We start from the raw sequence: 57,671 nt of genomic DNA on the forward strand, positions 1-57,671 counted from the left end.
TAATCTGCAATGTTTAGGTATACTCAAAATTTAAATAATGTTTTTTCTTTGTGCCTTCCACCATCGCTCAGGTATCTCTTGATTACAAGCTTTAATGTATTCATCATACGAACACGGTAACAACGTGCATTTTTTTAATTTATTATTGGCTGATGAAATATGTGGAATTTCAATCCACCAACGCTCTGTTTTATCACTTTTGTAAAACACAAGTTCGTCATCATCAATCGGAACGATATATCGGATATAGTTTTCTTTGCTTCCATATGGATACTCATTTGAACGATAGTGATATCCTTCTATAAAATACCAAACAACTTGAGCCATCAAAACAGCTTCATTTGCCGTGCCTTGTTGATTAAAAATACCAAATACTGAAACCTTGTCGCTCAAGCCGGAATAACGAGCCAATGCGCAAATTTCTTTTCCACTAAAACCGTTGGGCGAAAAATTAATAAAATTACCTGAATCTGAAGATTTGACAGAAGCCAAATCTAAAGAAACCATATCAGCATCTCTAAAAACTGGCTCAGAAAGAGTTATATCGCTTGATATATCACCTAATCTGTAAGCATCAAAAAATAACTTTTCAATCAAATCAATCTCTTCTTGCGAATTAAAATAAGTCTGATATCCAATATTGCAGAAGTTGAACAAATTGTTTGGCTCATCCAAAACAATTTTAGTTAAATACGAATGTACAGAAATCGAGTCCTCTTCTTTACCAAAATCAAAACGACTATCAATAGAAACCAAATTGACCATTTGTTCAAGTTGATCATAAGCCCGATAAAGAGGATAGGTCAAATCCTGCGTACCTCCAACAACTATGGGAATTATGCGGTTTTTTAGCAACGCCGAAACAACTTGTTGCAATGCAAAGTAAGTGTCATTTATAGAATTTCCTGGTAGAATATCGCCCAAATCAGCAATTGATGCTTCCCAATTTCCAGGAAATAATTTATAAAACTCAGACCTGAAGTAATTTAAATCATGTTCGGCGTTATGACCACCGCGGTTTTCAGCAACACCAATAATCGCCAACTTTATTTGAGCAAGGTCAGGAAAAGAATCTTGTGTATGAAATACAATTTTGCATCCGAGTTGCTGAGATGACAAATCCTTTATCATGTTTTGAATTTCTTCGGCAACTGGTTCCAAAAAACTAAATTCCATGGTTTATTTCTTTTTTGTGGTTGATTTTAATCCCGCTTTCTTGGTCGTGGGCTTTTTAGCAGGAGATTTTTTCTCTATGAGTTCTTTAACCTGATCGAGTGTTAGTTTAGAAGTATCAACTTCTTTACCTAATTCTATCTTGAGTTTCCCTTGGGTTATAATTGATCTGCCCCAGCGTGCTTTTTCAACCAAGATACCTTCTTCTTTCCAATGATGAATAACTTTATCAATATCTTTTTGCAGTTTATCCTGAATCAATTCTTGAACATCACTTTGAGAAAGCCGGTCAAAATTGTACTTCTTGCTCACGTTGATAAACAATCCGTTCCATTTGATGAATGGCCCAAATCGACCCACCCCTTTTTGCACAGGCATATTTTCATAAGTAGCTATGGGCGCATCTGCCTGCAACTTCTGATCAATCAACTCTTGAGCACGAATAAGGTTAACATCTAACGGATCTTCCCCTTTTGGCAAGGATATAAAAGTGTTTCCAAATCTAACATACGGCCCGAATCGACCATTGCTTACTTCAACTTCTTCACCTTTATATTGACCCAAAATCTTCGGAAGCAAAAACAAATTCAAAGCTTCCTCAAGGCTAATGGTACTAATATTCTGATCTGACTTCAAACTAGCAAACTTTTTATCATCGTCTTCGGCTTCACCAATTTGAGCCATCGGACCAAATTTCCCCAAACGCACACTTACCTGACGGCCTGACTCAGGGTCAACACCTAAAATACGCTCTCCACTTTCGCGCTCAGCATTGGCTTCAACTTCAGTAACATTAGGGTGAAATGTATTGTAAAATTCGCTCATCATGGTTTGCCAATTGGCATTCCCCTCAGCAATTTCATCAAAATCTTGCTCAACCTTAGCCGTAAAATTGTAATCGAGAATATTCCCGAAATTCTTCACCAAAAAATCGGTCACAATTGTTCCAATATCTGTGGGCACTAATTTACCTTTATCTGAACCGGTGTTCTCTTTGAGTTGCTGACTCGTCACCACGCCTGATTTTAAAACCAATTGCATATACGGACGTTCCTGCCCTTCTAGATTTCCTTTTTCAATATAATTTCGATTGATGATGGTTGAAATAGTTGGCGCATACGTTGATGGTCGACCAATACCTAATTCTTCTAACTTTTTCACCAAAGAAGCTTCAGTATAGCGTGGCGCTGGTCGAGAATAGCGCTCTGTAGCCACAATAGCCGGACATTGCAAAGATTCGTTGACTTTCATTGCAGGCAACATTCCTTCTTGTTCTTCTTCATCATCATCGTTGCCTTCTAGATATACTTTTAAGAAACCGTCAAAAAGCAAAACTTCGCCCGAAGCAGCAAACAATTCATTGTGGTTATTGGCTTGAATTTTTACAGAAGTTCGCTCTAATTCAGCATCACTCATTTGTGAAGCGATGGTTCTTTTCCAAATCAAATCATACAATCGCGCTTGATCGCGGTCAATGTTCACGGTGTGTCGCGACATATCTGTCGGGCGAATGGCCTCGTGCGCCTCTTGAGCACCTTTGGCTTTGGTCAAAAATGAACGTGACTTGGCATATTGTTCGCCATACGATTTTTTAATTTCAGCTTGCGCCGCACTCATGGCTTCTTGCGACAAATTTACGCTGTCGGTTCTCATATAAGTAATCAAACCCGCTTCATACAAACGTTGTGCTAATTGCATCGTAATTCCTACCGGAAGATACAACTTACGCGCAGCTTCTTGTTGCAAAGTCGAAGTCGTGAACGGAGCCGCCGGAGATTTTTTGGCCGGCTTGGTTTCAAGATCAGAAACCTTATATTGTGAAGATATACTTTTGTTCAAGAAATCTTCAGCTTCTTTTTGTGTATTAAAACTCTTAGATAATTTGGCTTTGAACGATTTACCGACTGCATTGGTAAACTCAGCTGTCACTGAATAACTCGCCACCGCTTTAAATTCTTGAATTTCTCTTTCGCGCTCCACAATCAAACGAACCGCTACCGATTGCACACGGCCAGCAGAAAGTCCGCCTTTTACTTTACGCCACAAAACAGGAGAAAGTTCATAACCCACCAATCGATCTAAAACACGTCGTGCTTGTTGCGCATTGACTAAGTCATAATTAATTTCACGCGGATGATCAATGGCTTTAAGAATCGCCGTTTTGGTAATTTCATGAAAAACAATGCGCTTGGTTTTGTTTTTATCGAGTTTGAGCTCTTCAGCCAAATGCCAAGAAATGGCTTCTCCCTCACGGTCTTCATCGGAAGCCAACCAAACCATATCTGCGCTTTTTGACAAAGTTTTGAGTTTAGAAACCAATGCTTTCTTATCGGAAGAAACTTCATATTTAGGTTTAAAACCATTCTGAATATCCACGCCAATTTCTTTAGAAGGCAAATCAGCTATGTGTCCATAACTCGATTCAACTTGGTAATCACTTCCGAGAAATTTTTCAATGGTTTTTGCCTTGGCAGGCGACTCAACAATCACTAAATTCTTTGCCATAATCCTATTTTATTCCGCCAAATCTGATGAATCAGTGTGGTGGCAATTTGGGGCAAAAGTATCTATTTTTTTTAAACAAGCTGTATTTGAACGAAATTTTGAACGTTTCACCGATGTTTTGACATTGTTTTTATGAAACAAACTACTGATTTAAAGACGCCTGATTAACAAAAACAATACATCATACCTTAATATATTATCAACTTAAAATCCTTTGCTGACATCTTGTCATATTTTTTTGAATTTGTATTATCTTTGCCGTCCGCATTTACAGTTATTACAACTTATGGAAAAGACAATGGACGAAAATCGCCAAGGAGAAACTTTGGTCATGGATCAACAAAATCAAAACACCAAAAAACTTTTTATAGAAAGCTATGGTTGTGCAATGAACTTTGCCGATAGCGAAGTAGTTGCTTCCATCATGGCTACCAACGGATACAACACTACCCAAAACCTTGAAGATGCTGATTTGGTTTTGGTCAATACTTGCTCTATTCGCGATAAAGCCGAACAAACCGTTCGCAAGCGTCTTGAAAAATACAATGCCGTAAAGCGCAAACAAAATCCAAACATGAAAGTAGGCGTTTTGGGTTGTATGGCCGAGCGATTGAAGAGCCAATTTCTTGAACAAGAAAAAATTGTTGATTTGGTGGTCGGGCCTGATGCCTACAAAGATTTACCGAATTTATTACAAGAAGTCGAAGCCGGAAACGATGCGATCAATGTGATTCTTTCAAAAGAAGAAACCTACGGTGATATTGCTCCGGTGCGCTTGATGAGCAATGGCGTAACCGCTTTTGTATCAATCACCCGAGGCTGTGACAATATGTGTACTTTTTGCGTGGTTCCGTTTACCCGCGGACGCGAAAGAAGCCGCGAACCACAAAGTATTTTACAAGAAATCAAAGATTTGGCCGAAAAAGGCTATAAAGAAGTAACGCTTTTGGGCCAAAACGTCGACAGTTATTTATGGTACGGCGGCGGACTCAAAAAAGATTTTGACAATGCCTCTGAGCTAGCCAAAGCCACTGCCGTAGATTTTGCGCAGTTGCTCGATATGGTAGCGGTGACTTTCCCGAAAATGCGCATTCGCTTCTCGACCTCAAACCCACAAGATATGCACGAAGAAGTGCTGCATGTGATTGCCAAACACCGCAACGTTTGTAGCCATATTCACTTGCCGGTTCAATCGGGCAGCGACCGGATTTTGAAATTGATGAATCGTCAGCACACGCGCGAAGAATACATGGCGCTGATTGACAAAATCAAACAAATCATTCCTGATATTGAAATCACCCAAGATATGATTGCGGGCTTCCCGACTGAAACCGAACAAGACCACCAAGATACTTTGAGCTTGATGGAATACGTTCAGTACAATTTTGGTTATATGTACGCCTATTCTGAAAGGCCGGGCACACTAGCTGCGCGCAAAATGGAAGACGATGTGACCGATGAAGACAAATCGCGCCGTTTGCAAGAAATTGTTGATTTACAAGGAAAACACAGTACCATCCGCACGCGTCATTATGTAGGTAAAACCGTTGAAGTTCTGGTTGAGAAAACCTCAAAACGCTCTGAAAACGATTTATCAGGAAGAAATTCGCAAAGTATTACCGTGGTTTTCCCAAGAGAACATTATAAAATAGGTGATTTTGTCAATGTTGAAATTACCGATTGTACCAGCGGAACCCTGATTGGGAAAGCCGTTGGTTACAGCGATATGAACTAGAAGTTCAAACCAATTATTTTTAATTATGGAAAGCGTTCAGGCCATCAAACAGCGATTTGAAATTATCGGTAACGATCCGAAACTCAATCGCGCCATTGAAAAAGCCATTCAGGTTGCCCCGACTGATATTACCGTATTGGTATCGGGCGAAAGTGGCGTGGGTAAAGAGAATATTCCGCGTATTATTCATTCGCTTTCACACCGCAAACACGGAAAATACATCGCTGTCAACTGTGGTGCCATTCCCGAAGGAACCATTGACAGCGAACTTTTCGGACACGAAAAAGGTTCCTTTACCGGAGCTACCAATACCCGCGAAGGTTATTTTGAAGTAGCCAACGGCGGAACGATTTTTTTAGATGAAGTGGGTGAGCTTCCGCTGACCACACAAGTCAGATTGTTACGCGTGCTTGAAAATGGAGAATTCATCAAAGTGGGTTCGTCGCAAGTACAAAAAACCAATGTGCGCATCGTGGCCGCCACCAATGTCAATATGCTCGATGCGATTCAAAAAGGAAAATTCCGCGAAGATTTATACTATCGTTTGAGTACGGTTGAAATTTCCCTTCCGCCGCTGCGCGAACGCCAAGATGATATTCATTTGTTGTTTAGAAAATTTGCTGCTGATTTTGCCCACAAATACAAAATGCCACCGCTCAAATTAGAAGATCAAGCAGTTCAGGTTTTGCAGAAATTTCGTTGGAACGGAAACATTCGTCAGCTTAGAAACATTGCCGAACAAATCTCAGTTCTTGAAACCAAACGCGACATCACAGCTTCAATGCTGCAATCTTATTTGCCACTAGAGAACAATCATCTGCCATCAGTGATTAAAGACAGTAAATCTGAAAGTGACTTTAGCACCGAACGCGACATCTTATATAAGGTGTTGTTTGACATGAAAAGCGATTTGAATGATTTGAAGAAACTCACGCTTGAACTCATGAAAAATGGCTCCGGAAAAGTGCAAGACATCAATCCGAATTTGATTCAAAAAGTATATGGCGCGCAGTCATTTGACAATGAAATTTCATTTGAGCACACGCCTAATACTTCGGTGATTGCTCACAATCAGAATCCGACGGTTTATACTGAAGCCGATGAGCCTTTTCAATTTGCTGAAACCGTTGAAGAAGAAGAAATCCTTAAACTCGAACAAAAAGAAATCGAGCTCATCAAAAAATCACTCGAAAAAAACAAAGGAAAACGCAAAGCTGCTGCTGATGAACTGGGTATTTCGGAGCGAACTTTATACAGAAAAATCAAACAATTTAATTTATAGCCAGAGAAGTTTTTAAATATCTTTGGCCTTTTGAATCAGATGAAAAACCTGAAAATATTTATTGTTCTTTTAACAGCTAGCTTTTTGCAAGGTTGCTCAGTATATAACTTTACCGGTGCAGGAAAAATAGACGCCAAGACTTTTCAGGTGAATTATTTTCAGAATTCAGCAGCTTTAGTCGAACCGGGCATTGATAGAACCTTCACTCAAAAATTGCAAAACCTGATTCAAAACCAAACTACTTTGAATTTGGTTAACACCGGTGGAGATTTGATTTATGAAGGTGAAATTGTTGATTACCGCATTAGTCCAACAACCGCTACTGCTGACCAGCGCGCTGCCGAAAGCCGATTGAGTATTACTGTGAATGTGCGTTTTTCAAACAAAAACAAAGAAAGCGACTCATTTGAGAAAAGATTTAGTTTTTTTTACAACTTTCCCGGAACACAGCAATTGGTAGGCTCTGAACTCAGCACGGCATTAGATGAAATTTTTGACAGAATCACCCAAGATATCTTTAATGAGTCATTGGCTAAATGGTAGAACAAAAAATAATTAGTAATTTGGCCAACTCTTAAGTCAAAGCGATCAACTCAGTCATGAATGTATCTGAATTCACATCACTGATCAACCAACCCGAACTTGTCAATGACAAACAAACGGATGTATTGGAGAAAATCGCTCAGGAGTTTCCGTATTTTCAGAGTGCGCGCGCCTTATATCTCAGAGGTTTATACAATCAGAATAGTTTTAAATACAACTATGCGCTGAAAATTGCAGCGGCACATACTACTGACCGCAGTGTATTGTTTGACTTCATCACTTCAGATTCTTTCAACAACATTACCTCAAATGAGGAGACTGTTTTGGCAAGCGAAGAGACAACAGAAGTTACATTTCAAGAAGCGGAAATTGAAATTCCCCAAGAAACTGAGGTCAAACTTGAACAACGAGACAACACCATAGAGCAATCTTTGCTTGACTCAATTAAAGAAGCTGAAGAAGCGCAAATTGAAACAAAAGTTACTGAGCAAATCACTTCTGAAATACTTGAGCCTATAGTTGAAGAAATTGAATCCGAACAACAAGAAATAACTGAAGAGATTCGCGAAGAAAAGCTCGACATTGGAAAACCCTTGAATTTTACCATTGGAGAAACACATTCATTTCAAGAATGGCTGCAACTTTCGAGTTTAAAACCAATTCAAAGAACTGAAAATCCAGAACCAGAACCACCAGCTTCCGAAATTGACTTCGAGAAGCAAAAAAAAAACGAACTAATTGACAAGTTCATTGAGGCGAATCCAAAAATACCAAAGATCAAACCTGATGCGCCGCTCCCAACTGTTTTTTACGAATCTAGCAATGCAGATGCCAGCGCACTGATGACCGAAACTTTAGCGCGGGTTTATCTGGAACAAAAAAAATATCAAAAGGCGATTCAAGCTTATGAAATTTTAATTTTGAAATATCCAGAAAAAAGTAGTTTCTTTGCAGACCGAATTTTAGATATCAAGAATTTACAACAAAATAACAAGTAATAATGAGTACATTTTCTATTTTCTTAGTATTGATTACCATCGTATGTTTTCTGTTGATCATTGTGATCATGGTTCAAAACCCTAAAGGTGGAGGTTTATCATCAACCCTTGGCGGATCGCAAATGATTGGTGGTGTTCAAAAAACCACTGACTTTTTAGATAAAAGTACTTGGACTTTGGGCGGATTGTTGATTGCCTTGGTTTTACTTTCTAGCTTGAGTTTTACCAATGCTGGTGGTGACCAAAATTCAAAAATCATTGACCAAACTGAAGCCGCTGCTCCTAAAACAACTGAGCCTGCAGCAGCAACTCCTGCAAAAGAAACTCCTGAAACTGAAACTCCGGCAACACCAGCTCCGGCTGCTCCGGCACAAAAATAATCGAAACATTTCGACTCGAATGCCAGCATTGACATGCTGGCATTTTTTTTACGCAAAAATGTCAGTTTTTAGGCCATGGCACAATTTCTGACCGGCGCGCGCCAAACATTATAATAACACATAAAAATATTCACTTATGGCATTAAAAATTAAACCGCTTGCAGACAGAGTGCTCATTGAGCCAGCTGCCGCAGAAACCCAAACAGCTTCGGGTATTATTATTCCGGATACCGCAAAAGAGAAGCCTCAAAAAGGAACAGTTGTAGCCGTGGGCAATGGTAAAAAAGATCATACCATGACCGTTCAGGTGGGCGATATGGTTCTTTATGGCAAATATGCCGGCACCGAACTAAAATTGGACGGAAAAGATTATTTAATCATGAGAGAAGACGACATTCTGGCAATTGTTTAACATTCAGAAAAAAATTAAAAACACACATTATGGCAAAAGATATCAAATTTGACATTGAAGCACGCGACGGTTTAAAACGCGGAGTGGATGCTTTGGCGAATGCAGTAAAAGTAACTTTAGGTCCTAAAGGAAGAAACGTAATTATTTCCAAATCATTTGGCGGACCAACAGTAACCAAAGATGGCGTTTCAGTAGCCAAAGAAGTTGAATTAAAAGACACGCTCGAAAACATGGGCGCGCAAATGGTCAAAGAAGTAGCTTCAAAAACCAACGACTTGGCCGGTGATGGAACCACAACCGCTACGGTTTTAGCACAAGCCATTGTAAAAGAAGGGCTCAAAAACGTAGCTGCCGGAGCCAATCCGATGGATTTAAAACGCGGCATTGACAAAGCAGTTGAAGCGATTGTTGCCGATTTGGGCAAACAAGCCAAAGAAGTAGGATCATCTTCAGAAAAAATCAAACAAGTGGCTTCAATTTCTGCCAACAATGATGAAGTAATTGGCGATTTAATTGCCGCAGCCTTTACCAAAGTAGGAAAAGAAGGTGTAATTACCGTTGAAGAGGCCAAAGGAACAGATACTTATGTAGACGTGGTAGAGGGAATGCAATTTGACCGTGGCTATTTGTCTCCATACTTTGTAACCAATCCTGAAAAAATGGAAGTTGAACTTGAAAGACCGTACATTTTGTTGTACGACAAAAAAGTATCATCACTCAAAGAATTGCTTCCGATTTTAGAGCCGGTAGCACAATCTGGCAAACCACTTTTGATTATTGCTGAAGACGTTGATGGCGAAGCGCTTTCAACTTTAGTAGTCAACAAATTGCGTGGTGCCCTTAAAATTGCAGCCGTAAAGGCTCCTGGTTTTGGTGACAGAAGAAAAGCAATGCTTGAAGATATTGCCATCTTAACCGGCGGAACTGTGATTGCCGAAGAAAGCGGACACACGCTTGAAAACGCAACGATTGATATGCTCGGAACCGCTGAAAAAGTAACCATCGACAAAGACAATACTACCGTAGTGAACGGTGCCGGAAAAGCCGAAATGATTCAAAATCGCGTGAATCAAATCAAAGCACAAATGGAAACCACAACTTCAGATTACGACCGCGAGAAACTACAAGAGCGTTTGGCTAAATTGGCCGGCGGTGTGGCAGTTCTTTATGTAGGCGCTGCTTCAGAAGTTGAGATGAAAGAGAAAAAAGACCGCGTTGACGATGCGCTTCACGCTACACGTGCTGCCGTTGAAGAAGGAATCGTAGCCGGTGGTGGCGTGGCGTTATTGCGCGCCAAAAAAGTTTTGGATAAAATCAAAGCCGACAACGCTGATGAAGCTACCGGAATTCAAATTGTTGCTCGTGCCGTTGAATCGCCATTGAGAACGATTGTTGAGAATGCCGGATTAGAAGGTTCAGTTGTAGTTGCCAAAGTAAGCGAAGGCAAAGACAACTTTGGTTACAATGCCAAAACGGATGAGTATGTAGATATGCTCAAAGCAGGTATCATTGATCCGAAAAAAGTAACCCGAGTAGCACTTGAAAATGCTGCCTCGGTTTCAGGTATGATTCTTACCACCGAATGCGCTTTGGTAGATATCAAAGAAGATGCACCAGCTGGCGGAATGCCAATGGGCGGTGGAATGCCGGGCATGATGTAATCATTTCAAATACTAAAAATAAAAAACCCGAAGTTGAATGCTTCGGGTTTTTTTAATGTTTATTCGGCTTTAGCCTTAGGTTTTTTGAAAAGCTTCATCAAAACCGGAAAAGTAGAGATTATGATGATTCCGATGACAATCCATTCAATATGGTGTTTGAGATCAATCCCGTATCCTAAAAACATCCCGTATAAATAATGCCCGGAGAAAATCAAGGTAAAAGACCATAAAAACGAACTCAGAACATTAAAGAACATAAACTTCTTTTTGTCCATTGAGACGATTCCGGCCACAATGGGCGCAAAGGTTCTGAAAATGGGTAAAAAACGCGCAAAGATGATGGCTTTTCCGCCATATTTTTCAAAAAAATCTTTAGACTGAAACAAGTACTTTTTCTTAAACCAAAACGTATCTTCTTTTTTGAACAGATAATACCCACTTTTGGCACCAAACCAATATCCGGCCATGTTTCCTAAAACTCCAGCCAGTGCAATGAGTGTTGATAGAATGGTCACATTCATAAAATCGCCACCAATATAAGCGACATTTTCAACCAAATCACGACTGTAAATTCCTGAGAGAAATAAGAGACTGTCACCGGGCAAAAAGAATCCGGCAAACAAACCCGTCTCGGCAAAAACAATGAACAAAACAATAAACAAACCCAATTGAACTCCGGCCAATTCAAAGGTAATGTAGAATTCCGGATTGAGTAATTGTGTCCATTCAAATTGATTCATCTTTTTGGTTTTATTTTAGAGTTCGTGAAAGTAAGAATAATTTAAGTTTCGCACAATTTATCGTACGACTTTAAAGCAATCTTAACGCTTGGTTATTGGCGTTCGTATTTGCAGCAACTATGCAAATTTTCATAAACAGAATCCTCCGCCTTGACTTCTTCAGAATCATGACCCACAGCAGCAATGGCTTTTTTGACAGCAAACAACGTGGTTTTTTCTTCATTAATAATCAAAGTCAATTCATGCGTATTCATATCCCAACTGGCCGATTTAACGCCCGAAACACTTAGTGCCGCTTTTTCAATGCGTTTTTTACAAGTTTCACAATTGCCGTTGACCTCAATAGTATATTGAGCATTTTTGTTTTTGATTTGTGCTTGAACTCCCGTCAAAGTGAGCATCAAGCAAAAAGTCATCAATAGTGTTTTCATAATGTATAATTTTTAAAGTTTATTTTATTTTGAACCGAAGCCCGGCATAGTACATTTGCCCATAAATAGGTGCGTAAACAATAGATGCATCAAAAGTATTTCCAAACGGATTTTGCGCACCCAAAACGGCTTTTTGCTGTTTGTAATTAGTTAGATTTTCTGCGCCAACATATACCTCAAAAACTGATGAAAAAGTCCTGGTTATTTGTGCATTGATTACCGAAAAACCATTCACCTGAACCGGAAGTTGATCTGCAGCAGGATTTGAACCTGTATAAGGCAATTTTTGAGGCCCGAGCCAATTGAGCGTAGCATCGAACTTCCATTGGCGGCCTTTTTCAACAATATGCGTTGCATAAGCCAAATTAACAAAAAACCGATGCTTGGCCTGAAGCGGTCTTTGAGCCCTACCTGACCAATAATCGGTCTGAATATCATAGTATTTGTAGGCAGCTCGAAGATCAAAATGTTTTTTGAGTTCTAGGTTAAAATCAAACTGAAAACTATGGGCAAATGAAGCTCCTTTGAGGTTATAAAGCAATACTTGCTGTGAATCGGAGTATAAATCAACTACAACTTGTTGGGTAAAATCTGTTCTGTAAAAATCGAGGTTGACATCAGCTTTTTTACCGAATAAAGTAAAGGCTTGTTGAAAACTCAAACCGTAATTCCAAGCAATTTCAGGATCTAAACCATAAATATTTCCGTGGTGGTCAACTAAAGAAAATGAGCGATTGCTGGCCATGAGGTTTTGATTTTCGGCAAAAACATTGGCGGCTCTTTTTCCGCGACCGGCAGATAATCGCAAAGTAGCTTTTTCCCAAGGTTGATAACGCAAATGCAAACGCGGTGTAGCAAAAGCACCTAATCGATTTTGGTAATCAAAACGCCCGCCCAAAACCAAACTGAAATTGTCGGCATTGTCATAAGTATATTCAAAGAAAATACCGGCAGAATTATCGGTTCGGCTCAAATCGGCACTTTGCCATAACTCATCGTAAACATCGGCTGTAAAATTAAAACCGGTGGCAAACTTATTTTTAGTGTTGTTGATGATGGAGTTAAAAATCAAATTTGAATAATAGCTGCGCTGACGGATGTTATAAGTATTCAATCCAAAATACGATTGCTGGTTGTGATGGCTCAAGGCATTCTGAAAACCGATGCTTTGAAACGGCATATCTTTAAAAACATAACCTATTTTGGTGGCTATATCAAATCGTTCTGTATTGATTTCTGAACCCCAATAGCGCTTGCTGCCAACATGTTGCGTTCTGTCAAAAAGCGTTTGTCCGGCCAGTTTATTGTCGCGCATGAATTTGGCGGTAATAAAAGCTACCCAACCCGTTTGGCTATTGGCATATTGCCAGCGATTGACTAGGTTAACTTGTTTGCTCAACGGATTATCCAGAAAACCATCATGGTTCATGTCGTTTTTGGCCTGACGCATATTGCCATGCCAATACAAACTAGTTGCCCATTTTTCGTTGAACTTATGATTGAAATGTGTATTGAGTTCAAAGCGTGCATCGGTTGAACCGTATAAATTAAGATAAAACGGAATGTCTTTGAGTGGTTTAATGAGTTCGGTATTAATCTGGCCCGAAATACTTTCATAGCCATTAACCACCGAACCGGCTCCTTTGGTAATTTGAATGCTTTCAACCCAAGTTCCTGGGGTAAATGACAATCCATAAGCCTGTGAAGCGCCCCGCACCGAAGGAATATTTTCTTCAGAGATGAGCAAATACGGACTCGTCAGCCCCAACATTTTGATTTGTTTGGTTCCGGTAAGCGCGTCTGCAAAATTGACATCAATGGCCGGATTGGTTTCAAAGCTCTCGGCCAGATTGCAACAAGCTGCTTTGAGTAATTCTTTGCTGCTCATCACCATGGCATTTTGGGTGAGGCGATTTGATTTTTGAAGGCTTTTGCGTGAGTTTTCGATTTGGACATTCTTGAGCGTATCTTGCGCAAAAACAGATATCGATATTAAACCTAGCCACAAAAGCAGTGAGGTTTTTAAATACATAAAAAGGTTGATAATGTGAAACAATCAGGTGAATCCTGCTGAAAAACACTATCAGACCTCGTAGAATATATATTGAGAATAAAGCCGATACAACGGCGGACCGTTGGCATCGCAGTAATGTGCTAAAAAAGGATTGCTCTGACGTATGGCAATTGAGGCAACATATACCGTTTGCACAACTAACGGGGCAACAAAATCAATGGCTGATAATGAAAAAGATTTCTGAAGTTGACTGTCAGTTTTTTTCTGCAACAGCACTTTTTTGTTCTTGCAACATGAAGAACTTTCTTCTTTCATTCCGCAGCAAGATTTATCCTTTTGGGGTTTTGAAAAAGAAGTTGAGAAATCAATCGAGCGAACCTGACCCCCGCAATAATGCAAATTCATGGTTAATCCAAATTGGGAAACCAAGAGCATCAGACTGAGCCATAAACTCATTTGTTTTTGAAATCTCATGGCGCAAAAGTAAAATTTCTCATCAGAATAAAAACCAATAATTTGTTAAAAATCAAAGCTCTACTATTTGCCCCATTCGAGCTACGCCACAATCAAAACCGTATTTTTCTTGAATTTTTATGCGCAATTCATCAGCAGCTTGATTCTCGCCGTGTACCAAAAATACTTTTTGAGGTTGGGTTTTGAGTTCAGACAACCAATTGAGCAAATCCGCTTGGTCTGCGTGGGCCGAAAGCCCTTGAATTTCTTGAATATGAGCGCGCACTTGATAATATTTCCCGCGGATTTTAATTTCCTGTGCTCCTTCGAGCAACTTCCTACCTCGTGTTCCTTCGGCTTGATAACCAATGATGACTATGGTGGTTTCTGGTCTTTCGAGATATCGCTCCAAATAAGTCAAAACGCGTCCACCGGTAAGCATGCCACTAGCCGCTATTACCACTTTGGGTTGATGGTCAAAAACAGCTTGTATGGTTTGTTCATAATCTGATATAAACTGAAACGATTGGCACATTTCACGACAATCATTTTCTGAAAGTTTATGCCATGAGCGATTGTTCATAAAAACATCCAAAACATTAATGCCCATAGGCGTATCAATAATAAAAGGAATATCTGGAATCCTATCTGTTTTTCTGAGCTGCCAAAGCAAATACATGACACTCTGAGCGCGTTCAACGGCAAAACTTGGGATGATTACTGTTCCGCCTCTATCAAAAGTATTGTTGATATAAGCTTCAAGTTCGACAAGAACATCAGAGTCCGGGTGTAAACGGTTGCCATAAGTACTTTCAAGAAAAACATAGTCTGCTTTTTGAGGTTTGGTTGGAGCAAACATAAGTACATCATTATCACGACCAATATCGCCAGAGAAAACCAATGTTTTGTTTTCAAGCTCTAGAGCAATGCTGCAAGCGCCCAATATGTGCCCGGCATTGGTAAAAACCGCTGAGATTTCTGCATCTAAAACCAATGGTTCATTAGGTTTGACGATTCTGAATTTTGAAAAAACAGCTTCAGCTTGGGCTACATTATACAAAGGTTCAGCAACTTCATGCTTTGAATAATGCTCTTTATTGGCTTGATCAGCTTCTTCCTCTTGAATTTTGGCGCTGTCGAGCAAAATGAGTTTGGCAATGGCCGCAGTTGGCGATGTGCAATATATCTTTCCTGAAAAGCCTTGGTGCACCAATCGCGGAAGCCATCCGCAATGATCTAAATGTCCGTGGGTGAGTAAAACACAATCAATCGTTGAAGGCAAAACAGGCAATGGTTCCCAATTGAGTTCGCGAAGTGATTTAATACCTTGATATTGTCCGCAATCAACTAAGATGCGCAGACCGTTGCTTTCGATAAGGGTTTTAGAACCGGTAACCGCTCCGGCTCCGCCCATGAATTGAATTTTCATAATTTACAGTTGTTGTTGACAAAGCTCACGGGCTTCTTTGAGAATATTTTTAATTCGATTGGCACTCAAATGAATATCATCAAGTGCCGATGTTTGATGTAAAAGCTCTTTGACCAATATGATGTTTTGCTCCATGAGTTGATTTTTTTCATTCAAAGTCAAAGTCGTTAAACAAGTTATCGGATACAGATTATCGGCATCAATTTTATCGCGCAAATTGCTTTTTTCAGGATAATCCCAACTGAGTAAATGAAGACCTGAGCAGCGTCCGAATCTGAGCGCGTCAGAACTAAATCGATTATTGGTTACAATCCAACAATGATGAATTTGACACAAAGCATCAAATAATAAATGTTCTTGATTTTTTAAATCATTAAACCGAGAAAGTATATACATAGGCACTTTGACATCGGTAACAGATTCGCGTTGGGCATGAAATTTACATTCAATCATGGCGCATTGATCTTGTTTTTTGACCACCACATCAATTTCATGCGAAACACATTTCCCTGCCAATATTAAATTAGTTTGGGTTTGAAAACCTTCGGCTGAAAAAAGTCTGGCTATATATTTTTCAAAAAAGAAACCTGCCGGGCCTAATTGCTCAATTGCTTGTCTGAGATTGTAACGAGCTGCGTGTGAATGTGATTTTTTTTTGAGTAAAGCAATCGCCGTTTTATAGATTTGTCGCGTAGATATTCCTTCAAATATTTGATTTTGAATTTGCTGAAGAATTCTGCTCACCGTGGTTTGATCTGCCCCAGATTTCACAAGAGAGTTTTGAAGTTTTCTGGCATCAAACTCAACCAATTCTCCAGAGTTTTTTTGAATTTTCATGGTATAAATCTCATTTGCTTAAAATTAGTGATTTTAAACTAAAATAAGATTTTTCTGTAGTTATTTTTAGGGGTTCCCCTAATGCCTATTTCGATTTGTTTTGTGAAATTGCAGTATTAACCTATTAAAATATTTTTAGCTATGGAAATTTTTGCCAGCAGTCAGAACTTTGAAAAATTTGGAATTGACCAACAAGAATGGGAAATTGAAAACGAGAACTACATTATTAACATTGATCCTCCCTCACCCAAGATTGGCTATACCCTATATACAATTATGTTGGTTGATTCAGATTTTGACAATCCTCCATCATGGCTTAAAACCAATTCTGATTTTATTGACTACACACTATCTTCTGAAAATATTGAAAATCAACATCTTATTAGAGATCATCAAATAAACGCTGCCATTGACAATTTAATCAGCGAAGGAGCATCAATCAACATAACGGGAGCCAACTTAATCAGCCAAAACTGTAGCTTTGACAACAAAAGCTATCAAGAGTATATGTCGTTTGCAATTGATGGAAACAGTTTAAGCATAGACATAGTCAGTAATTTTGAACGTGGAATAAATTGTTTTTCATACCCTCTTTTTTGGGCCATCAAAAACAACAACAATGAAAAGAATATTCAAAATTGTATTTTTAATTTTGTTCAAATTGCCATTGATGGTAATGTAACTGTAGCTTTTAAGCTAAATTTTCAGGGTGGAAATGCAAAGTATTATGATTTTACAAACCATCCTATGTAATTTAAAAATCCAATCCATTAAAAGTGTACCATTTAAACATTACAGATTTTTTTAACCGAATAAACCCGGTTCAAATATTCATTTTAGCAACTTTTTTAAATGGGGTTTTTAATCTAAAATGGCAAAATAAACAACATTTCTTTTTATTGTTAGTTTTATTTGAAGGCCTGATTACTGAGGTTTTTTCAGTAACTCTTAGGTGTTTGAAAATGCATTTACTTTTATTGTATTCTATTAGTTTTATATTCTATCATTTAATCTGGTTATTGATTATCACAAATACAAACGAATTGAAAAGTTGGCGAAAAATTATTCTTTCCAGTTTTATCACTTTTGGAATTGTCAATCTTTTTTTTATCGAAAAAACCGGACTAAATAATTTAACATTTATCGTGGGCGCATTAATTTACATTAGCCTCTTTTTGTACTTCAGTTATCATCAACTCAACCAAGAAAACTTATCTTATTTTACTAAAAACGAATACCTTCTGCTCTTTATTCCCATTATTTTCTTTTTTGGTTATAGTTTTATGTTTGGTTTTAGAAACTCTGATATCATACATGTTATCATTTACAAGAATATTGACTTGTATATTTTTGTGGGATATTTCGGCAACATCGTTTATTATTCACTCGCCAATTTATACATTTACAAAGAGAGAAAATCATCTGTAAACCATGAACACTAACATAGCATTTGGAGTCATTATTAGTTTTTTGTTTATCTGTTTGATTGTTCTTTTTTGCATTGTAATCATCAAGCTTTACATCCAAAAAATAAAAAAATACAATGCTGTACTGTATGAAAATGAAATTACTTTTCAGAAAACACTCAACAGTGCGCTCCTAGAAAGTCAGGAACATTTGCTCAATAACATTTCGCAAGACATACACGACGATGCCGGTCAGCAGCTAACGGTGATTAATTTTCAACTTGAACATTTTAAACTTGATTGGCCCGATGCTTCAGCAGATTTGAAACCTGTATCAGAATCACTGACAAACTTGGCTGATACTTTGCGCAAAGTAAGTCATTCCTTAAACAATCAATGGCTGAGTCAAAATGGTTTAATAAAAGCCATTACTCAAGAGGTTGAACGCATTAAAAAAAACAAATTCATCGAGATAAATTACGTTGAGCCAACATCTGTAAAATCTTTTAAGCCAGAAGAGCAAATTGTACTTTTTAGGATTTTTCAAGAATGTCTAAACAATACTTTTAAGCATGCAAGAGCCAATCAAATAAGTATTGTAATAAGTCAAAACCCATTTAGTATTTCTATTCAAGATAACGGTGTTGGTTTTGACATTTCACAATTAAACGCTTCACAAGGAATCGGAATTGCCAATTGTCAGCAAAGAGCTAAAGTGATTAATTATCACTTTGACATTCAAAGTCAACCCAATCACGGAACCCAAATCATCCTTTATGAATTAACATAACAAAAAACAACCACCACTATCGAGCTGCATCACATGGAAAACTTAATTAGAATTGGTTTGATTGACGACCACAAAATAGTTCGTCAAGGCATTAAAGAGCTATTACATAAACTAGGAAACATTCAAGTAACCCATGAATTTGATAGCGGCGTTGAATTTTTATCGGCCATACCGCTCAATGATGCACCTGATATGTATATTTTAGATTATTCGATGCCGCAAATGAATGGCATTCAGGTTCTAGAGGTTTTAGAAAAAAAAATTGATGAATATCGGGTTTTATTACTCACCCAACATTTTGATGAAGAAATCATTAGTCAGGCATACAACGCCGGAGCAAGAGGTTTTTTGAATAAAAACTGTACGGCTCAAGATTTAAATTTCGCCATAAAAAACATTATGACTGTTGGCTACAACAATGTCTCAGATATTCTCAAACGCGTTAAAAACTTTGATGAGCCCAACAACTTAATACACCTCAATGTTGAGTTATCAGAACGTGAACTTGAATTTTTAACCTTGGTATGCAACGACGAAGAATTTACCTATGAACAAATGGCTCATAAAATGGGGCTTTCGGTAAAATCGGTTGAAGGTTACAGGGCCGGGCTTTTTGATCGATACGGAATTAAATCAAAAGTAGGGTTGGTTTTGTTTTCATACAAATACAAACTCACCGAACCATTTTTATGAAACTTCTTTGATTTTTTGAAAATATAGAGCTGGAAAAAACAGCAACAAAAAAAGTGGTTGAATAAGCAGTCTTCTGATATAAAAAAGTACAAAATTACTTTGATGATCTGAAAAATACAACAACCCAAATTGAGACAAAAGCAGCACCAAGCCTATAACTCCGTATAATATAAAAATGAGTTTGAGCATTGAAGCATCGGAAAAAAACAAATAGATGATGGCAATTGAAATAACCGAATTGAGCAAATAGCGCAACAACATTGAACCCAACAAAGCAAAACCATCATATTGCGGGAAAGGCAAATTCAAATAATCATTCTTAAAATAATCCAAAAAAGGATCATAGAAAATTTTATGCTCAAATGCTCTAACGGCTATGAGCAACAAGACCAAAACAGCTATCAAGCTATATCGCGTGGTTTTATTCAGATTTTTTTGTAGCATATTTTGAATATGAGCTCACCCATGTTACCCAAAGGCCAAAAACAACTCCGTAAATAAACAACGGAAACACCACCCCGTGCAACAAAGGTTCTTCATCCGGAAAATGTAATAAAGCCGCCGATAACAAAGCAATACGCGTTACGTTGAGCAAGTGAATAACCAAACAACCCGAGAGGATAAAAATCAACGTACGCCAAAAAGTCCCCGAAAAAGCAATAACAAAAGCTGTAAACAAAATCATAACGCTCATCGCATTACAACCTTCAACAATGCGCGATACATAATGCCCTTCTAAAATAACTTTTATTGACGCTTGGGTCAAATGTGGTTCTAAAACAACGTTATAACCTATCCAACCCAACAGCATTTTAACTTGATAAGCCACAGATTGTGTCATTGTATCAACTTCAAAAGTGAGTTGGTCATCAAAAGCCATCAAATACAATCGATACAAAATTGTCAAGCCAGCATAGGTAGCAAAAAACCGAAACAAAAAAGTAAAAAACGGACGATATGAGCTAAGCGCTTTTTTCAAGAAGTAATTTTTAACAAAAATATAGAAATTCCACATGCAGCAATGAATACTTTTGCACAAAAAATCCCATGAGCTTTTCTAAACTACAGCACGAGATCATTCAAATCGTATCACAAAAAGACAAAACGCGCGATGAGAAACTACTTGAAATTTGCCAATTACTCAACCAGAACATTGCTCATTACAATTGGGTTGGTTTTTATTTCCGCAACGGACAAAAAGAAGAACTTCTGCTCGGGCCTTATGTTGGAGCGCCTACCGATCATACCGTAATTCCGTTTGGCAAAGGCATCTGCGGACAAGTGGCCGTTTCCAATCAAAACTTTGTGGTGCCCGATGTATCGCTGCAAGACAACTATATCGCTTGTAGTTTTACCGTCAAATCTGAAATTGTCGTTCCGCTGTTTGTCAACGGCCAAAATATAGGCCAGATTGATATTGATTCGCACGAGCTCGACCCATTTACCGAGCAAGATGAGCGCTTTTTAGAATTTGTCAACCAACAAGTGTCTACTTTGTTTTAAAATTTTCAGAAGCTATTCCGGCCATTCGCTAAATCTTTTGCGCTGAACCCCAGCCCAAAAGGATATCGCTGCTGTCCGGGCTAGGGCACCTTTGGCAAAACAAACAAATCGCCTCAACATCAAAAGTCACGGCCAAAAAGTTTCCGAAATTAATTCAACAATCCATTTTTGTAATCAATATTTATTGTTACATTTGCACACGAATTGAGAAAATCTCGATTCATACATAATAATCATTTAAACAATATTAGCATGTACTTAACTAAAGAAGTAAAAGCTGAAATCTTCGCAAAACACGGAGGAAAAGCTGAAAACACCGGTTCTGCCGAAGGGCAAATCGCCTTATTCACCTTCAGAATTAACCACTTGACTGGGCACTTGAAAAAAAATCGTCACGATTACAACACCGAGCGCTCATTGGTTAAGTTAGTAGGTAAAAGACGTTCATTGCTCGATTATCTCAAGAAAACAGATATCACCAGATACCGTGAGATTATCAAAGAATTGAATATCAGAAAATAACAATTCAGAAAAAGAGGTGCCCGCGCGCCTCTTTTTTTTAGCTATTAAGCATAAAAGTTTGGTTTTTCATTGGGTACAACAACTACAACAACACAACGCCCTTTGTTTAATTAAAGAATAACAGAATTTATGATTCCAAAAGTAACAACAGAAGTCATCGATTTAGGCGATGGTAGAACCATCTCAATCGAAACCGGAAAACTAGCCAAGCAAGCCGATGGCTCTGTAGTGGTTCGTTCCGGCGACTGTATGCTATTAGCAACAGCCGTTTCGGCAAGAACCTCAAATCCGGGCGTGGACTTTTTGCCATTAACGGTAGATTACCGCGAAAAATTTGCCGCAGCAGGTCGTTTCCCGGGTGGATTTTTCAAAAGAGAAGCCCGTCCGAGCGATGCAGAGGTTTTGACCATGCGTTTGGTTGATCGCGTTTTGCGTCCGCTTTTCCCGGATGATTACCACGCTGAAACGCAGGTAATGATTCAACTCATGTCACACGACGAAAACGTTATGCCGGATGCTTTGGCCGGATTGGCTGCTTCAGCTGCACTTGCCGTGTCTGACATCCCGTTCTACAACTTGATTTCAGAAGTTCGTGTAGCGCGTGTTGACGGAAAACTCATCATCAATCCGAGCAGAGCTCAATTAGAATTGTCTGATATTGACATGATGATTGGTGCTTCACTCGATTCAGTAGCTATGGTTGAAGGCGAGATGAAAGAAATTTCAGAAGCCGAAATGATTGAAGCCATCAAATTTGCACACGAAGCGATCAAAGTTCAAATCCATGCTCAGTTGCGTTTGCAAGAAGCTTTTGGCAAAAAAGAAATTCGCACTTATGAAGGCGAAGTTGAAGACGAAGAAGTTTACAAAAAAGTAAAAGCAGCCGCTTATGACAAATGTTACGCTATTGCACAAGAAGCTTCGGCTAAAAGTGAAAGAAGCGAAAAATTTGCTGCTGTAAAAGAAGAATGCAAAGCTTTGTTTACAGAAGAAGAATATGCTGAAAATGCTGACTTAGCAGGATTGGTCGGAAAATATTTCTACAAAACCAACAAAGAAGCGGTTCGAAATGTAATTCTTGAAAAAGGAATTCGTCTTGACGGTCGTAAAACAACTGAAATCAGACCTATTTGGTGTGAAACTGATTATTTGCCTTCAGTACACGGTTCATCACTTTTTACACGTGGTGAAACCCAAGCTTTGGCTACAGTAACTTTAGGAACTTCACGCGAGGCCAATCAAATTGATTCACCATCAGAACAAGGAGAAGAAAAATTCTACTTGCACTATAACTTTCCACCGTTTTCAACCGGTGAAGCCAAACCGCTTAGAGGAACTTCACGTCGTGAAGTGGGTCACGGAAACTTAGCCCAACGCGCTTTGAAAAACATGATTCCTGCTGATTGCCCATATACGGTTCGTATTGTGTCTGAAGTATTGGAATCAAACGGTTCGTCATCAATGGCAACGGTTTGTGCCGGAACTATGGCGCTGATGGATGCGGGTATTCAAATGGTAAAACCTGTTTCAGGTATTGCGATGGGATTGATCACAGACGGAGAAAAATTCGCAGTATTATCAGATATCTTGGGTGATGAAGATCACTTGGGTGACATGGACTTTAAAGTAACCGGAACCAAAGACGGTATCACAGCTTGTCAGATGGATATCAAAATTGAAGGTTTGCGTTATGACATCATGGAGCAAGCACTTGAGCAAGCGCGTGCCGGACGTATGCACATCTTAGAGAAATTGGTTGAAACCATTGCTACTCCAAGACCAGACGTGAAGAAACACGCTCCTAAAATCATTATGCGTACCATTCCAGGCGCCTTTATTGGTGCTTTGATTGGTCCGGGCGGTAAAGTAATTCAAGAATTGCAAAAAGCTACCGGAACTACGATTGTAATTAATGAAGTTGATGAGCAAGGTGTTGTTGAAATCTTAGGAACTGATCCGGATGGAATTGCAGCAGTATTGGCTAAAATTGACTCTATTATTTTCAAACCTACCGTGGGCGAAAGTTACGAGGTAAAAGTGATTAAAATGTTAGATTTTGGCGCTGTGGTTGAATACACACAAGCTCCGGGCAATGAAGTTTTACTTCACGTTTCTGAATTAGCATGGGAACGCACTGAGAATGTTTCAGATGTTGTTAACATGGGCGATGTGTTTATGGTGAAATATTTAGGGGTTGATCCAAAAACACGAAAAGAAAAAGTGTCTAAAAAAGCGCTGATGCCAAGGCCTCCTCGAGATGAAAATCGTCCGCCTCGTGACGAGAACCGTCCACCGAGAGACCACAACAGACCATCAAGAGATAAAAAAGACTAATCTCTGAAGATAAAAAAACCCTCATTTCATCGACGAAGTGAGGGTTTTTTGTTAAAAATGGGTTCTGGTCGAGTTTCTTTAGTTTTTATCGAGTTTTCTGAATTGATTGAACGGGCCTGACTAATTTTACAGCAACAAACTAATACAAACCCCTAATCAAACAAACGATGAAAAAACTCTTTGCTCTACTTTTTATTGCAACCTTATTTTCATGCTCTACAAGTGACGATTCAAACACAGAATCTACAACTTTCGCAGTAAATCCCGAGGCGAATGTAGCGCATGACACTTCAAACTACGGCATTTACAAAGGTATTTTGGTTGGCCCATCCGGCGTAGCCAAGATCAACATTAACAACGACGGAACCATCAATGCAAAGTTGTCCATAAATGGCTCTGAGCATGTTTTTTCAACCCAAGAATCGGTTATTCACAATCAAAATATAAGTGGACTTACTTTTAGCAAAGGCAACATGAAATTTGATTTTAACTGCAATGCCCATGGCGATGAAATCCAAATAACCGATTTGATCATTCCGGGTTATGAAAAAGCTTCAATGATACTGATGAAAGAATATTCAGACGTTCAGGTAAAATGTTTTCAAGGAACCTATACTGGCCAAACCGACAACGGAACTTTTAATATAATGACCAGCGGAGAGCTCGTATACGGATTGGCTTATTCGGTTCCGGATGATTCTGTATGGTATATTCAAGGAAGCAGTAAAGGCACCTCAATGACCGGCTCAATGGAAAACGCTAATTTTTCAGGTGGTATTTTTGGCAACAGTGCCAATGGTGTTTGGCAAAACTTTCTAAATCAAAACGGTTCTTGGAATGTTAATAGAACGCTATAAATGATAACAGCAAAAAAACCGGTATATACCGGTTTTTTTGCTGTTATGTAAATGATGTATTTAGTCAATCAACTTATTAATTGTGATTGAAGCTTTCTCTCCTTTTTTCAGATTTGACATAAGTTCAAAAGTTCTGTCTTGATCAATAATCTCAAACATAGCTGTATTAGGCTTCATCTCACCTTCATCAACTGCTTCAATAGTAAAAACGTTTTGACCGTTTTCAAGATTAATGTTGATTTTCTTCTTTTTATTTAAAATTTTATACTTGTCAAGAATAAGTTTATCGTTGTTGTATAAATTAATAATGTCTCCGTCTTCGTCTTTTGAATCCCATACTTCAAGTGTCATGCTGTTGTATTTAGTAAAAACGTGGAGATTTTGACCTCTAACTAAATTATTGATTTTTAGACTGTCAAGAATAGCAATTGGATTAGATTTTTTCTTGACTACTTCATCAACTTTATTAGATTTTTGAATTTTAGAATTAATTTTATTAAGTACTTTGTAAAGCTTGTTTGAACCAATCAAAGTCAATGTTCCATCTATACATTTTTTACTATTTTTATACAAGCCTTTAAAATCTCCTTCAAGTTTTGTATTGCTTTCTACCAACTTTATTTTTCCTGAAAAATTGACAAAACAAAACATATCTTGGCTAAAAGTTGATTTGGTATATAAAATAGTTTCTTCCCTAAAAGTCAACTCTTTAGTTTTTCGATTATAAGTTCCTGCAATAATATTTTTGGTTTCATTATCACCTGCCATATCTGTTACAGAATAGCCTTTTATAACTCCATTGTTTTCGGTAAAAACCAGTCTATAACTAATCATCGTTTTGTCATTACCGTTGAGTTTTATGGCACCCAAATATTCATAGCTCTCCTGTGAATAACCAAAAAAAGATAAAAAAAAGATAAAAAAAAGGATTTTTTTTTGCATTCAGTGTGTTTTTGTATAGAAGTAATTATTACTTTCGGCAAATATAAACCTTTTAAACCTTTAACAATGAAAATGAAATTTATTCTTTCAATGATTGCAGTTCTTTTTGTGTCTGTATTTGCTAGCTATGCTTCTTTCCCAGTTCAAAGAACTACACCGCAAAATGTTACTGTTACAACTGTTGTTGAAAAACAACAAGACGAGTTATCTTCACCAGCTGCTATGGGCGGAGGAAAAAGTCAAGTTATGGCTTTGATCCTATGTGCTTTAGTTGGAGGTATTGGTATTCACCGTTTCTACTTAGGTTACATCTGGCAAGGTATTGTTCAGTTGTTGACACTTGGAGGTTGCGGAATCTGGTCTTTGATTGACTTGATCAGAATTATCACTGGTGACTTACAACCAAAAGACGGAAGTTACAGCAAAACTCTATAGTAAATGCTACGCAGAATTGTCTTTTACACAAGAGTTATCGTAACCATAATAGCACCATTGGTTCTATTGTTATTACCTGTCACATTTTTTGATACCGGCGAAAGCATATGTTTATCAAAAATGCTAGCTAATACAGAATGTTACGCTTGTGGAATGACAAAAGCAACTATGCATTTTATCCATTTTGACTTTCAAAAAGCTTGGGATTACAATAAGTTATCGTACATAGTAGTACCATTGCTTTTTCCTTTATGGCTTAAGGCAGTTTATGAAATTCAAGGTAAATCATTACCTGGTGTTTTAGGAAAACTAACCTGATTGTCTTGATGAAATACAAAACAAATTAGCTGTCCGAAAAAGGCAGCTAATTTTTTTTGTACCATTTTGTAACTTTTTTAAAATGCTTACCGTACAAGCCGAGAATCTTTTAAAAAAAGGAGTATAAAACATGAGACAACTCAAAATCACCAAACAGGTAACCAATCGTGAAACCGCGTCGCTTGACAAGTATTTACAAGAAATTGGTAAAGTAGATTTGATTACAGCCGATGAAGAAGTAGAATTGGCACAACGTATCAAAGCCGGTGATCAAAGAGCCCTCGAAAAATTAACCAAAGCCAATCTTCGCTTTGTGGTTTCGGTGGCCAAACAATATCAAAACCAAGGATTAACACTTCCGGATTTAATTAACGAAGGCAATTTAGGTTTGATTAAAGCCGCGCAACGTTTTGATGAAACGCGTGGTTTTAAATTTATTTCGTATGCCGTTTGGTGGATTCGCCAATCTATTCTTCAAGCACTTGCAGAACAATCGAGAATTGTTCGTTTGCCGCTGAACAAAATCGGTTCGATCAATAAAATCAATAAAATGTATGCTTTGCTCGAGCAATCAAACGAGCGACCGCCGTCAGCAGAAGAAATTGCCAAAGAATTAGACATGACGGTGAATGACGTGAAAGAAAGCATGAAAAATTCAGGACGTCACTTATCAATGGATGCGCCATTGGTTGAAGGTGAAGATTCAAACTTATACGACGTTTTGCGTTCGGGTGAATCACCAAATCCTGACCGTGAATTGATTCACGAATCATTGCGTACTGAAATTGAGCGTTCATTAGAAACTTTGACGCCACGTGAGGCCGATGTGGTTCGCTTGTATTTTGGTTTGGGCGATCAGCATCCGATGACCCTTGAAGAAATCGGGGAAACCTTTGATTTAACACGTGAACGTGTACGTCAGATTAAAGAAAAAGCGATTCGCAGACTCAAACATACTTCCAGAAGTAAAATATTAAAAACATATCTTGGATAATCCAAGGGTAAAGTTCTCTAAGAATTTTACATACGATGACAACAGTCTGATTAACTGTTCGTTTTTTGATTGATGATTGAAACTCCGGCTGATTACCGGAGTTTTGCTTTTTTAGGACAAGCAATCCTCCGGTCTGTTCGAGCTTTGCTCTCGGGTTCCCGGAGTTTTGCTTTTTTAGGACAAGCAATCCTCCGGTCTGTTCGAGCTTTGCTCTCGGGTTTAGCTTCGCTCAGTTCGCCTATGGCTCGGGTCCGGAGTTTTGCTTTTTAGGGCGTTGCCTTTGGCCGGGCTATCCGCTTCAATCTCTGCGAGGATTTTCGCTTCTATCCCTAACGCAAAATTAGTCGCTCAGAAAATTTATACTCTCATTCGAATTCAAAAAACTACAAAAAACCTATTTTTGTAAAACAACTTCACAACTTTATGAGAACACCCATTATTGCTCCCTCAGTACTTTCGGCAGATTTTGGCAATTTGCAGCGCGATATAGAAATGATTAATCAGTCAAAAGCAGATTGGTTCCATATTGACATTATGGATGGCGTATTTGTGCCGAATATCTCTTTTGGTATGCCTGTACTCGAAGCTATAACTCGACATACCCAAAAAACGGTTGATGTACATTTGATGATTATTGATCCAGACCGATACATCAAAAATTTTGCTGCATTAGGCGCTAACATTCTAACGGTTCATTATGAGGCATGCACTCATTTACATCGAACCATTCAGGCTATTAAGGCTGAAGGCATGAAAGCTGGAGTGGCACTCAATCCACACACACCAATTTCGGTATTAGAAGACATCATTCAAGAAGTTGATTTGGTTTGTTTGATGAGTGTAAATCCGGGTTTTGGCGGACAATCTTTTATTGAAAACACTTATCAAAAAATTAAAAAGCTCAAAACGCTCATCGAAGTAAAAAACGCTAAGGCTTTAATTGAAATTGACGGCGGTGTGTCAGACAAAAACGCCCGTCAGCTATCAGCCGCGGGCGCAGATGTTTTGGTGGCCGGAAACGCCGTTTTTAAAGACGAAAATCCTGCCGAAGCGATCATCAGACTCAAAGAATACGCTATCTAACTATTCTTTTACAACACGCAAACTTTGCTGGCCTTCTTTGGTGCTTATCTGTACAATATAAACGCCTGAAGGAAATGCCTGCATAGACACTTTTGAGGTGGTTGCTGAAATTAATTTCTGTCCCATCAAATTGTATATTTCAATATGACTCATTGGTTGCTTTGATTCAATATTGAGTTGGTCTTTTACCGGATTCGGAACTATCACAAATGTATTATATTCAAAAGTTGAATTGGCCATTGCATTTAAATGAACTGTTACTGGCAATCGATCTGGACTTTCATATCCGTTGATGGTTTGGCTGGCATAATAGGTAACTCCATCTACCAAAAGAGTTGATAGAGGCAACGGATTGGCATTGATGTTTCGGTCTAAGCCGTCATACCACTGAATGTTTTGTCCTTGAATAACTACATCAGCAAGCGTTTGGCCTGGATTAAAGGTTTGGTCTTGATTCCCTAGCGGAGCAGGAACAGCACTTTCATAAACGATAAAATCAGCCGAATAACTAAAACAGCCAATAAAACTATCAGTAGCTTTTACAGAATATACATGTATACCTCCGTCTTTGTGTGTATTGACTAAATAAGTTGCTTGGTTGGCATTCGGAATCGCAACACCTGATTCATACCATTGATAATTATAATTGCCGTTTAGTGAAGTTGATAACAATAAAGGCTGAACAACAGTCGTACCTTCAACATAAATATAATCGTGATTGTCTTGTCCGGTAATTACAGGTGTTTGAACCGGAATAACCGTAATGTAAAAATAATCTTCACCACTGCACATCCCATTCACTGCGGGGGCATATATATAAACGATTTGGCTGTTCGTTAAAATATCGCCTGCTGACAAATGAGTTCCATTTCCACCAGATTGTGTATAATAACTACCAAAATTAACCTGAGGAAGCGTATACGAACCACAAACCGTTACATCCGGAAGTGAATCAACCGGTACAGCAGTTTGAATGTCAAATGCCAGAGTGGCAACTGCAGTTCCGCCACAATTATCCGAACCTGTCACAGTAATGTTGTGAGCACCGGGAGCTAAATCATTTGGCAAAAGAATCGTCGCCGAACCCGATGGATTCAAAGCAACAGTATATAAAACACCATTGTCAATGCTGTAGGTAAGCGTTCCGTTAGAATTCGAAGCGTTCAGGGTCATAGCTATCTGCGTTCCTTGACAATAAACCGCTGGAGTAGGTGCTGAAATTTGAATCGTAGTCGCTGGAAAAACTGTTATAACCAAAGTAGTACTCATAGCACATTGACCCACGTTAGGCGTAAATGTATACATTGTTGTAAACTCATTGCTAACGGTAGCTGGACTCCAAGTTCCAGAGATTCCATTTATAGAAACTGTTGGCAATACCGGAGCAGGAGTACCAGCACAAATAGGGGCAATTTGGTTAAAATCTGGGGTTACATGCGGTTCAATTCCTACGGCAACCGTATAACTTTCTGCTGGATTAGTACCGTTGGCAGGAACCGTATAAACAACCGTATAGAACCCCGGCAAACTAGCAATAGGATAAATAGCACCAGTAACCGCGTCTAAACTCAAACCTCCGCCAGAGGATGTAAAAATTCCACCTTGTTGACCTGTAATGGTGGGAACTTCTATCGGATCATCGACACAAAAAGAAAAGTTACTGTAAGAAAAACTGGTTTGCGCCTGAACATGCAAAGCAGTATACAGGAAAGACAATAACGCAAGTAATTTTATTTTCATAAACAAATGATTTTGAGCGACTAAAATAATAAAAAAATGCTCCCATTTCTGAGAGCATTCTTTTTTAATATTGTTCAATGAGATATTTGATTAAATCAGTCGTTGAGACGATTCCGACCAGCAAATCACCTTCAACCACCGGAAGCGCATGAAACTCGCGTTTGGCCAAAATTTCAGCAACTTCTTTGATGCTTGTATCAGGAGAAACGGTCACTAAATCTCGAGCCATAACTTGCTCAAGCGAAAACATATTGTAAACAGTTACTTCTACATTAGTCTCATCATCGTCAATAGCATCGGCATATGAAATTCTGAGCATATCGGTATAGCTCAGCATCCCTAAAATTTTATTGCCATTCACCACAGGAATATGACGGATATGATACTTTTTGAATAATTCCTCGGCTTTGGTTAAATCGTCGGTTAGATTGAGTTTAATGAGGTTTTTCGACATGATGGTCGATACCGGAACACGCTGTTTCATAATTATATTTTTTGATGATTAACTGTATTAAAGTTAGCTCATCAAAAGCAATGAAAATATGATAAAAGTCAAGATCATTCTACGATTAGTTGATTCAACAGACAGATTTTGCTGCGCAGTTCCCTCAAAGCTCCGCTTTAAACATACGCAAAACAAAAAAACGCTCAAGCGAGCTTGGCAATTCCCGAATACAATCCAGTTAGTTTTTAATTGGGGTTGACTACGCCTTACCCTCAAAGCTCCGCTTTGAAAATACGCAAAACAAAAAAACGCTCAAGCGAGCTTGGCGTTTTTTCTTATTTGCGTATTTATTCGTGACCTCGGAGGGGTTCGAACCCCCAACCCTCAGAGCCGAAATCTGATATTCTATCCAGTTGAACTACGAGGCCATTATTAGATGTTAAGACTCTAAGATTTTAGGAATTCAATATCTTATTGTCTTACAGTCCTATCGTCTTTTAATCTTATTAAGCCAATAATTTTTTAACCATCATAGAAATGGTTTTACCATCAGCCTGCCCAGCGAGTTCTTTTGAGGCCATGCCCATCACCTGACCCATAGCAGCCATTCCTGAGAAGCCATTCTCAGCAATAATTTTAGCCACTGCGGCTTCAATTTCAGCTTCAGAAAGTTGTGCCGGTAAGAATTTCTCAATCACGGCAACCTGAGCGAGTTCAGGCTCGGCTAAATCAGCTCTGCCTTGTTCGGTATAAATAGTTGCGCTGTCTTTGCGCTGTTTTACTAATCGCTGGAGCAATTTGATTTCTTCCTCAGAAGATAATTCTTCTTTGGCTCCGCTTTCGGTTTGGGCCAATAAAATGGCTGATTTAATGGCGCGTAAAGCTTCGAGCGCCACGGTGTCTTTGGCGCGCATGGCGGTTTTGATTTCCTCCATGATATTAGCAGATAAACTCATCTAATCTGTTTTTTAAGTGATACCTATGCCCTGCCCCGGATGGACGCGAAAAGCCTTTTGCAGCGGACGGATTTTTTTCTAAGGCTAACCCAGCGACTCAAAGAAGCTTGGGCAGACTAAAGAAAAAACCGTCAAGCAAAAAAGCTTGTAGCAAACAGCCGGATAAGGCCCGACAAAACTACAAAAAAATGTTCGATAGTAACAGTGGCTTTTAAAACAAAATACCTCGAAAAACCAAAGCCTTCCGAGGTATTAGAAAAATATGGCAAACAAATTTTAATCGACGTTGTCGTGTAAAAAAGAATTGTTAGAACGCAACTGCACATCGTCATTACTGTCGGTTCCGAATGAAAGGCGTGAAGCTTGGTTTTGAGCTGGATTGGTTGTGATATCAATACCGAGTCTTTTGTAAGCTGGCTCTTTCTCAAACTCATCCATGCGCGACGGATTGTTGTGGAATTTATAGTTGAATTCTTTTAACTTTCTTCGGCGCTCGTCAGCTCTGAGTTTTAAAGTTTCTTCAATAGACATTTCCATCGGAGAAACATCTTCAAAAGCAGGTGAGAAATTCGAAACTTCTTCAACCTTTTTCATCGTGATATTGAGCTCTTCAGCAACAGGCTCTTCAGCTACTGCAGCTGCCGGTTTTGAATTGAGCAATTCGCTCTCAACTTCCATGTATTCTTCAAGTGAATAACGAACAATTCCGGTTTCGTTGAGCTCGGTCATCGGAACCACTTGAACCGGTTGATTCACAATGATTTCTTTGGTTTCATTACTGAGTTCAAAAACTATTTTGTTCTCATCAGTAGCCGCTTCAGGCTGACTTACCGACAAATCAAAAGAAAAGCTGGCTTGCTCTTGTTTTACTTCAGTAGCATCAACCACTTTGATTTCGTTGATGACTTCAACGGCTGGTTTAGCTTCAAAGGTTGGCATTTCAAACGAAAGTGGCTGCTCTGCCGAAACAATTTCAAAGGTTACATCAAGGTTTTTGATGAATTCGGTCATCGCGATCAGTTCGTTTTCATTCAAGACTGGCTCCGCTGGAGATTCGTCTTCGATGAGTTCAAAAACAATTTTCTCATCTGAAGCAGCAGTTACTTGTGGCTGGTTTACTTCAACATCTAACTGAAATGAAGCAACCGGCTTATTGGTCAAATCTCGCTCAATTTTGTGTTCACCATCAAGTGAGTGGATGATTTTTTTGGGTTCAGCGTTAACGATTCCGCTTTGTTGATCGGCGTTGAAACCTGTAGCAATAATGGTTACGGCTATAGCATCACCCAAAGTATCATCTTCACCAACACCCATAATGATGTTGGCATTATAGCCTGCTTCGGTTTGGATGTAATCGTTGATTTCTCCGATTTCGTCAATGGTAATTTCAGTAGTTCCAGAAACAATAAGCAACAATACGTTTTTGGCTCCGTTGATTTTGTTATCGTTAAGTAGCGGAGAATCTAAAGCCGCAACAATAGCATCTTTGGCGCGGTTGTCACCCAAAGCTGTCGCTGAACCCATAATCGCGGTTCCGCTGTTTGAAAGAACGGTTTTAGCATCTTTCAAGTCGATGTTTTGGGTGTAGTGGTGTGTGATGACTTCTGCAATTCCACGTGACGCAGTGGCCAATACTTCGTCGGCTTTTGAGAAACCGGCTTTAAAGCCCAAGTTACCGTATACTTCACGCAATTTGTTGTTGTTGATAACAATGAGTGAATCAACTTGTTTGCGCAATCTTTCAACACCGGCCAAAGCCTGATCTGAACGAACTTTTCCTTCAAATTGAAAAGGAACGGTAACGATTCCAACGGTTAAAATATCTCTTTCTTTAGCCAACTGTGCAATTACCGGTGCAGCACCTGTTCCGGTACCACCGCCCATTCCGGCTGTAATAAATACCATTTTTGTATTGGTGTCGAGCATTTTCTCGATATCGGCAATACTTTCAATAGCCGATTGTTGTCCTACTTCAGGATTGGCGCCTGCTCCTAAACCTTCTGTTAAGTTTACACCTAACTGAATTTTGTTGGGAACCGGACTATTTTGCAAAGCCTGAGAATCGGTGTTGCAAACAATAAAGTCTACTCCTTTAATTCCCTGCTTGAACATGTGGTTGATGGCATTGCTACCACCGCCACCTACTCCGATTACTTTAATCACGTTGGATTGATTTTTCGGTAAATCGAATGAGATTCCAAATTCTGAGTTGCTTGTCATACTTTTTGGTATTTTGTATTCTTATTTATTATGTTGGGCTAATTCTTTTATTCTGCGTTGTCTAAAAATTCTTTGATTTTGTCTACATATCGATCAAAAAATGAACGGCGCATTTTGCTTTCGGTTGATTCCGGACGGATGAAAACCTCTTGCTCAGCTACTGGCTCGGGAGCGACTTCTTCAACCTTTTCAAAAACCGGAACTTCAGGTTCTACAGCTTTTGGAATTTCAAACGGCTCAAATTTGCGTTCTACTTTAGGGCTTGATTTTTCAGGTACTGTTTGCGATTCAATGCGCACGGCACTCTGGGTTTGGTTTTCAATACTGTTCATGACCAAACCAACTGCGGTAGCATACAACGGACTAGAAATTTCTTCGTCAGAGTTTCCGGCCAAATGCTCATTCGGATAACCGATACGCGTATCCATTCCGGTAATATACTCCACGAGTTGTTTGATGTGTTTCAAGTTAGACCCGCCACCGGTGAGTACAATTCCGGCAATAAGTTTCTTGCGCGGATCTTCGTGTCCGTAGGCTTTGATTTCGGCAAAAACCTGTTCAATAATTTCAACCACACGAGCGTGGATGATTTTTGATAGGTTTTTGAGTGATATTTCTTTAGGTTCACGACCGCGTAATCCGGGAATAGAAACAATTTCATTGTCTTTATTCTCACCCGGCCAAGCCGAACCAAATTTTACTTTGAGTAATTCTGCTTGTTTTTCGATGATCGAGCATCCTTCTTTGATATCATCCGTAATTACGTTACCGCCAAAAGGAATCACCGCTGTATGACGAATGATGCCATCTTTGAAAATGGCCAAATCAGTCGTTCCGCCACCGATATCGATGAGTGCAACACCGGCTTCTTTTTCTTCTTGACTCAAAACCGCATCAGCTGAAGCAAGAGGCTCAAGGGTTAAGCCTGACAATTCAATGCCAGAACTTTGCACACAACGACCTACATTGCGAATCGATGAAGCCTGACCCACCACTACGTGAAAGCTACTTTCTAAGCGGCCTCCGTACATACCAATGGGTTCTTTGATGCCCGATTGACCATCAATTTTAAATTCTTGCGGCAAAACATGGATGATTTCTTCACCCGGCAGCATCGCCAATTTATGTACTTGGTTGATGAGTAAATCAATGTCTTTACCACTAATAACCTCTTCTGGATTGCTGCGACTGATGTAATCAGAATGCTGAATACTGCGAATATGTTGTCCGGCAATGCCTACCACCACATCTTTGATTTGATATCCTGAATCGTTTTCGGCCTCGAGGATAGCTTGCTGAATAGAATGGATGGTTTGTGTGATATTATTAACCACACCACGGGCAACTCCAAGACTTTTAGATTTTCCAACCCCTAAAATCTCGAGTTTTCCGTACTCGTTTTTCTTGCCAATCATGGCTACAATTTTAGTAGTTCCGATGTCTAGACCTACTGCAATGTTTTCTTTTTCCATAATCTATTATTTGGTGCACACTATTTGTTGCGTGAACGTCAGATTTATTTTCTTGTAACGACCCAGCAAACTGTCAACTTCGGCTTTCTGATAAAAAGCTTTATAGTTGCTAAATTTCCTTTCGATGTTAATAGGTCGTCCAAATTCTAGGTCGAAATTGTAATTCCTAGTCGTCATCTTTAAGCTTCCGAGCGGCGAAATTTGTATCCCGATGATGTTTTTTTTCAAAAAGTCATCGTTGTAAATTTTACGCAGCACTTGGCTGAGTTCGTTTGGTTTTATGTTGTTAATTTCCCCCGAGATAATTGGAACTCTGGCTGTAAATTCCTCCGACAATGGCATTGTACCACCTTGATAGTCAATGTAGAATGATTCCCCTTCATTACACAGCCTGGCAATAGGTGTTTTTTGTTTGACCACTGCCTTTAAAACCCCGTCTATACTTACAAAAACCTCTGACTTTTCAATCATTGGATTTGCATCTACAGACTTTTCCAATTTGTTCAAATCTAAATCAAGTTTTTTAATGCTTTGGGCCTGCGTTTTATTTTCTATTAACAATTTATTAACCACTTCAGCCCTAATAAATGGGTTCTTATCATTGACAAAAATCACCTTTGATTGCGTCAATTTTCGGTGACTGTTTCTGATTGATGAAAACGAATACAAAAACACCACTAAAGCAAACATCAACATTAATCGAATGTTATTCCAATTAAAAAATTTCATAACAAAGAGGCTTTTATTGATTTGACTAATTCCCCTATATCTCCGGCGCCAATAGTAACAATTACCTTGTGTTCGCTGGCTTTAATAGCTGAAATCAAATCAGCTTTTTCAACCAACTGTACATTTGGGTTGGTCATTTTTGACATGAGCCAACTTGAGGTGACGCCTTCTATCGGAAGTTCGCGCGCGGGATAAATATCTAAGAGCAAAACCTGATCAAAGGCCGACAAACTCTGAGCAAAACCATCGGCAAAATCACGAGTTCGACTAAACAAATGCGGCTGAAAAACAGCCAAAACTTTTTGGTTCGGATATAACTCGCGCACCGCTTGATGCACTGCGTTGATTTCGGTGGGATGATGCGCATAATCATCAATAAAAACTAAACCGTCGGTTTTGATCTGAAACGAAAATCTGCGGCGAATTCCCTGAAAACTAGCCAATGCTTTTCGGATATCATCTACAGAAACACCATAAGTGTAGGCCATCGCAAAAGCCATCAACGCATTGGTTAAATTATGTGTTCCGGGCAAATTGAACGAAAAACCACGAAGTGTTTCGGTAGGTGTTTGTATGTCAAAAACGTATGCGCTGTTTTCAATACGCACGTTAAAAGCCTTAAACGATGCTTCTTTATTCACGGCTACAGTAACGCCCTCAAGCGACAGTCCTTGAGCAACAAATAACTTGGTTTTATCATCTACTTTATCGGCAAACTCGGCAAATGAAGCTTCAATCGAGGCTTTATCGCCATAAATATCTAAATGGTCAGCATCGGTTGAAGTAACACAAGCAATATCCGGATGCAAATGCAAAAACGAACGATCAAATTCATCGGCCTCAACTACCGTAATGGTTTTTCCTGAGCCAATCAAATTAGAATCGTAGTTCTCAACAATTCCGCCTACAAAAGCAGTTACATCCAGACCGCTTTGATACAAAACGTGTCCGAGAATACTCGAAGTAGTGGTTTTTCCGTGGGTGCCCGCAACGGCAAAACAAAAAGTATCGCGGGTAATGATGCCGAGCACTTCAGCTCTTTTCTTAATCTGATAGTCGCGCTCTTGAAAAAAGTTCCACTCGGCATGATGAACAGGAACCGCCGGAGTCACGACCACCAGAGTGTTATCGGGCAAAAAGGTGGATGGAATCAGAGCAATAGAATCTTCAAAATGAATCGAAATTCCGCCTTGAACAAGCTCACGCGTAAGTTCAGTTTCGGTTTTATCATAGCCAGAAACTTGCTTGCCAATGCTTTTAAAATATCGGGCCAAGGCGCTCATACCAATGCCGCCAATACCGATGAAATAAACGTTTTGAATTTGATTCAGATTCATCTGATTTATATTTTTTGTGGCGGACACAACCGCACAATTTCGTCAACTATATCTTGGGTCGCGCGCGGTTTGGCCAGCGCTTTGATGTTTTCACTAAGTGTTTTTTGCTGAGTCTCATCAGCAATTAAATGGCTGAAGACGGTTTCAAAATCAGTGTCGAGTTCGCTTTCGCGGATGAGGATCGCACCGTTTTGCTTAACAATCGCTTGGGCATTTTTGGTTTGATGATCTTCGGCCACATTGGGCGATGGTATAAAGATCACCGGCTTGCCCACCAAACAAAGTTCTGAAACCGATGAAGCTCCGGCGCGCGAAATCACAAAATCTGCCGCAGCATAAGCCAAATCCATACGATCAATAAAAGCGTTCACTTGAACATCTTTGCGATCATTGTTTGATTGATATTGATCTAAATAGAGTTTGCCACATTGCCAAATGAGCTGAATATTATTTTGTGCCAAAAAGTCTAATTCGGCAGCAATGAGTTGATTTACTCGACGCGCACCCAGACTTCCGCCCAAAACCAACAAAGTTTTTTGATTCGGATTTAAATTAAAATACGCTTGCGCCTCGGCCTTTTTCTCAAAAATATCCACTAAATCCTGACGCACCGGGTTTCCGGTAAATTTGATTTTATCGGCCGGAAAAAACCGTTCTAAATGTTCATAAGCCACACAAATACTGGCCGCTTTTTTACCTAATAATTTATTGGTAATGCCCGGATAAGAATTTTGCTCTTGAACCACCGTCGGAACACCCGCAGCATTGGCCATTTGCAACAATGGACCGCTGGCAAAACCGCCTGTACCAATCACAACATCGGGTTTGAATTGCTTGATAATGGCTCTTGATTTGAGCAAACTGCTCATGAGTTTGAGCGGAAACATCGCGTTGTCTAAAGTCAATCGGCGTTGCAAACCTGCAATCCACAAACCTTTGATAGCATAACCGGCTTGCGGCACTTTTTGCATTTCCATTTTATCGCTGGCACCCACAAACAAAAATGCAGCATCCGGAAAACGCTTTTTGAGTTCATTAGCAATGGCTATGGCCGGATAAATATGTCCTCCGGTTCCGCCTCCGCTTAAGATGAATTTTAGGTTGGCCATTTTGTTTTTGTTGGTTTGCTGATGATGTTATTTTTTTCCGCGAACCGCATCCATCGGATTAGATTCGTCGGTTATTGAATGTCCGTGTTCTTGCGCGAGCTCCATTTCACGCAAGGCGCGTTCTGCAATTTCTTCGCGTTCAATTTGTGCGTCAATCATGCGTTTAAGGGTTTCTTCGCGGCGTTTCTTCTCGTCTAATTCTTGAGCGATTTCTTCTTCTTTTTTGGTGACTCCAATGATGATTCCAATAGAGATGCAAGTCATCCATATAGAACTTCCTCCGCTGCTGATGAGCGGCAAAGTCTGTCCGGTAACCGGCAATAGTTCTACCGCCACGGCCATGTTGATGAGCGCCTGAAAGACGATTGGAAAACCCAAACCAACTACAACCAATTTACCAAACAAAGTATTGGCTTTATGCGCCGCCACGATAAATCGGAAGAACAACAACAAATACAACGATAAAACGGTCAGTCCGCCAATAAGACCATATTCTTCAACAATGATGGCAAAAATGAAATCGGATGATGATTGCGGCAAGAAGTTTTTCTGTACGCTTTTGCCCGGGCCTAAACCTTGAATTCCGCCCGAGGCTATGGCAATTTTGGCTTTCTCAATTTGATAATCGTCTTCATCGGGTTTGTCGGTGGTAAAGTTTTCTAAACGGCTTTCCCAGGTTTTAACTCGATTGAAGAATTTGGCATCGGGAAAGGCTTTGCTGACCAAAACAAAAAAGGCCAAAGCCAATACGCCGGCACCGACAATAAGACCAATATATTTAAGCGGATATTGCCCCACAAAAGTGAGCATCAATACCATGGAGAACATGAGCGCGGCCGTTGAAAAGTTGGCCGGCAAAATCAGTCCTAAAGTAAAAAATACTGGAGTCCAGAGTTCCCAAAGTGAGTTTTTAAAAGTAATCGGTTCTTCTCGCTTCTTGGACAGATAGCGCGCCACAAAAACCATGAGCACGATAAACGCCAAAGTTGAAGTTTGAAAGGTAATTCCAACAAACGGAACTTGAATCCAACGACTCGCATTGGCTCCGGCAATGACGGTTCCTTTGACGAGTGTATAGGCCAATAACACCCATACCAAAGGCATAGCTGCCAATGATATAGCCCTGAAATAGTGATAAGGAACTTTGTGTACCCAATAAATAATCAAAAAACCAATACAGATGTGGGCAAAATGTTTGACTAAATAACCCAACGTATTTCCGGTGCCGTGACCCATATACGCCAAGTTACTACTGGCGCTAAAAACCGGCATAAACGAAAACAGCGCCAATAGGGCCACGAAGGTCCAGATGACTTTGTCTCCTTTGAGATTTTTAATGAGTTCAAGCATGGTTGACGATTATGAAAGTTATCAGTCTTGTAGCGCAGCGGTCTTTTTTCTTACAGCGCAGCGATCTTTTTTCTTATAAATTCTGAACCGCGTATTTAAATTGACGTCCGCGGTCTTCGTAATTTTCGAATAAATCAAAACTCGCGCATGCAGGTGACAGCAATACGTTGTCGCCCTTTTCGGCCAAGCGCTGTGCCATTTTTACAGCCGCGCTCATGGAGTCAACTTCGACCATCACATCAACCACGTTGCCAAAAGCATCGATGATTTTTTTGTTGTCAACCCCCAAACAAATGATTGCTTTGACTTTTTCGTGCACGAGCGACATGAGTTCTGAGTAATCGTTGCCTTTGTCAACACCGCCCACAATCCAAACCGTTGGCGAAGTCATGCTGTCAAGGGCAAAAAAAGTCGCGTTTACATTGGTGGCTTTTGAATCGTTGATGTACTGCACGTTTTGAATTTTGAGCACTTTTTCTAAACGGTGTTCAACGCCTTGAAAATTGGAGAGACTCTCGCGAATGGTTTCCTTGCGGATTTTCATCAGTTTGGCTACCGATGTAGCAGCCATGGCGTTTTTGACATTGTGCTTTCCTTCGAGCGCCATTGACTCGGTCTCCATGATGAACTCTTCTTCGTTGATGTTTACTTCCATTTTGTTTTGGTTTAGATAAGCTCCTTTGTCAAACTTTTGCGTGAGTGAAAAAGGAATTAATTGAGCATTCGTTTTGTTTTGTTTTAACCAGTTTACTGAGGCTTCATCGTCTGCATCATAAATGAGATAATCCTCAGGCGTTTGGTTCATGGTAATTCTAAATTTTGATGCGATGTAATTTTCATACTTATACTCATATCGGTCTAAATGATCCGGACTGATGTTGGTAATGATGGCTACATCGGGTCGGTAGTGAATGATGCCGTCAAGCTGAAAACTACTGAGCTCCAACACGTAATAATCGTATTGGTTTTCGGCCACTTGCCAAGCAAAACTTTTTCCGATGTTGCCGCCCAAACCTACATTGAGTCCTGCCGATTTAAGCAGATGATAGGTAAGCATCGTCGTGGTGGTTTTGCCATTGCTGCCTGTGATTCCGATGGTGATCGCCTGGGTGAAAGGCGCCGCGAATTCAATCTCTGAAATCACCGGAATCTTGTGCTCATGCAGCTTTTTGACCATGGGTGATTTGTCTGGAATTCCGGGGCTTTTCATGACCACATCGGCATTCAATATCTTTTTTTCGGTATGGGTTTCTTCTTCCCATTTGATTCCGTTAAGCGTAAGAACTTCTTTGTAATGATTTTTAATCTTGCCAAAATCAGATACAAAAACATCGTATCCTTTTTGTTTTCCGAGGATGGCGGTTCCCACACCGCTTTCGCCTCCGCCGAGTACCACGAGCCGCTGCATTATCTGAGTTTTAAAGTCACTATGGATAAGATGGCGAGCAATATGCCGACAATCCAGAATCGGGTTACAATTTTACTTTCGTGGTAGCCTTTTTTCTGGTAGTGATGATGCAAAGGCGACATCAGAAAGATGCGTCTGCCTTCGCCAAATCGTTTTTTGGTGTATTTGAAATAACTCACTTGAAGCACCACCGAAAAATTCTCGACCAAGAATATCCCGCACAACAGCGGAATCAGCAACTCTTTGCGCACCGAAATGGCCAAAACAGCAATCACACCGCCTATGGTTAAACTTCCGGTATCGCCCATGAATACTGAGGCCGGATATGAATTATACCACAGAAAACCCACCAAAGCTCCTACGAATGAGGCAATAAAAACCGTCATTTCGCCCGAGTTTGGGATGTACATGATATTGAGATAGCTCGAGAAAATCACGTTCCCTGATACGAACGTAAAAATGCCCAGTGCGAGCACCGATATGGCCGAGGTTCCGGCTGCGAGCCCGTCAATTCCGTCGGTGAGGTTGGCTCCGTTGGATACGGCTGTGATGATGAAAATCACAATCGGAATAAAAATAATCCAAGCATAATTTTCGTAGTCATCGCCCATCCACGAAAGCAATTCGGCATAGTCAAATTCGTTGTTTTTAAAGAACGGAATAGTCGTAGCGGTAGATTTTTCATCAACTGGCATTTGCGAAATCACATTCTCTGCTTGCTTGAGCGTGATGGTATTCGGACTTTCTTTGCGCAAGGTTACACCCGGATGCAAATACAAAACCGAACCTACAATCAAACCCAGACCAACTTGACCAATCACTTTAAAAATACCTTTGAGCCCTTGTTTGTCTTTTTTGAAAATCTTGATATAATCGTCAATGAAGCCGATGGTGCCCATCCAAAGCGTGGTAACAATCAGCAAAATGATGTAAATATTGTTGAGTTTGGTGAGTAAAAACACCGGAATCAAAGTCGCCATAATAATGATGAGTCCGCCCATGGTAGGTGTTCCTGCTTTTTCGTTTTGTCCGGCCAAACCCAATTCACGCACGGTTTCACCTACTTGCTGATTGCGTAAAAAGCCAATGATGCGTTTACCGTAAATGGTTGAAAGCGTCAACGAAAGCAACACAGCCACTGCCGAACGAAACGTGATGTATTGAAAAACTCCAGTACCGGGAATGTTGAGCGTTTTATCGAGATATTCAAATAAATAGTATAGCATGGCTTGTTATTTTTGCAGTTGATTTAATAGTTCGGTCACGATTTGCATATCGTCAAAATCATAACGAACGCCTTGAATTTCTTGATAGGTTTCATGCCCTTTACCGGCAATAAGGATGATATCTCCGGGCTGAGCGAGCTGGCAAGCCGCTTGAATGGCTTGTTTGCGATCAGTAATCGACATCGTTTTTTTGAAGTTCTGAGCCTCGACACCTTTTTCCATATCAGCAATGATGGCTTGCGGATCTTCGGTGCGCGGATTATCAGAAGTAATAATCGCTTTATCACTCATTGACGAAGCAATGTGCGCCATCATCGGACGTTTGGTTTTGTCGCGGTCACCACCACAACCTACAAGAGTAATGAGTTGTTCGTTGTTGGTGCGGATATCATTGATGGTTTTGAGCACATTTTCAAGAGCATCCGGTGTATGCGCATAATCAACAATGGCGGTGATTTTTTGATTTGAAACAATATATTGAAAACGACCCGAAACACTCTCTAACTCAGACAACAAGCGCAAAGCTTCGAGCGGTTCCATGCCCAATTCAATCGCAGTTCCGTAAATGGCCAGTAAATTATAGGCATTAAAAGTTCCGATGAGTCGCACCCAAACTTCTTGGTCATTGATTTTAAGCAGCAAACCCGACATTTGGCTTTCAAGAATTTGCGCGCGATAATCAGCGTAGGTTTTAAGTGCATAAGTGCGTTTGTGTGCCGAAGTGTTTTGCAACATCAAGCTGCCGTTTTTATCATCGAGATTGGTCAAAGCAAAAGCAGTCTGAGGCAAATGATCAAAAAATGATTTCTTAACATCGCGGTATTCGGCAAAAGTTGGGTGATAATCTAAGTGATCATGCGAAAGATTCGTAAACACACCTCCGGCAAAATGCAAAGCATCGGTGCGTTTTTGGTGTACGCCGTGTGAACTGACTTCCATAAAGCAATAGGTCACGCCGGCATCAGCCATCATGCGCAGATATTTGTTGATGGTGAGTGAATCAGGTGTGGTATGCGTAGCTTTGTATTCGGTTTGATTGACCATAATTTTTACCGTCGAAAGCAACCCGCAGGCATAACCGGCTTTGCCAAACATCTGATACAACAATGAAGCGATGGTGGTTTTTCCGTTGGTTCCGGTAATGCCCACGAGCTTTAATTCTTTGGATGGATGTCCGAAAAAATTAGCCGCCATAAAGGCCAAAGCCAAATTGGTATCTTTAACTTGAACATAAGTAATATGCTCTTGAATTTGCTCGGGCAATGTATCACAAATAACGGCAACCGCACCGTCAGCAATGGCTTTGGAAATGTAGTTATGTCCGTCAGAAAGGCTTCCGCGAATTGCTACAAAAACATCGCCCGCAGACATTTTTCTGGAATCAAAATCAATTTGATTGATTTGAACTTCAGTGCTGCCTTTAACCGCCTCGATTGGCACTTTATATAATATGTCTTTTAAAACAATCACGATAATTCGAGTAAAATGGTTGTCTTTTTGGTAAAAATTTGCCCGGGTTGGATGGATTGCGATTTGACTTTTCCAGTCCCTTTAACTCTAATATTTAACCCTAAATTTCCAAGTAATGCAATCGCATCCATCCCAGGCATTCCTTTGACATTGGGAATGATATTTTTAGTATTCTGAACTTTGCTGTAATATTTTGAGTAGCTTTTTTCTTGTTGCGGATTTTTTTGATTTAGATTTTTGATTTCATTCATTGATGGTGCATCAGTAAATATTTTTTGCGCAATGCGTTTGAACACCGGACCGGCTACATCGGCTCCGTAATAATTATTGTTAGAAGTATTGGGTTCATGTACCACAACAATACATGAATACTTCGGATCATCGGCAGGAAAATAACCTACAAAAGACGAGATGTAATGCTTTTCGGTTCCACCATTTTTGGCATAATTGGCTTGAGCGGTTCCGGTTTTTCCGGCCATCGAGAAATCTTTAGAATACAACTTTGAACCCGTTCCTTTTTTGACCACATTTTGCATTACAGCTTTGAGCTTGTCAATAGTTTCTTGTGAGCATACACGCGGATTGATGACTTCTTTGTTGAATTTTTTAATGGTTTTGTTCCATTCTTTAATTTCTGAAACAAACTGCGGTTTGACCATTTCACCGTTGTTGGCTACTGCATTATAGAAAGCCAACGTTTGTAACGGAGTGATTGATACTCCATAGCCAAACGCCATCCACGGAAGTGAAATAGCGCTCCAACGTGGGCTATCCGGTTGCGGAATATAAGGTATGCCCTCGCCTTTAATCGGCAACCCTAATGGTTTGTTGAGTCCGAAATTATTGAGGTGATTGACAAATTTTTCGGGTTCGCTCTTATAGCTATTGTATACCGCTTGCACCAAAACGGTATTGGACGAAACTTCAAAACCGCGCGCCAATGAAATTCTACCATATCCACCTTCGTGCGAATCGCGCACTTTTTTGCCTGAATAAGTAATGATTCCCCCATAGCTGTCAAACACAGCACTCGTATCGATTTTTTTATCTTCGAGCAAAGCCATTAAATCGGCCAACTTGTAGGTTGAACCCGGTTCGTGTGACTCGGCAATAGCATAATTAGTGGTTTCAAAATAAGTGCTATCAGCCGCTTTATTTGCACTCGCTGGATTTTTGCCCAAATTTGAAATCGCTTTTACTTTTCCGGTTTTGGTTTCCATAACCACCACGCAGCCATGATCGGCGTTGTATTGTCGCAATTGTTTAAGCAAAGCATGGTGTGCAATATCTTGAATGTAGACATCAATGGTTGAAATCACATCGTAACCATCTTGCGGCTCAACTTCATTGACATCACGGATGGGTTTCCACTGACCTTTGGCGATTTTTTGCTTGAGCACTTTGCCGTCTTTTCCGTTGAGGTATTGACGAAATGCCCATTCGATGCCTTTTCCGTCTAAGCTTCCGTTAGGTGTTTTACGCTCATAGCCAATGGTTCGCTCGGCGATTTTTCCGATGGGATGCTCGCGAACGGTTTTTTGCTCGGTAATCATTCCACCTTTGTAAGCGCCCAAATTAAACAGCGGAAATCCTTTGATTTTCATGTAATCGGTATAGCTTAAATCACGAGCCACTAAAAAATAACGGCTTTTGTTGGCACGTGCTTTTCTGAGGTTGTTGTATAATTCTCCGGAAGATTTTTTGAGCAATTTACCAAGTGAGTCTGCCAAGGAACGAACGTTTTTGTCAAAAGCTTCGGTTTTGGGCGCAACGGCATCAAAGCGAATGGTATATTTAGGAATAGAGGTAGCGAGCAAACTTCCATCGGCAGAATAGATATTACCTTTATTGGCAGGAATCACAAAGTTTTTAACCGTGCGCTCTTTGGCGAGTTTTCGGTAGTATTCGCCTTCACTCCACTGAATTTTGGTCAGCTTGAAAGTGACAGCTACCGCCATCATAAAAATAGCAAAGGCCACTAAATACATACGATACGATATGTTTTTGTCTTCTACTGCCATAATCTTTGAAAGAAACTTTTCTCTTGCTCTTTTTTAACTTTAATTTTTACCGGCGGAACAGAAGCCGGATATATTTTTCGCGCTTCCATTTCTGAAGCGACGGTTGATTCCATTTTGAGTTGCATAAGCTCTGATCTGCGATCAACAAACTCGGAGCGAAGTTCTTTGACTTCTCCGGTCAAGGCAACAATTTTGAACACTTTTTGCTCGTAGCTCTGGGTGTTGGCTATCATTAGAATCGCCAGAATAATTAAAAAAACTATGAACCGCCAATTTTTGGCCGCATTGGCTTCTTCATTGATCAGAAACCTAGCTTTTAAAATGCTGTACACTCCGGTTTTCATATTCTTTTATAACGACAACTTCTCGGCAACTCTGAGTTTGGCACTTCGCGCTCGGTTGTTGATTTCAATTTCTTGCTGATCTGGGACAATCAGTTTTTCGACAATTTTAAACGGAACCGTAAATCGTCCGAAAAAGTCACGTTCTGGCTCGCCTTCGAACATTCCGTTGCGCATGAATCGCTTCACCAATCGATCTTCAAGCGAGTGATAGGATATTACGCTCAATCGTCCGCCGGGATGAAGAATCTCTAAAGACTGTTCTAAAAACTCTTTCAAAACTTCCATTTCTTGGTTGACTTCTATGCGAATGGCTTGATAAATCTGAGCCAAGATTTTATTGCTTTTGTGTGCCGGTAAAAAACGACTCAGAACCGTTTTGAGCTGCTCGGTATTTTGAATAGGCTTTTGTTCGCGCGCCTCGATGATGGTTCTGGCCATAGCCGGTGCGCTTTTGAGTTCGCCGTATTCAAGCAAAATTCTAGTTAACCCTGCTGCATCATACATATTCACTACCTGATAAGCGCTGATCTCGTTTTTGCGACTCATGCGCATGTCAAGTTTGGCTTCAAATCGGGTTGAAAAACCGCGCTCTGCCACATCAAATTGATGCGATGAAACACCTAAATCAGCCAGAATACCGTCGACTTGTTTGATGCCGTGAAATCGTAAGAACCTTTTGATATATCTGAAATTCTCATGAATGAGTTCAAATCTCTCGTCTTTTAATGCGTTCTCAAGCGCGTCTTCATCTTGATCAAATGCAAATAGTTTTCCGTTCGGGCCGAGTCTTTTGAGAATCTCACGCGAATGTCCGCCACCGCCAAAAGTCACATCGACATAAACTCCGTCGGGTTTGATATTGAGCCCATCAACCGTTGGATGCAGCAATACAGGATTATGATATTCCATGATCGTCTTCATTTACCTGCCCCATAACATCTTCAGCCAAATCAGCAAAATCAACCACTGAATCATCGATGGCTTTTTCATATAAATCTTTATCCCAAATCTCGATGATGTTCACCGCAGACGAAAGCACAACATCTTTTGATATCTGAGAAAAAATCACCAAATCTTTAGGAATAAGTAAACGACCCAAATTGTCCATTTCAACCACTTTTACTCCAGCGGTAAAACGTCGAATGAAGTCATTGTTTTTTTTGACGAAACGATTGAGTTTGTTGACTTTTTGCATCATGGCATTCCATTCTTGCATAGGGTACAACTCAAGACAAGGCTGAAAAACCGAACGCTTTAAAACAAAACCATCTTGCAAAACAACAGAGAGCTGCTTTTTGAGCGGCAAAGGCAAAAGAAGCCTGCCTTTGGCGTCAACTTTACACTCGTATGTTCCGATGAATGAGTTCAAGAAAATGGTTTTAAAATGTTTAGAGGCAAAAATATAAAATAAAATACCACATTTTACCACAAAATACCACTTTGTTGATAAGTTTTACCACTTATGGCAGCGTTTTGAGAAAAATCAAACCACAAGCCCACAACAAGTTCTTTGACAATTTGTTAAGAAATCAATACTTTTATATCTGAATGCAGAATTTTTGAAAATAGATTAACAAAAAGTCAAAGCATTATTTTGAAAATGCTTTTAGATGGCCTAACCCAAATAATGAACTCAACCTTCGGCTTTGAATTTGATTTTTATACCCATAAGCTTGGATATTCTTTATATATTTGCCCGACATAAATGCAAAACTGATACATGAATCACAACCTAAAAAAAGAAGGGCGATACACATATTTTGAAGCTGGCGAAGGAACACCTATTGTTATTCTGCACGGATTAATGGGCGGCTTGAGCAACTTTGATGGAGTGACTCATTATTTTTCAGACAAAGGATACAAAATTGTCATCCCGGAGCTTCCGATTTATACGCAAAACATCCTCAAAACAAACGTCAAAGCATTTGCCAAATATGTTAAAGACTTTATTACATTCAAGGGTTTTGAAAGGGTGATTCTTTTAGGAAATTCATTGGGCGGGCACATTGCTTTATACCACTGTAAAATGTATCCTGAAAAAGTAGCCGGATTGGTGATTACCGGCAGTTCAGGGTTGTACGAAAGCGCCATGGGCGACAGTTACCCTAAACGCGGAGATTACGAATACATCAAAAAGAAAGCGGAAGCTGTTTTTTATGACCCTAAAATTGCTTCTAAAGAAATTGTTGATGAAGTTTTTGCTGTGGTGAATGACCGAATTAAAGTTCTTAAAACCCTCACCATTGCCAAAAGCGCGATTCGTCATAACATGGCCAAAGATTTGCCAAAAATGCACGTAAAAACCTGTATTATTTGGGGGAAAAATGACCAAGTGACTCCGCCCGAAGTAGCTGAAGAATTCAACAAATTGATGCCTAATTCATCGCTTTATTGGATTGACAAATGCGGTCACGCTGCTATGATGGAGCATCCGGATGAATTTAACCGATTGTTGCACGAATGGCTTCAAGAAGTACATTTATAAAACGCTAAAGTCCTTTTAATCGAGGGCTTTTTTATTGACAAAATCTCATGAAAATAACCTCAGCCGAATTCATCATCAGCAATTCACAACCTGAAAAATGTCCGAACGAACCCTTGCCGGAGTACGCTTTTATTGGCCGATCAAACGTGGGAAAATCGTCGCTCATCAACATGCTGACTAACCACAAAAATTTGGCTAAAACCTCGGCCAGACCCGGAAAAACACAACTCATCAATCATTTTAAAATCAATCAAAATTGGTTTCTGGTAGATTTACCAGGTTACGGATATGCGCGTGTTTCAAAACAAACCAAAGCAATCTTTCAGCAATTTATCACCGATTATTTTGAAAAAAGACAGCAACTCGTTTGTGCTTTTGTCTTGATTGATATTCGCCACGAAGCACAAAAAATTGACTTAGAATTCATGGAATATTTGGCTGAATCTGAAATTCCGTTTATGATTATTTTTACCAAAGCCGACAAAATTGGGCGTTCAAAAATCAGCGCCAATATTGCTGCTTACCAAAAGAAAATGTTGGCCAACAACTGGGCTGAAATGCCGCAGTATTTTGTAACCTCATCACTTGAAAACACCGGAAAAGAATCTATTTTGGAGTTGATAGACCAAATCAATCAAGACTTTTTTAAAAACCAAATATTCTAGATAAATCTATTTGATGAGTTCTAGTTTCTCAGCAAAATAATCACAGAAGTCTTTCATGGTTGCCGCCATTTTTTCATCGCCGGTAGCTCGTTGAAAAGTATCGGTCATGGCTACCAAAGTTTGATGAAAAAACTGTTTCATTTCATCCACTGGCATATCTTTGGTCCAGAGGTCAATACGCATGGTTTCTTTAGCTTTATGATCCCAAATGGAGAGCAAAACCGCTTTGGACTCTTCGGCTTCAACACCGCCATCTCGGGCAGTCCATGTTAGTTTTTCAGGAATGCGGTTCTCATCTAAGGTTACCTTTACTTTTATTTCAGATGTCATAGAATTACTCATCTTTTTTGGGTTTGTAGTGGGATTGTTCAAAAATTTGTTTGGCATCAGTCACGAGCATGGTTTGCAGCGAAACATCATTGCTTTTCATATAGGAACGAACGATTTGCCAGCCGATCCAAGCACCGATTCGTCCGGGTGATTCGTTGTCAATTTCAAGATAAAATTTTGAGAACGGAGCAGGATTTACAAAGCGCGACAACAATTTTTGCTCTGTACTGTACAACATATCGCGCTCAATTAAATAACGCCAAACATAGGCCTCGTTTTCTTGACACCATTTTTGTTGTTGTGCAGAATATCCGATTCGTTCAGCATCTGTATAATCCGGAAGCAATATATCTTTTAAATAAAGCATTTTCCCTTCGTAAATAAGCTGAGCGATAAAAGTGGCATTATCCGGCGGCGGAACTTGGGTTCGCGAAAAAGCAGTTACAACATCGGGCATCATTTGTCGAGGCTCAAAACCTTCTTTTAAATATTCAGGAAATTCGTAAAAACGATGATTGCGCCCTAAATACAACTCTAACGGAATGATGAGTTTGTCACGCGTATAGACAATCTTGGTCTGATAATCCATCTCGGCAATGATGGTGTATACTTGTGGCAACTTAGTTTTTGGAAAATAATATTTGATGTGTTTGAACAAATCTTCGGTTTGCTGAGTTTGCGCGCTAAAATCACCATAACGCTTTTCAACTTCGCTGTACAGTTCGCGCCATTGCGGATTTTGAATTTTGTCTAACCAAACACGGTCATCATTCTCCGGCGGAAAAAAGAACGGATATTCTTGCTTGACTTGTAGCAAAGTTTGGGCATTGGCGCCAAAAAAAGCTTTTTCAAAACGATGCACTTTAAGCTGAACCGGAATGGCTTCAACGGCTTTTTCAACTTTGGATTTTTTGTCGCAACCCCCGAAGGCCAAACTCAAAATCATCAACATCCACAAATGTTTTTTCATAAACGAGGACAAATTAGCCCTGATGGTCGCGGCATCCTTTTGCCTGTTTCTCAAACAGGGAAAAGATACAGCAGACAGCAGGAATAGCTTCAAATAATTTTTACTTTTGCAAAGATACATGGCACTTGAATAAATTTTCTGAAAAAATGCATAAAAAAACCACTCTTGACATTGCGGCAACCAACGAACACATTGTAAACTGGCTTAAAACCTATGCCGAAACTGCTCGAGTAGCGGGTTTTGTAGTAGGTATTTCTGGCGGAATTGACTCGGCCGTAACCTCAAGCTTGTGTGCTCAAACCGGCCTGAAGGTAATTTGTGTTGAAATGCCGATTCATCAAGCTGAGAGTCAAGTTTCACGCGGCCGTGAGCATATTGAGCAATTGCAAAAACGCTTTGCCAATGTCGAACGTACCGAGGTTGATTTAACGCCGGTTTTTGAAAGTTTTAAGCAGCAAATTCCCGAGAGTACTGACGAGGCTAAACTGAATTTATCGCTGGCCAATTCGCGCGCGCGTTTGCGCATGACTACTTTATACTACATAGCGGGCATTCACGGTTTACTGGTAGCCGGAACCGGAAACAAAGTCGAAGATTTTGGCGTGGGCTTTTACACTAAATATGGCGATGGCGGAGTTGATTTGAGTCCGATTGCTGATTTGATGAAATCTGATGTTTATGCTTTGGGCGCTCATTTAGGAGTTCCGGAATCAATCTTGAACGCTGCCCCTACCGATGGTTTGTTTGGCGACGACCGAACCGATGAAGACCAATTAGGTGCTAGTTATGATGAACTTGAATGGGCTATGCTAGCTTCTGAAGAAGGTAAAAAAAGTGAAGATTTTTCGGGCAGAGAAAGAGAAGTTTTTGACATTTACAGCAAATTACATAGAAATAACCTACACAAAATGAATCCTATACCGGTATGTTTGGTTGTTCGTTAGTTTTTATCAATTTATAAAAAAAAACAAGGATTTTAGTTTTTTTTAACTAGTTTAGGGGCAAATTAAACAATCCCTCTTAAACACCACTTATTATGATTAAAGTTTGTTTAGCCGATAATTATCCGGCGGTACACTTTGGAATCAAATCCTATTTCAAAGACCACTCGGATATCGGCATCGTAGCAAATGTTGGTAATTTCTCTATGGTCAAAGACGTTCTGTACTCTAGAGAAATTGATGTCCTCATCCTAGACCTTGATCTTGACGGACTTTCAAGTTTGTATGAACTTAAAGCCATTATCAAGCATTATCCAAAAACCAAAATCATTGTTTTTAGCAGTTATTCTGAACAGATCTACGCTCCAAATGCCATTAAAGCAGGTGTAGCTGGTTATGTACATAAAACTGCTAAAATTGAAACTTTGGGTATCGCCATTATGAAGGTACACCAAGGGCAAACGATTTTGAATGACTCGATTAAACGCAACTTGGCGCTGATTGCCAAACAAAACAAAAGCGAGCGTTTGTATCGAAAGCTTTCTAACCGCGAAATTGAGGTTTTGCGTTATCTGAGCAACGGTAAGAAAAACAATGAAATTTCTTCGATTCTCGGACTCAACGAAAAAACCATCAGTACATACAAACTGCGGTTGTTAACCAAACTCAATGTGACCAACTTGGTTGATCTAGTCAACAAGGCGAGAACACTTGAGATTGTTTAGTAGCGAGAAAGCACTCTTCCGAGTCTTTTAGAAAACGAGTGAATCAGCTTGTAATAATCTGTTGCCATAGCTAGAGTTTCTGAGTTATCGGCATCAGGTTCTTGGCTTATATTGTCTTTTAATTCGTCAATAATTCTGTTGACCAAATACCACCGTAAAGTGAGTATGGTTTCAGAAACATATTGCGCAATGGTTTGGTCTTTAAGTTTAACTATGATTTGCTTTGACTCCCAATTGTGAAGAGAAAATTGCTCTTCAAGCATTAGAATATCGGTAATCACCGAAGCCATTTCGGGTTCTAAATGGGTTAAATATTGATCCATTTGGAACTCATCGGCTTGGTGAAAATAATCGGTTAGGTTTTTAAAAATGTCTCTAAACAATGGGTTACCGAGTTCGATTTCGTCTTCTTGCAGGCTCAAATAGACATATTGAAAAACCTTGAGCGTTCGTTTTTCAAGAGCCGTTTCAATTTCGCCGTCTTCACTGGTTTTGAGGACTAAATCTTCAAATTCTTCTTCGGTATTTCCGTATAGAAGCAGGATTTCTATGATTTTGCGTTCAAGCTCATACAAGACATCAACAACTGCAACTTGCTCAGGCGTTTCATTCTTGACTACTTCAAAAGCTTTTTGCTCTTGACGGATTTTCTTTCCGGCTTCAGACAAATCTTTTTGAACCAGTTGAGCCAATGTACTCACCAGTACTTGCTCTGAAATATCCATGATGCGCGCACATTCTTGAATGTAAATTTCGCGTTTGATTCGGTCAGGTATTTTAGAAATACTCGCCACCATATCGCGGATCAAATCGGCCTTTTTGATGGGATCACTGTTGGCTTCTTTCATCAAAAGCGAAGCCTTGAACTGAATAAAATCTTTGGCATTTTGCTCGAGATAAGCCACCAAATCATCATAAGAGTTTTTGCGCGCAAAACTGTCGGGGTCTTCACCTTCAGGAAAAGTACAAACGCGCACATTCATACCTTCTTCAAGAATCAAATCAATTCCGCGGATGGATGCACGCAAACCGGCCGCATCACCATCATAAAGAACCGTAATGTTTTTGGTGAGTCGATTGACAAGCCTAATTTGATCGGGCGTTAATGCGGTTCCGGACGATGCCACGACGTTTTCAATACCACTTTGGTGAAACTGAATCACATCGGTATAACCTTCGACCAAATAACAATTGTCAAATTTAGCGATGGCTTGTTTGGCTTGAAAAATGCCGTACAGTACTTTGCTTTTGTGGTAAATATCACTCTCGGGTGAGTTGAGATATTTGGCGACTTTTTTATCGTTGCCCAAGATGCGTCCGCCAAAGCCCAACACGCGACCCGACATACTGTGAATCGGGAACATAACCCGACCTCGGAATCGATCGAGCAATCCGCCTTCATCACGCACAATGGTAAGGCCTACGCTTTCAATAAACGTTTGCTGATAACCTTTGGCCAAAGCTTCTTGCGAAAAAGCATCGCGTTTTTCAGGCGAATAACCCAACGAGAATTTTTTGATGGATTCATCGGTAAAACCTCGCTCTCTAAAATAACTCAAACCAATGGCTTTGCCTTCTTCGGTTTGTAAAAGTGTTTGGTGAAAGTAATCACGCGCAAACTCAGAAACCAAAAACATACTCTCGCGCGCATCGGCTTGGGCTTTGTCTTCTTGGGTTTGCTCGGTTTCTTCGAGCTCAATGTTGTATTTTTTGGCTAAATAGCGAATGGCTTCTGGATAGGTAAAATGCTCGTGTTCCATTAAGAAAGCCACGGCATTGCCACCTTTGCCCGAGCTGAAATCTTTCCAGATTTGTTTGGCCGGTGAAACCATAAACGAAGGTGAGCGCTCATTCGAGAACGGGCTTAATCCTTTGTAATTGCTTCCGGCGCGTTTGAGTTGTACAAAATCACCAATGACCTCCTCAACGCGGGCGGTTTCAAAAACGGTATCAATGGATGATTTTGAGATCAAGTCAAAAAATTTTGCGTGTGGCCAAAGGTACAAAGTTTCAGGAATGTTTCGGCATACTTTAGCCCTGACAGCAGCGGCATCCTTTTTTAAGGCTGAACCGCCGCGCAGCATAGGAGCAGCTTTGAAAAAGATACAGCGAATGGCAGGAAATAGCTTCAAAAAAATAAAAAAAGCGCCTCTGAAACAGAAACGCTTTTCAACCTAAATATAATCTAACTGAAACATACTAATTGAAGTCAAATCGCAAGCCGAGCGATACGTTGCGTTGATCAATGGCATTGTTGCGAAACAGCGGATTGAGGTCATATTTGGCGTACAAGCTGAGTTCTCTGTAGCCGATATAAGCGCTGGCGCCGTAAATGAAATCGTTGACATTGAAATCGCCGCGAGTTCGGCTACGCACATCGTTGCCACTGGCATCTTCATAGCAAAGAATTTGTTTTGATTTGATGTTTCCACCCACATAGCCACCCAAACCGACGCGCACGCTTTTGTGTGTTTGAAAAGTAGTTTTTCCGTCTTTGGTTTTCTGGCCTGAAAAATCAAATTCTAAATGAAACGGCGCTACCAAATATACGTTTCTAAAACGCGAATCATCTAAATGTTGCGGGCTATTGACCAAATTGGTTTGGTTGCCAGACTCAACAAAATAGCGATTCTCAGTAGGGCGCAAATTGTTGTACATGAGCGACAAACCATATTTGGCGTGCAATAAATTGTTGTTTTTGAAGATGCGTGTGTTGTAGGTGATGCCCCATTCGTAAAAATGCGATCCCCAGTATCTGAAGTCAGAATTAGCTACAGCGCCATTAGTAACCAAGTTATTGAGTCCGAAGGCAAAGACAAATTGCGAAGTGGTTCTGCGTTCATTATAATCGTTTATTTTGTATTTTTTTGATTTTAATCGGATGACAAATGTCCGGGTTGAATCGCTTTCTTGGAGTTTGCCATCAACTTTTTCTTGAACTAAATCTCGGAGTTCGTTTTGGGCTGAAGCTACGCGGTTTTCAATATTTTTGGCGCGCGTATCGGCCAATTGAATTTTCTTTTGATCGGCTTGTTCTTGGGTAATTTGGCCTTTGGCGAGTTCTTCGTTGATGGCCTCGACCTCAACTTTTAGGGCTTCTTTTTCTTCTTTGGTGATGACTGAAATTTTGTTGGCAATGCTTTTTGCGCGTGATTCAAAAGTTTCTTGTGCAAAGATTAAGTTGATGCACAAAAGTAAGATTCCTGTAAGGTAAAAAGTAAAACTTCTCATGATGATTGATTTTTAATTATTGATTGATGTTTGTTTCTTGATTTCGGTTGGCTAATGCCACTTTGACGTTTTGATAGTTTTTGTTGATGCCCTTGATGACTTTTTCACGAAAAGAAAGTTGGAGTTCACCATCAACTTTTGAGAGTAAATTAGAAGCATTGACTTTGATGGTCGAGGTTTGAATTTTAACTTCAACATTGGCCAACGCTAACTCTGGATGGACAGCATTTTTTTCGGGTAAAGTCTGATTAATTGATTCTGTTTTTTGATGATTGATTGATGACTCCTGAGCGATTGATTGTGTTTCTGCGGCTGATTTTTGTGGTATTGATTTTTCTTGAATAGATTTCGATTGGCGGTTTTGAGAACTATGATTCTGAGCTACCGATTGTTGTTTGTTTTGAAAAGACGGCTCAACAACCTCTATTTTTTGAGGCTCGAGAGAAGGTTGTGTTATAGAATCTGATGCGGGTTGAATCGGCAGTGTGCTTTGATCAACTACTTCATTTCTGGGTGCATCTACCGCTGGTGTTGGATTGCTGAGAAAAACATAAGCAATGGCTAAAAAACCAATCAAAGCGGCAGCGATGTACAGCCATTGATGATTAAATCCGGATTTCTTTTCTTCGGCAACCGTAAGCATGGCGTCTAAGCGATCCCAAGCGACCGGACTCGGTTGAATTTCGCGCGTCTGCATTTTTTCTTTCAGTTGCTTTTCTAATTTTTTATTTGGTTCCATTTTGATTGGATTTTAATTGGTGGATGTTTTCCTGAAGTATTCTTCGGGCATGCGACAATTGTGATTTTGAGGTGCCTTCGCTGATGTTGAGCATGGTGGCAATTTCATGGTGTTTGTAACCTTCAATGGCGTATAAATTGAAAATCATTTTATATCCGTCGGGCAAAGCATCAATTAAAAACTGAAGTTCGTCAACGGTGAATTGGCTGTCGATTTCATTAAAAGTTTCTTCGTGATAAGATTCATCATCCATAAAACTAACTTTTTTGTGAGCTCGGATAAACGAAATACATTCGTGAATCATAATTCGGCGAATCCATCCTTCAAAACTGCCTTTGTGTTCAAAATTTTTGAGGTTGGTAAAAACCTTCATAAAAGCAGTAATCAGAACATCTTCGGCCAAATGCACATCTTTAATGTATTGACGACAAACGCCCAACATTTTAGCAGCATACTTGTTGTAAATCAAGTGCTGTGCCTGACGGTTGTTGTCAATGGCCAGTGCAATGGTTTGCTTTTCTTGCTGATGTAAATCAATTACTTTCAAAACCTGTTTTTAGCATGTGTTTCTATAAGCATAGACGCGCTTAGGTGAAAAAGGGTTGCATGAAGTGAAAAAAAAGAAGCTAAAAAAATGAAAATATTTTTTAACTATCTGATTTTTAAATGTTTTTGAATTTAAAAAAATTAAATTTTTCTTTCAATAACATAGTTGACCATGAGGATCAAAGCTTTTTTATAGTCAGAATCGGGATATTTTTCTAACAAAGCGAGTGCTTGCAGCTGAAAATCGAGCATTTTTTGTTCGGCATAAGCCAATCCGTTTTTGTTTTTGACCAATGCAATCACTTCTTTGATGCGCTTTTTGTCTTTGTTGTGGTTTTTGATTGAATTAATCAACCAAGATTTCTCATCTTTTGAACAGTTGTTGAGCGTATAAATCAAGGGCAAAGTCATTTTTTGCTCTTTGATGTCAATGCCGGTGGGCTTTCCGATGGCATCGTCAGTATAATCAAACAAATCGTCTTTGATTTGAAAAGCCATTCCGATGAGTTCGCCAAAATGACGCATGTTTTCAACTTCATCATCGTTATCAACTACTGAACGGGCGCCTAAAGCACAACACGAAGCAATTAAAGTAGCTGTTTTTTTTCGGATGATATCGTAATAAACTGATTCAACAATGTCTAATCTGCGGGCTTTTTCTATTTGGAGCAATTCACCTTCACTCATTTCGCGCACAGCGACTGATATAATGCGCAGCAAATCAAAATCACCATGATCAATA

General features: G+C 39.7%; 58 protein-coding genes and 1 tRNA gene (1 of these 59 only partly in view). 24 read left to right on the plus strand and 35 right to left on the minus strand.

What is annotated here, in order from left to right:
• Nucleotides 1–30: 30 nt before the first annotated feature.
• Both KIH23_RS00505 and topA read right to left on the minus strand, forming a co-directional pair.
• On the minus strand, nucleotides 31–1,176 hold the full coding sequence (locus KIH23_RS00505) for a formimidoylglutamase (protein ID WP_213210684.1): 1,146 nt from the start codon (nucleotides 1,174–1,176) through the stop codon (nucleotides 31–33).
• 3 nt (nucleotides 1,177–1,179) lie between these two features.
• Nucleotides 1,180–3,678: a type I DNA topoisomerase gene (gene topA / locus KIH23_RS00510; protein WP_213210685.1), complete on the minus strand. Its 2,499-nt coding sequence runs from the start codon at nucleotides 3,676–3,678 to the stop codon at nucleotides 1,180–1,182.
• 286 nt (nucleotides 3,679–3,964) lie between these two features.
• On the opposite strand from topA, the gene miaB reads away from it, so the two are divergent.
• The 7 genes from miaB (at nucleotide 3,965) to groL (ending at nucleotide 10,689) form a co-directional block, all read left to right on the plus strand.
• Nucleotides 3,965–5,413, plus strand: a complete 1,449-nt coding sequence (miaB, locus tag KIH23_RS00515) for a tRNA (N6-isopentenyl adenosine(37)-C2)-methylthiotransferase MiaB (RefSeq protein ID WP_213210686.1) — start codon at nucleotides 3,965–3,967, stop codon at nucleotides 5,411–5,413.
• A 25-nt stretch (nucleotides 5,414–5,438) separates the two neighbouring features.
• Nucleotides 5,439–6,695, plus strand: a complete 1,257-nt coding sequence (locus KIH23_RS00520) for a sigma-54 interaction domain-containing protein (protein WP_213210687.1) — start codon at nucleotides 5,439–5,441, stop codon at nucleotides 6,693–6,695.
• A 39-nt stretch (nucleotides 6,696–6,734) separates the two neighbouring features.
• A complete protein-coding gene (locus KIH23_RS00525) occupies nucleotides 6,735–7,238 on the plus strand; it encodes an LptE family protein (RefSeq protein WP_213210688.1) in 504 nt (167 codons plus the stop codon).
• 263 nt (nucleotides 7,239–7,501) lie between these two features.
• Complete coding sequence (locus KIH23_RS00530) at nucleotides 7,502–8,236, plus strand: tetratricopeptide repeat protein (RefSeq protein ID WP_317197012.1); 735 nt, start codon at nucleotides 7,502–7,504, stop codon at nucleotides 8,234–8,236.
• Between the two features lie 2 nt (nucleotides 8,237–8,238).
• Nucleotides 8,239–8,616, plus strand: a complete 378-nt coding sequence (gene secG / locus KIH23_RS00535; RefSeq protein WP_213210690.1) for a preprotein translocase subunit SecG — start codon at nucleotides 8,239–8,241, stop codon at nucleotides 8,614–8,616.
• A gap of 136 nt (nucleotides 8,617–8,752) precedes the next feature.
• Nucleotides 8,753–9,028, plus strand: coding sequence for a co-chaperone GroES (gene groES / locus KIH23_RS00540; protein ID WP_213210691.1), 276 nt, complete (start codon nucleotides 8,753–8,755; stop codon nucleotides 9,026–9,028).
• 29 nt (nucleotides 9,029–9,057) lie between these two features.
• Nucleotides 9,058–10,689, plus strand: coding sequence for a chaperonin GroEL (groL, locus tag KIH23_RS00545; protein WP_213210692.1), 1,632 nt, complete (start codon nucleotides 9,058–9,060; stop codon nucleotides 10,687–10,689).
• Nucleotides 10,690–10,748: 59 nt separating this feature from the next.
• Here the strand turns inward: groL and KIH23_RS00550 are convergent, their stop codons facing one another.
• The 6 genes from KIH23_RS00550 to KIH23_RS00575 form a co-directional block, all read right to left on the minus strand.
• Complete coding sequence (locus KIH23_RS00550) at nucleotides 10,749–11,429, minus strand: DedA family protein (protein ID WP_213210693.1); 681 nt, start codon at nucleotides 11,427–11,429, stop codon at nucleotides 10,749–10,751.
• A gap of 92 nt (nucleotides 11,430–11,521) precedes the next feature.
• Nucleotides 11,522–11,860 (minus strand): heavy-metal-associated domain-containing protein, encoded by a 339-nt coding sequence (locus KIH23_RS00555; RefSeq protein ID WP_213210694.1) that lies wholly within the window; start codon nucleotides 11,858–11,860, stop codon nucleotides 11,522–11,524.
• Between the two features lie 19 nt (nucleotides 11,861–11,879).
• The gene (locus KIH23_RS00560; RefSeq protein ID WP_213210695.1) at nucleotides 11,880–13,892 is read right to left on the minus strand and encodes a TonB-dependent receptor plug domain-containing protein; all 2,013 of its coding nucleotides are present in this window, start codon (nucleotides 13,890–13,892) and stop codon (nucleotides 11,880–11,882) included.
• 51 nt (nucleotides 13,893–13,943) lie between these two features.
• Nucleotides 13,944–14,330, minus strand: coding sequence for an HYC_CC_PP family protein (locus KIH23_RS00565; protein ID WP_213210696.1), 387 nt, complete (start codon nucleotides 14,328–14,330; stop codon nucleotides 13,944–13,946).
• Nucleotides 14,331–14,400: 70 nt separating this feature from the next.
• The gene (locus tag KIH23_RS00570) at nucleotides 14,401–15,756 is read right to left on the minus strand and encodes an MBL fold metallo-hydrolase RNA specificity domain-containing protein (RefSeq protein ID WP_213210697.1); all 1,356 of its coding nucleotides are present in this window, start codon (nucleotides 15,754–15,756) and stop codon (nucleotides 14,401–14,403) included.
• Between the two features lie 3 nt (nucleotides 15,757–15,759).
• Nucleotides 15,760–16,593, minus strand: a complete 834-nt coding sequence (locus tag KIH23_RS00575) for an ATP cone domain-containing protein (protein WP_213210698.1) — start codon at nucleotides 16,591–16,593, stop codon at nucleotides 15,760–15,762.
• A gap of 141 nt (nucleotides 16,594–16,734) precedes the next feature.
• Between KIH23_RS00575 and KIH23_RS00580 the strand changes: the two genes are divergently transcribed.
• The 4 genes from KIH23_RS00580 to KIH23_RS00595 all read left to right on the plus strand — a co-directional run bounded on the left by KIH23_RS00580 (nucleotide 16,735) and on the right by KIH23_RS00595 (nucleotide 19,482).
• Nucleotides 16,735–17,346, plus strand: a complete 612-nt coding sequence (locus KIH23_RS00580; protein ID WP_213210699.1) for a hypothetical protein — start codon at nucleotides 16,735–16,737, stop codon at nucleotides 17,344–17,346.
• Nucleotides 17,347–17,636: 290 nt separating this feature from the next.
• Nucleotides 17,637–18,035 (plus strand): hypothetical protein, encoded by a 399-nt coding sequence (locus KIH23_RS00585; protein ID WP_213210700.1) that lies wholly within the window; start codon nucleotides 17,637–17,639, stop codon nucleotides 18,033–18,035.
• The gene (locus KIH23_RS00590; protein ID WP_213210701.1) at nucleotides 18,025–18,789 is read left to right on the plus strand and encodes a sensor histidine kinase; all 765 of its coding nucleotides are present in this window, start codon (nucleotides 18,025–18,027) and stop codon (nucleotides 18,787–18,789) included. The genes KIH23_RS00585 and KIH23_RS00590 overlap by 11 nt, the downstream gene beginning before the upstream one ends.
• Before the next feature lie 33 nt (nucleotides 18,790–18,822).
• A complete protein-coding gene (locus KIH23_RS00595) occupies nucleotides 18,823–19,482 on the plus strand; it encodes a response regulator transcription factor (RefSeq protein WP_213210702.1) in 660 nt (219 codons plus the stop codon).
• On the opposite strand, the gene KIH23_RS00600 is transcribed toward KIH23_RS00595, so the two are convergent.
• Nucleotides 19,477–19,926 carry an exosortase F system-associated membrane protein gene (locus KIH23_RS00600; protein WP_213210703.1) on the minus strand — a complete coding sequence of 150 codons (450 nt, stop codon included), beginning with the start codon at nucleotides 19,924–19,926 and terminating at the stop codon, nucleotides 19,477–19,479. The genes KIH23_RS00595 and KIH23_RS00600 overlap by 6 nt on opposite strands.
• Nucleotides 19,904–20,461 carry an exosortase family protein XrtF gene (gene xrtF / locus KIH23_RS00605; protein ID WP_213210704.1) on the minus strand — a complete coding sequence of 186 codons (558 nt, stop codon included), beginning with the start codon at nucleotides 20,459–20,461 and terminating at the stop codon, nucleotides 19,904–19,906. The genes KIH23_RS00600 and xrtF overlap by 23 nt, the downstream gene beginning before the upstream one ends.
• Nucleotides 20,462–20,529: 68 nt before the next feature.
• Here xrtF and KIH23_RS00610 point away from each other — a divergent pair, with 68 nt between their 5' ends.
• The 4 genes from KIH23_RS00610 to KIH23_RS00625 all read left to right on the plus strand — a co-directional run bounded on the left by KIH23_RS00610 (nucleotide 20,530) and on the right by KIH23_RS00625 (nucleotide 24,698).
• A complete protein-coding gene (locus tag KIH23_RS00610) occupies nucleotides 20,530–20,985 on the plus strand; it encodes a GAF domain-containing protein (RefSeq protein ID WP_213210705.1) in 456 nt (151 codons plus the stop codon).
• Nucleotides 20,986–21,237: 252 nt separating this feature from the next.
• Nucleotides 21,238–21,507 (plus strand): 30S ribosomal protein S15, encoded by a 270-nt coding sequence (rpsO, locus tag KIH23_RS00615; RefSeq protein WP_213210706.1) that lies wholly within the window; start codon nucleotides 21,238–21,240, stop codon nucleotides 21,505–21,507.
• A 129-nt stretch (nucleotides 21,508–21,636) separates the two neighbouring features.
• On the plus strand, nucleotides 21,637–23,841 hold the full coding sequence (locus KIH23_RS00620; protein WP_213210707.1) for a polyribonucleotide nucleotidyltransferase: 2,205 nt from the start codon (nucleotides 21,637–21,639) through the stop codon (nucleotides 23,839–23,841).
• A 167-nt stretch (nucleotides 23,842–24,008) separates the two neighbouring features.
• Complete coding sequence (locus KIH23_RS00625; protein ID WP_213210708.1) at nucleotides 24,009–24,698, plus strand: hypothetical protein; 690 nt, start codon at nucleotides 24,009–24,011, stop codon at nucleotides 24,696–24,698.
• Nucleotides 24,699–24,758: 60 nt separating this feature from the next.
• Here KIH23_RS00625 and KIH23_RS00630 read toward each other — a convergent pair whose 3' ends face one another.
• Nucleotides 24,759–25,640 carry a hypothetical protein gene (locus KIH23_RS00630; RefSeq protein ID WP_213210709.1) on the minus strand — a complete coding sequence of 294 codons (882 nt, stop codon included), beginning with the start codon at nucleotides 25,638–25,640 and terminating at the stop codon, nucleotides 24,759–24,761.
• A 66-nt stretch (nucleotides 25,641–25,706) separates the two neighbouring features.
• On the opposite strand from KIH23_RS00630, the gene KIH23_RS00635 reads away from it, so the two are divergent.
• The 4 genes from KIH23_RS00635 to rpe all read left to right on the plus strand — a co-directional run bounded on the left by KIH23_RS00635 (nucleotide 25,707) and on the right by rpe (nucleotide 28,470).
• The gene (locus KIH23_RS00635) at nucleotides 25,707–26,075 is read left to right on the plus strand and encodes a TM2 domain-containing protein (RefSeq protein ID WP_213210710.1); all 369 of its coding nucleotides are present in this window, start codon (nucleotides 25,707–25,709) and stop codon (nucleotides 26,073–26,075) included.
• A gap of 3 nt (nucleotides 26,076–26,078) precedes the next feature.
• Complete coding sequence (locus tag KIH23_RS00640; RefSeq protein WP_213210711.1) at nucleotides 26,079–26,393, plus strand: DUF2752 domain-containing protein; 315 nt, start codon at nucleotides 26,079–26,081, stop codon at nucleotides 26,391–26,393.
• A gap of 130 nt (nucleotides 26,394–26,523) precedes the next feature.
• Nucleotides 26,524–27,387, plus strand: a complete 864-nt coding sequence (locus tag KIH23_RS00645) for an RNA polymerase sigma factor RpoD/SigA (RefSeq protein WP_007804760.1) — start codon at nucleotides 26,524–26,526, stop codon at nucleotides 27,385–27,387.
• 423 nt (nucleotides 27,388–27,810) lie between these two features.
• Nucleotides 27,811–28,470, plus strand: coding sequence for a ribulose-phosphate 3-epimerase (gene rpe / locus KIH23_RS00650; protein ID WP_213210712.1), 660 nt, complete (start codon nucleotides 27,811–27,813; stop codon nucleotides 28,468–28,470).
• Here the strand turns inward: rpe and KIH23_RS00655 are convergent, their stop codons facing one another.
• From KIH23_RS00655 to mraZ, 17 genes are all read right to left on the minus strand, one after another.
• Nucleotides 28,471–30,210, minus strand: a complete 1,740-nt coding sequence (locus KIH23_RS00655) for a T9SS type A sorting domain-containing protein (RefSeq protein WP_213210713.1) — start codon at nucleotides 30,208–30,210, stop codon at nucleotides 28,471–28,473. It abuts the gene before it with no gap.
• A 64-nt stretch (nucleotides 30,211–30,274) separates the two neighbouring features.
• On the minus strand, nucleotides 30,275–30,694 hold the full coding sequence (locus tag KIH23_RS00660; protein ID WP_213210714.1) for a CBS domain-containing protein: 420 nt from the start codon (nucleotides 30,692–30,694) through the stop codon (nucleotides 30,275–30,277).
• Between the two features lie 315 nt (nucleotides 30,695–31,009).
• Nucleotides 31,010–31,083: transfer RNA gene (locus tag KIH23_RS00665), tRNA-Arg, on the minus strand.
• 78 nt (nucleotides 31,084–31,161) lie between these two features.
• Nucleotides 31,162–31,611 carry a GatB/YqeY domain-containing protein gene (locus KIH23_RS00670; protein WP_213210715.1) on the minus strand — a complete coding sequence of 150 codons (450 nt, stop codon included), beginning with the start codon at nucleotides 31,609–31,611 and terminating at the stop codon, nucleotides 31,162–31,164.
• Between the two features lie 276 nt (nucleotides 31,612–31,887).
• Nucleotides 31,888–33,831: a cell division protein FtsZ gene (gene ftsZ, locus KIH23_RS00675; protein ID WP_213210717.1), complete on the minus strand. Its 1,944-nt coding sequence runs from the start codon at nucleotides 33,829–33,831 to the stop codon at nucleotides 31,888–31,890.
• A 47-nt stretch (nucleotides 33,832–33,878) separates the two neighbouring features.
• Nucleotides 33,879–35,303: a cell division protein FtsA gene (gene ftsA, locus KIH23_RS00680; protein WP_213210718.1), complete on the minus strand. Its 1,425-nt coding sequence runs from the start codon at nucleotides 35,301–35,303 to the stop codon at nucleotides 33,879–33,881.
• Between the two features lie 6 nt (nucleotides 35,304–35,309).
• Nucleotides 35,310–36,032: a cell division protein FtsQ/DivIB gene (locus KIH23_RS00685; protein ID WP_213210719.1), complete on the minus strand. Its 723-nt coding sequence runs from the start codon at nucleotides 36,030–36,032 to the stop codon at nucleotides 35,310–35,312.
• On the minus strand, nucleotides 36,029–37,369 hold the full coding sequence (murC, locus tag KIH23_RS00690) for a UDP-N-acetylmuramate--L-alanine ligase (RefSeq protein WP_213210720.1): 1,341 nt from the start codon (nucleotides 37,367–37,369) through the stop codon (nucleotides 36,029–36,031). Before murC ends, KIH23_RS00685 begins: the two co-directional genes overlap by 4 nt.
• Nucleotides 37,370–37,374: 5 nt before the next feature.
• The gene (gene murG, locus KIH23_RS00695; protein ID WP_213210722.1) at nucleotides 37,375–38,478 is read right to left on the minus strand and encodes an undecaprenyldiphospho-muramoylpentapeptide beta-N-acetylglucosaminyltransferase; all 1,104 of its coding nucleotides are present in this window, start codon (nucleotides 38,476–38,478) and stop codon (nucleotides 37,375–37,377) included.
• 27 nt (nucleotides 38,479–38,505) lie between these two features.
• Nucleotides 38,506–39,828: an FtsW/RodA/SpoVE family cell cycle protein gene (locus KIH23_RS00700; protein WP_213210723.1), complete on the minus strand. Its 1,323-nt coding sequence runs from the start codon at nucleotides 39,826–39,828 to the stop codon at nucleotides 38,506–38,508.
• 73 nt (nucleotides 39,829–39,901) lie between these two features.
• A complete protein-coding gene (gene murD, locus KIH23_RS00705) occupies nucleotides 39,902–41,236 on the minus strand; it encodes a UDP-N-acetylmuramoyl-L-alanine--D-glutamate ligase (RefSeq protein WP_213210724.1) in 1,335 nt (444 codons plus the stop codon).
• A complete protein-coding gene (gene mraY, locus KIH23_RS00710) occupies nucleotides 41,236–42,462 on the minus strand; it encodes a phospho-N-acetylmuramoyl-pentapeptide-transferase (RefSeq protein ID WP_213210725.1) in 1,227 nt (408 codons plus the stop codon). Before mraY ends, murD begins: the two co-directional genes overlap by 1 nt.
• Nucleotides 42,463–42,468: 6 nt before the next feature.
• A complete protein-coding gene (locus KIH23_RS00715; RefSeq protein WP_213210726.1) occupies nucleotides 42,469–43,932 on the minus strand; it encodes a UDP-N-acetylmuramoyl-L-alanyl-D-glutamate--2,6-diaminopimelate ligase in 1,464 nt (487 codons plus the stop codon).
• The gene (locus tag KIH23_RS00720) at nucleotides 43,929–45,953 is read right to left on the minus strand and encodes a penicillin-binding protein (RefSeq protein ID WP_213210727.1); all 2,025 of its coding nucleotides are present in this window, start codon (nucleotides 45,951–45,953) and stop codon (nucleotides 43,929–43,931) included. The genes KIH23_RS00715 and KIH23_RS00720 overlap by 4 nt, the downstream gene beginning before the upstream one ends.
• Complete coding sequence (locus KIH23_RS00725; RefSeq protein ID WP_213210728.1) at nucleotides 45,944–46,297, minus strand: FtsL-like putative cell division protein; 354 nt, start codon at nucleotides 46,295–46,297, stop codon at nucleotides 45,944–45,946. The genes KIH23_RS00720 and KIH23_RS00725 overlap by 10 nt, the downstream gene beginning before the upstream one ends.
• Nucleotides 46,298–46,303: 6 nt before the next feature.
• The gene (rsmH, locus tag KIH23_RS00730) at nucleotides 46,304–47,218 is read right to left on the minus strand and encodes a 16S rRNA (cytosine(1402)-N(4))-methyltransferase RsmH (RefSeq protein WP_213210729.1); all 915 of its coding nucleotides are present in this window, start codon (nucleotides 47,216–47,218) and stop codon (nucleotides 46,304–46,306) included.
• Complete coding sequence (gene mraZ / locus KIH23_RS00735; RefSeq protein WP_213210730.1) at nucleotides 47,193–47,666, minus strand: division/cell wall cluster transcriptional repressor MraZ; 474 nt, start codon at nucleotides 47,664–47,666, stop codon at nucleotides 47,193–47,195. The genes rsmH and mraZ overlap by 26 nt, the downstream gene beginning before the upstream one ends.
• 351 nt (nucleotides 47,667–48,017) lie before the next feature.
• Between mraZ and KIH23_RS00740 the strand changes: the two genes are divergently transcribed.
• Both KIH23_RS00740 and yihA read left to right on the plus strand, forming a co-directional pair.
• Nucleotides 48,018–48,782, plus strand: coding sequence for an alpha/beta fold hydrolase (locus tag KIH23_RS00740; RefSeq protein ID WP_213210731.1), 765 nt, complete (start codon nucleotides 48,018–48,020; stop codon nucleotides 48,780–48,782).
• A 47-nt stretch (nucleotides 48,783–48,829) separates the two neighbouring features.
• Nucleotides 48,830–49,447, plus strand: coding sequence for a ribosome biogenesis GTP-binding protein YihA/YsxC (gene yihA / locus KIH23_RS00745; RefSeq protein ID WP_213210732.1), 618 nt, complete (start codon nucleotides 48,830–48,832; stop codon nucleotides 49,445–49,447).
• A 6-nt stretch (nucleotides 49,448–49,453) separates the two neighbouring features.
• Here yihA and gldC read toward each other — a convergent pair whose 3' ends face one another.
• Nucleotides 49,454–49,789: a gliding motility protein GldC gene (gene gldC, locus KIH23_RS00750; protein WP_213210733.1), complete on the minus strand. Its 336-nt coding sequence runs from the start codon at nucleotides 49,787–49,789 to the stop codon at nucleotides 49,454–49,456.
• Nucleotides 49,782–50,747, minus strand: a complete 966-nt coding sequence (gene gldB / locus KIH23_RS00755) for a gliding motility lipoprotein GldB (protein ID WP_213210734.1) — start codon at nucleotides 50,745–50,747, stop codon at nucleotides 49,782–49,784. Before gldB ends, gldC begins: the two co-directional genes overlap by 8 nt.
• Nucleotides 50,748–50,893: 146 nt before the next feature.
• On the opposite strand from gldB, the gene nadE reads away from it, so the two are divergent.
• The gene (gene nadE, locus KIH23_RS00760; RefSeq protein WP_213210735.1) at nucleotides 50,894–51,691 is read left to right on the plus strand and encodes an NAD(+) synthase; all 798 of its coding nucleotides are present in this window, start codon (nucleotides 50,894–50,896) and stop codon (nucleotides 51,689–51,691) included.
• 92 nt (nucleotides 51,692–51,783) lie between these two features.
• Nucleotides 51,784–52,413, plus strand: a complete 630-nt coding sequence (locus KIH23_RS00765; protein ID WP_213210736.1) for a response regulator transcription factor — start codon at nucleotides 51,784–51,786, stop codon at nucleotides 52,411–52,413.
• On the opposite strand, the gene dnaG is transcribed toward KIH23_RS00765, so the two are convergent.
• Nucleotides 52,410–54,386, minus strand: a complete 1,977-nt coding sequence (gene dnaG, locus KIH23_RS00770) for a DNA primase (protein ID WP_213210737.1) — start codon at nucleotides 54,384–54,386, stop codon at nucleotides 52,410–52,412. The two genes, KIH23_RS00765 and dnaG, sit on opposite strands and share 4 nt — an antisense overlap.
• Here dnaG and KIH23_RS00775 point away from each other — a divergent pair.
• Nucleotides 54,367–54,591, plus strand: a complete 225-nt coding sequence (locus KIH23_RS00775; protein ID WP_213210738.1) for a hypothetical protein — start codon at nucleotides 54,367–54,369, stop codon at nucleotides 54,589–54,591. The two genes, dnaG and KIH23_RS00775, sit on opposite strands and share 20 nt — an antisense overlap.
• A gap of 21 nt (nucleotides 54,592–54,612) precedes the next feature.
• On the opposite strand, the gene KIH23_RS00780 is transcribed toward KIH23_RS00775, so the two are convergent.
• From KIH23_RS00780 to KIH23_RS00795, 4 genes are all read right to left on the minus strand, one after another.
• Nucleotides 54,613–55,644, minus strand: a complete 1,032-nt coding sequence (locus tag KIH23_RS00780) for a hypothetical protein (RefSeq protein WP_213210739.1) — start codon at nucleotides 55,642–55,644, stop codon at nucleotides 54,613–54,615.
• Nucleotides 55,645–55,660: 16 nt separating this feature from the next.
• Nucleotides 55,661–56,383 carry a hypothetical protein gene (locus KIH23_RS00785; protein ID WP_213210741.1) on the minus strand — a complete coding sequence of 241 codons (723 nt, stop codon included), beginning with the start codon at nucleotides 56,381–56,383 and terminating at the stop codon, nucleotides 55,661–55,663.
• Nucleotides 56,370–56,930 carry an RNA polymerase sigma factor gene (locus KIH23_RS00790; RefSeq protein WP_213210742.1) on the minus strand — a complete coding sequence of 187 codons (561 nt, stop codon included), beginning with the start codon at nucleotides 56,928–56,930 and terminating at the stop codon, nucleotides 56,370–56,372. The genes KIH23_RS00785 and KIH23_RS00790 overlap by 14 nt, the downstream gene beginning before the upstream one ends.
• Before the next feature lie 140 nt (nucleotides 56,931–57,070).
• Nucleotides 57,071–57,671, minus strand: partial view of a polyprenyl synthetase family protein gene (locus KIH23_RS00795; RefSeq protein ID WP_213210743.1) — the 3' portion only. It continues 377 nt past the right edge of the window; 601 of the gene's 978 nt are visible here — the last part of the coding sequence; its start codon lies off the right edge, out of view; its stop codon occupies nucleotides 57,071–57,073.

The sequence above is a fragment of the Flavobacterium sp. CYK-55 genome (genome assembly GCF_018413465.1).
Lineage (GTDB): Bacteria > Bacteroidota > Bacteroidia > Flavobacteriales > Flavobacteriaceae > Flavobacterium.

Bases quoted from the DNA above. Each gene is read 5' to 3' on its own strand.
- KIH23_RS00505 (WP_213210684.1), bottom strand. From the start codon at position 1,176: ATGGAATTTAGTTTTTTGGAACCAGTTGCCGAAGAAATTCAAAACATG.
- topA (WP_213210685.1), bottom strand. From the start codon at position 3,678: ATGGCAAAGAATTTAGTGATTGTTGAGTCGCCTGCCAAGGCAAAAACC.
- miaB (WP_213210686.1), top strand. From the start codon at position 3,965: ATGGAAAAGACAATGGACGAAAATCGCCAAGGAGAAACTTTGGTCATG.
- KIH23_RS00520 (WP_213210687.1), top strand. From the start codon at position 5,439: ATGGAAAGCGTTCAGGCCATCAAACAGCGATTTGAAATTATCGGTAAC.
- KIH23_RS00525 (WP_213210688.1), top strand. From the start codon at position 6,735: ATGAAAAACCTGAAAATATTTATTGTTCTTTTAACAGCTAGCTTTTTG.
- secG (WP_213210690.1), top strand. From the start codon at position 8,239: ATGAGTACATTTTCTATTTTCTTAGTATTGATTACCATCGTATGTTTT.
- groES (WP_213210691.1), top strand. From the start codon at position 8,753: ATGGCATTAAAAATTAAACCGCTTGCAGACAGAGTGCTCATTGAGCCA.
- groL (WP_213210692.1), top strand. From the start codon at position 9,058: ATGGCAAAAGATATCAAATTTGACATTGAAGCACGCGACGGTTTAAAA.
- KIH23_RS00550 (WP_213210693.1), bottom strand. From the start codon at position 11,429: ATGAATCAATTTGAATGGACACAATTACTCAATCCGGAATTCTACATT.
- KIH23_RS00555 (WP_213210694.1), bottom strand. From the start codon at position 11,860: ATGAAAACACTATTGATGACTTTTTGCTTGATGCTCACTTTGACGGGA.
- KIH23_RS00560 (WP_213210695.1), bottom strand. From the start codon at position 13,892: ATGTATTTAAAAACCTCACTGCTTTTGTGGCTAGGTTTAATATCGATA.
- KIH23_RS00565 (WP_213210696.1), bottom strand. From the start codon at position 14,330: ATGAGTTTATGGCTCAGTCTGATGCTCTTGGTTTCCCAATTTGGATTA.
- KIH23_RS00570 (WP_213210697.1), bottom strand. From the start codon at position 15,756: ATGAAAATTCAATTCATGGGCGGAGCCGGAGCGGTTACCGGTTCTAAA.
- KIH23_RS00575 (WP_213210698.1), bottom strand. From the start codon at position 16,593: ATGAAAATTCAAAAAAACTCTGGAGAATTGGTTGAGTTTGATGCCAGA.
- KIH23_RS00580 (WP_213210699.1), top strand. From the start codon at position 16,735: ATGGAAATTTTTGCCAGCAGTCAGAACTTTGAAAAATTTGGAATTGAC.
- KIH23_RS00590 (WP_213210701.1), top strand. From the start codon at position 18,025: ATGAACACTAACATAGCATTTGGAGTCATTATTAGTTTTTTGTTTATC.
- KIH23_RS00595 (WP_213210702.1), top strand. From the start codon at position 18,823: ATGGAAAACTTAATTAGAATTGGTTTGATTGACGACCACAAAATAGTT.
- KIH23_RS00600 (WP_213210703.1), bottom strand. From the start codon at position 19,926: ATGCTACAAAAAAATCTGAATAAAACCACGCGATATAGCTTGATAGCT.
- KIH23_RS00610 (WP_213210705.1), top strand. From the start codon at position 20,530: ATGAGCTTTTCTAAACTACAGCACGAGATCATTCAAATCGTATCACAA.
- rpsO (WP_213210706.1), top strand. From the start codon at position 21,238: ATGTACTTAACTAAAGAAGTAAAAGCTGAAATCTTCGCAAAACACGGA.
- KIH23_RS00620 (WP_213210707.1), top strand. From the start codon at position 21,637: ATGATTCCAAAAGTAACAACAGAAGTCATCGATTTAGGCGATGGTAGA.
- KIH23_RS00625 (WP_213210708.1), top strand. From the start codon at position 24,009: ATGAAAAAACTCTTTGCTCTACTTTTTATTGCAACCTTATTTTCATGC.
- KIH23_RS00630 (WP_213210709.1), bottom strand. From the start codon at position 25,640: ATGCAAAAAAAAATCCTTTTTTTTATCTTTTTTTTATCTTTTTTTGGT.
- KIH23_RS00635 (WP_213210710.1), top strand. From the start codon at position 25,707: ATGAAAATGAAATTTATTCTTTCAATGATTGCAGTTCTTTTTGTGTCT.
- KIH23_RS00640 (WP_213210711.1), top strand. From the start codon at position 26,079: ATGCTACGCAGAATTGTCTTTTACACAAGAGTTATCGTAACCATAATA.
- KIH23_RS00645 (WP_007804760.1), top strand. From the start codon at position 26,524: ATGAGACAACTCAAAATCACCAAACAGGTAACCAATCGTGAAACCGCG.
- rpe (WP_213210712.1), top strand. From the start codon at position 27,811: ATGAGAACACCCATTATTGCTCCCTCAGTACTTTCGGCAGATTTTGGC.
- KIH23_RS00655 (WP_213210713.1), bottom strand. From the start codon at position 30,210: ATGAAAATAAAATTACTTGCGTTATTGTCTTTCCTGTATACTGCTTTG.
- KIH23_RS00660 (WP_213210714.1), bottom strand. From the start codon at position 30,694: ATGAAACAGCGTGTTCCGGTATCGACCATCATGTCGAAAAACCTCATT.
- KIH23_RS00670 (WP_213210715.1), bottom strand. From the start codon at position 31,611: ATGAGTTTATCTGCTAATATCATGGAGGAAATCAAAACCGCCATGCGC.
- ftsZ (WP_213210717.1), bottom strand. From the start codon at position 33,831: ATGACAAGCAACTCAGAATTTGGAATCTCATTCGATTTACCGAAAAAT.
- ftsA (WP_213210718.1), bottom strand. From the start codon at position 35,303: ATGGAAAAAGAAAACATTGCAGTAGGTCTAGACATCGGAACTACTAAA.
- KIH23_RS00685 (WP_213210719.1), bottom strand. From the start codon at position 36,032: ATGAAATTTTTTAATTGGAATAACATTCGATTAATGTTGATGTTTGCT.
- murC (WP_213210720.1), bottom strand. From the start codon at position 37,369: ATGAATCTGAATCAAATTCAAAACGTTTATTTCATCGGTATTGGCGGC.
- murG (WP_213210722.1), bottom strand. From the start codon at position 38,478: ATGGCCAACCTAAAATTCATCTTAAGCGGAGGCGGAACCGGAGGACAT.
- KIH23_RS00700 (WP_213210723.1), bottom strand. From the start codon at position 39,828: ATGCTTGAACTCATTAAAAATCTCAAAGGAGACAAAGTCATCTGGACC.
- murD (WP_213210724.1), bottom strand. From the start codon at position 41,236: ATGCAGCGGCTCGTGGTACTCGGCGGAGGCGAAAGCGGTGTGGGAACC.
- mraY (WP_213210725.1), bottom strand. From the start codon at position 42,462: ATGCTATACTATTTATTTGAATATCTCGATAAAACGCTCAACATTCCC.
- KIH23_RS00720 (WP_213210727.1), bottom strand. From the start codon at position 45,953: ATGGCAGTAGAAGACAAAAACATATCGTATCGTATGTATTTAGTGGCC.
- KIH23_RS00725 (WP_213210728.1), bottom strand. From the start codon at position 46,297: ATGAAAACCGGAGTGTACAGCATTTTAAAAGCTAGGTTTCTGATCAAT.
- rsmH (WP_213210729.1), bottom strand. From the start codon at position 47,218: ATGAAGACGATCATGGAATATCATAATCCTGTATTGCTGCATCCAACG.
- KIH23_RS00740 (WP_213210731.1), top strand. From the start codon at position 48,018: ATGAATCACAACCTAAAAAAAGAAGGGCGATACACATATTTTGAAGCT.
- yihA (WP_213210732.1), top strand. From the start codon at position 48,830: ATGAAAATAACCTCAGCCGAATTCATCATCAGCAATTCACAACCTGAA.
- gldC (WP_213210733.1), bottom strand. From the start codon at position 49,789: ATGAGTAATTCTATGACATCTGAAATAAAAGTAAAGGTAACCTTAGAT.
- gldB (WP_213210734.1), bottom strand. From the start codon at position 50,747: ATGAAAAAACATTTGTGGATGTTGATGATTTTGAGTTTGGCCTTCGGG.
- nadE (WP_213210735.1), top strand. From the start codon at position 50,894: ATGCATAAAAAAACCACTCTTGACATTGCGGCAACCAACGAACACATT.
- KIH23_RS00765 (WP_213210736.1), top strand. From the start codon at position 51,784: ATGATTAAAGTTTGTTTAGCCGATAATTATCCGGCGGTACACTTTGGA.
- KIH23_RS00775 (WP_213210738.1), top strand. From the start codon at position 54,367: ATGGATGATTTTGAGATCAAGTCAAAAAATTTTGCGTGTGGCCAAAGG.
- KIH23_RS00780 (WP_213210739.1), bottom strand. From the start codon at position 55,644: ATGAGAAGTTTTACTTTTTACCTTACAGGAATCTTACTTTTGTGCATC.
- KIH23_RS00785 (WP_213210741.1), bottom strand. From the start codon at position 56,383: ATGGAACCAAATAAAAAATTAGAAAAGCAACTGAAAGAAAAAATGCAG.